The organism is Amycolatopsis deserti (genome assembly GCF_014653945.1).
Lineage (GTDB): Bacteria > Actinomycetota > Actinomycetes > Mycobacteriales > Pseudonocardiaceae > Amycolatopsis_E > Amycolatopsis_E deserti.
In genome coordinates, this window is sequence record NZ_BNAU01000006.1 from 507,519 (window position 1) to 562,134 (window position 54,616).

General features: G+C 71.2%; 55 protein-coding genes and 1 tRNA gene (1 of these 56 running past the window's edge). 25 read left to right on the forward strand and 31 right to left on the reverse strand.

The genetic code is table 11. The features are described 5' to 3' along the window. Positions 1–96: the 5' end (the start) of a DUF4097 family beta strand repeat-containing protein gene (locus tag IE290_RS26390; protein WP_191247355.1), read on the reverse strand. The gene continues 582 nt to the left of window position 1, outside the view; only the first 96 of its 678 coding nucleotides appear in the window; the start codon lies at positions 94–96; the stop codon falls past the left edge of the window. Positions 97–244: 148 nt separating this feature from the next. Between IE290_RS26390 and IE290_RS26395 the strand changes: the two genes are divergently transcribed. Then, positions 245–787 carry a YbhB/YbcL family Raf kinase inhibitor-like protein gene (locus IE290_RS26395; protein WP_191247356.1) on the forward strand — a complete coding sequence of 181 codons (543 nt, stop codon included), beginning with the start codon at positions 245–247 and terminating at the stop codon, positions 785–787. Between the two features lie 566 nt (positions 788–1,353). On the opposite strand, the gene IE290_RS26400 is transcribed toward IE290_RS26395, so the two are convergent. Then, positions 1,354–1,914, reverse strand: coding sequence for a TetR/AcrR family transcriptional regulator (locus IE290_RS26400; RefSeq protein WP_191247357.1), 561 nt, complete (start codon positions 1,912–1,914; stop codon positions 1,354–1,356). Further along, positions 1,911–2,234, reverse strand: a complete 324-nt coding sequence (locus IE290_RS26405; RefSeq protein WP_191247358.1) for a DMT family transporter — start codon at positions 2,232–2,234, stop codon at positions 1,911–1,913. The genes IE290_RS26400 and IE290_RS26405 overlap by 4 nt, the downstream gene beginning before the upstream one ends. Positions 2,235–2,381: 147 nt before the next feature. Here IE290_RS26405 and IE290_RS26410 point away from each other — a divergent pair, with 147 nt between their 5' ends. Further along, positions 2,382–4,667 carry a (Fe-S)-binding protein gene (locus IE290_RS26410; protein ID WP_191247359.1) on the forward strand — a complete coding sequence of 762 codons (2,286 nt, stop codon included), beginning with the start codon at positions 2,382–2,384 and terminating at the stop codon, positions 4,665–4,667. Between the two features lie 86 nt (positions 4,668–4,753). Here IE290_RS26410 and IE290_RS37985 read toward each other — a convergent pair whose 3' ends face one another. Continuing rightward, the gene (locus tag IE290_RS37985) at positions 4,754–4,930 is read right to left on the reverse strand and encodes a GyrI-like domain-containing protein (RefSeq protein WP_229874712.1); all 177 of its coding nucleotides are present in this window, start codon (positions 4,928–4,930) and stop codon (positions 4,754–4,756) included. Between the two features lie 361 nt (positions 4,931–5,291). Between IE290_RS37985 and IE290_RS26420 the strand changes: the two genes are divergently transcribed. The 5 genes from IE290_RS26420 (at position 5,292) to IE290_RS26440 (ending at position 10,267) form a co-directional block, all read left to right on the forward strand. Beyond that, complete coding sequence (locus tag IE290_RS26420) at positions 5,292–6,002, forward strand: DUF742 domain-containing protein (protein WP_191247360.1); 711 nt, start codon at positions 5,292–5,294, stop codon at positions 6,000–6,002. Between the two features lie 20 nt (positions 6,003–6,022). After that, positions 6,023–7,027 (forward strand): cation diffusion facilitator family transporter, encoded by a 1,005-nt coding sequence (locus tag IE290_RS26425; protein WP_191247361.1) that lies wholly within the window; start codon positions 6,023–6,025, stop codon positions 7,025–7,027. A gap of 135 nt (positions 7,028–7,162) precedes the next feature. After that, a complete protein-coding gene (locus IE290_RS26430; protein WP_229874713.1) occupies positions 7,163–8,035 on the forward strand; it encodes a serine hydrolase family protein in 873 nt (290 codons plus the stop codon). A 29-nt stretch (positions 8,036–8,064) separates the two neighbouring features. After that, positions 8,065–8,661 carry a TetR/AcrR family transcriptional regulator gene (locus IE290_RS26435; RefSeq protein ID WP_191247362.1) on the forward strand — a complete coding sequence of 199 codons (597 nt, stop codon included), beginning with the start codon at positions 8,065–8,067 and terminating at the stop codon, positions 8,659–8,661. Beyond that, positions 8,654–10,267, forward strand: coding sequence for an acyl-CoA dehydrogenase family protein (locus tag IE290_RS26440; protein ID WP_191247363.1), 1,614 nt, complete (start codon positions 8,654–8,656; stop codon positions 10,265–10,267). The genes IE290_RS26435 and IE290_RS26440 overlap by 8 nt, the downstream gene beginning before the upstream one ends. Here IE290_RS26440 and IE290_RS26445 read toward each other — a convergent pair. From IE290_RS26445 to IE290_RS26460, 4 genes are all read right to left on the reverse strand, one after another. Then, a complete protein-coding gene (locus tag IE290_RS26445; protein WP_229874714.1) occupies positions 10,260–11,681 on the reverse strand; it encodes a sugar porter family MFS transporter in 1,422 nt (473 codons plus the stop codon). The genes IE290_RS26440 and IE290_RS26445 overlap by 8 nt on opposite strands. A gap of 45 nt (positions 11,682–11,726) precedes the next feature. Next, entirely contained in the window at positions 11,727–11,873 is a 147-nt protein-coding gene (locus IE290_RS26450) for a hypothetical protein (RefSeq protein WP_191247364.1), read from the reverse strand. An 87-nt stretch (positions 11,874–11,960) separates the two neighbouring features. Continuing rightward, positions 11,961–12,542 (reverse strand): dCTP deaminase, encoded by a 582-nt coding sequence (gene dcd / locus IE290_RS26455; protein ID WP_094006457.1) that lies wholly within the window; start codon positions 12,540–12,542, stop codon positions 11,961–11,963. A 9-nt stretch (positions 12,543–12,551) separates the two neighbouring features. Continuing rightward, complete coding sequence (locus IE290_RS26460; protein ID WP_191247365.1) at positions 12,552–13,769, reverse strand: oxygenase MpaB family protein; 1,218 nt, start codon at positions 13,767–13,769, stop codon at positions 12,552–12,554. 101 nt (positions 13,770–13,870) lie between these two features. Here IE290_RS26460 and IE290_RS26465 point away from each other — a divergent pair. Then, positions 13,871–13,941, forward strand: a tRNA-Gly gene (locus IE290_RS26465). 94 nt (positions 13,942–14,035) lie between these two features. On the opposite strand, the gene IE290_RS26470 is transcribed toward IE290_RS26465, so the two are convergent. Next, complete coding sequence (locus tag IE290_RS26470; RefSeq protein ID WP_191247366.1) at positions 14,036–14,533, reverse strand: tyrosine-type recombinase/integrase; 498 nt, start codon at positions 14,531–14,533, stop codon at positions 14,036–14,038. Between the two features lie 2,623 nt (positions 14,534–17,156). On the opposite strand from IE290_RS26470, the gene IE290_RS26475 reads away from it, so the two are divergent. From IE290_RS26475 to IE290_RS26490, 4 genes are read left to right on the forward strand one after another with little or no spacing between them, the layout of a single operon-like run. Beyond that, on the forward strand, positions 17,157–18,101 hold the full coding sequence (locus tag IE290_RS26475) for an alpha/beta hydrolase (protein WP_191247367.1): 945 nt from the start codon (positions 17,157–17,159) through the stop codon (positions 18,099–18,101). A gap of 31 nt (positions 18,102–18,132) precedes the next feature. Then, positions 18,133–18,588 (forward strand): GbsR/MarR family transcriptional regulator, encoded by a 456-nt coding sequence (locus IE290_RS26480; RefSeq protein ID WP_191247368.1) that lies wholly within the window; start codon positions 18,133–18,135, stop codon positions 18,586–18,588. A gap of 9 nt (positions 18,589–18,597) precedes the next feature. Next, on the forward strand, positions 18,598–19,410 hold the full coding sequence (locus tag IE290_RS26485) for a class I SAM-dependent methyltransferase (protein ID WP_191247369.1): 813 nt from the start codon (positions 18,598–18,600) through the stop codon (positions 19,408–19,410). 58 nt (positions 19,411–19,468) lie between these two features. After that, the gene (locus IE290_RS26490) at positions 19,469–20,275 is read left to right on the forward strand and encodes a nucleotidyltransferase domain-containing protein (protein ID WP_191247370.1); all 807 of its coding nucleotides are present in this window, start codon (positions 19,469–19,471) and stop codon (positions 20,273–20,275) included. A 165-nt stretch (positions 20,276–20,440) separates the two neighbouring features. Here IE290_RS26490 and IE290_RS26495 read toward each other — a convergent pair whose 3' ends face one another. Both IE290_RS26495 and IE290_RS26500 read right to left on the reverse strand, forming a co-directional pair. Beyond that, positions 20,441–21,163, reverse strand: coding sequence for a nucleotidyltransferase domain-containing protein (locus tag IE290_RS26495; RefSeq protein WP_191247371.1), 723 nt, complete (start codon positions 21,161–21,163; stop codon positions 20,441–20,443). After that, positions 21,150–22,376, reverse strand: a complete 1,227-nt coding sequence (locus IE290_RS26500; protein WP_191247372.1) for a hypothetical protein — start codon at positions 22,374–22,376, stop codon at positions 21,150–21,152. Before IE290_RS26500 ends, IE290_RS26495 begins: the two co-directional genes overlap by 14 nt. Before the next feature lie 102 nt (positions 22,377–22,478). On the opposite strand from IE290_RS26500, the gene IE290_RS26505 reads away from it, so the two are divergent. After that, positions 22,479–23,231: a potassium channel family protein gene (locus IE290_RS26505; RefSeq protein WP_191247373.1), complete on the forward strand. Its 753-nt coding sequence runs from the start codon at positions 22,479–22,481 to the stop codon at positions 23,229–23,231. A gap of 117 nt (positions 23,232–23,348) precedes the next feature. On the opposite strand, the gene dusB is transcribed toward IE290_RS26505, so the two are convergent. The 5 genes from dusB to IE290_RS26530 all read right to left on the reverse strand — a co-directional run bounded on the left by dusB (position 23,349) and on the right by IE290_RS26530 (position 32,688). Next, positions 23,349–24,494, reverse strand: coding sequence for a tRNA dihydrouridine synthase DusB (gene dusB, locus IE290_RS26510; RefSeq protein WP_191247374.1), 1,146 nt, complete (start codon positions 24,492–24,494; stop codon positions 23,349–23,351). 28 nt (positions 24,495–24,522) lie between these two features. Then, positions 24,523–24,918 (reverse strand): hypothetical protein, encoded by a 396-nt coding sequence (locus IE290_RS26515; protein ID WP_191247375.1) that lies wholly within the window; start codon positions 24,916–24,918, stop codon positions 24,523–24,525. Positions 24,919–25,148: 230 nt separating this feature from the next. After that, on the reverse strand, positions 25,149–27,854 hold the full coding sequence (locus tag IE290_RS26520; RefSeq protein WP_191247376.1) for a glycoside hydrolase family 78 protein: 2,706 nt from the start codon (positions 27,852–27,854) through the stop codon (positions 25,149–25,151). Then, entirely contained in the window at positions 27,851–31,402 is a 3,552-nt protein-coding gene (locus tag IE290_RS26525) for a hypothetical protein (protein WP_191247377.1), read from the reverse strand. Before IE290_RS26525 ends, IE290_RS26520 begins: the two co-directional genes overlap by 4 nt. Next, on the reverse strand, positions 31,399–32,688 hold the full coding sequence (locus IE290_RS26530) for an MFS transporter (protein WP_191247378.1): 1,290 nt from the start codon (positions 32,686–32,688) through the stop codon (positions 31,399–31,401). Before IE290_RS26530 ends, IE290_RS26525 begins: the two co-directional genes overlap by 4 nt. Before the next feature lie 153 nt (positions 32,689–32,841). Here IE290_RS26530 and IE290_RS26535 point away from each other — a divergent pair, with 153 nt between their 5' ends. Beyond that, positions 32,842–33,843 (forward strand): LacI family DNA-binding transcriptional regulator, encoded by a 1,002-nt coding sequence (locus tag IE290_RS26535; protein WP_191247379.1) that lies wholly within the window; start codon positions 32,842–32,844, stop codon positions 33,841–33,843. Positions 33,844–34,192: 349 nt separating this feature from the next. On the opposite strand, the gene IE290_RS26540 is transcribed toward IE290_RS26535, so the two are convergent. Next, positions 34,193–34,444 carry a hypothetical protein gene (locus IE290_RS26540; RefSeq protein ID WP_020418324.1) on the reverse strand — a complete coding sequence of 84 codons (252 nt, stop codon included), beginning with the start codon at positions 34,442–34,444 and terminating at the stop codon, positions 34,193–34,195. Positions 34,445–34,507: 63 nt separating this feature from the next. Beyond that, complete coding sequence (locus IE290_RS26545) at positions 34,508–35,047, reverse strand: superoxide dismutase family protein (RefSeq protein WP_191247380.1); 540 nt, start codon at positions 35,045–35,047, stop codon at positions 34,508–34,510. A 58-nt stretch (positions 35,048–35,105) separates the two neighbouring features. Between IE290_RS26545 and IE290_RS26550 the strand changes: the two genes are divergently transcribed. Beyond that, positions 35,106–35,621, forward strand: a complete 516-nt coding sequence (locus IE290_RS26550) for a DUF6328 family protein (protein ID WP_191247381.1) — start codon at positions 35,106–35,108, stop codon at positions 35,619–35,621. Positions 35,622–35,624: 3 nt separating this feature from the next. Here IE290_RS26550 and IE290_RS26555 read toward each other — a convergent pair whose 3' ends face one another. Then, positions 35,625–35,909 (reverse strand): DUF3040 domain-containing protein, encoded by a 285-nt coding sequence (locus tag IE290_RS26555; RefSeq protein WP_229874715.1) that lies wholly within the window; start codon positions 35,907–35,909, stop codon positions 35,625–35,627. 362 nt (positions 35,910–36,271) lie between these two features. Here IE290_RS26555 and crcB (IE290_RS26560) point away from each other — a divergent pair, with 362 nt between their 5' ends. The 5 genes from crcB (IE290_RS26560) to IE290_RS26580 all read left to right on the forward strand — a co-directional run bounded on the left by crcB (IE290_RS26560) (position 36,272) and on the right by IE290_RS26580 (position 39,163). After that, the gene (gene crcB / locus IE290_RS26560) at positions 36,272–36,697 is read left to right on the forward strand and encodes a fluoride efflux transporter CrcB (protein WP_229874716.1); all 426 of its coding nucleotides are present in this window, start codon (positions 36,272–36,274) and stop codon (positions 36,695–36,697) included. After that, positions 36,694–37,062 carry a fluoride efflux transporter CrcB gene (gene crcB, locus IE290_RS26565; protein WP_191247383.1) on the forward strand — a complete coding sequence of 123 codons (369 nt, stop codon included), beginning with the start codon at positions 36,694–36,696 and terminating at the stop codon, positions 37,060–37,062. The genes crcB (IE290_RS26560) and crcB (IE290_RS26565) overlap by 4 nt, the downstream gene beginning before the upstream one ends. A 13-nt stretch (positions 37,063–37,075) precedes the next feature. Next, on the forward strand, positions 37,076–37,495 hold the full coding sequence (locus IE290_RS26570) for a GNAT family N-acetyltransferase (RefSeq protein WP_229874717.1): 420 nt from the start codon (positions 37,076–37,078) through the stop codon (positions 37,493–37,495). A gap of 71 nt (positions 37,496–37,566) precedes the next feature. Continuing rightward, the gene (locus tag IE290_RS26575; RefSeq protein ID WP_191247384.1) at positions 37,567–38,838 is read left to right on the forward strand and encodes a YeeE/YedE family protein; all 1,272 of its coding nucleotides are present in this window, start codon (positions 37,567–37,569) and stop codon (positions 38,836–38,838) included. 94 nt (positions 38,839–38,932) lie between these two features. After that, positions 38,933–39,163 carry a hypothetical protein gene (locus tag IE290_RS26580; RefSeq protein WP_191247385.1) on the forward strand — a complete coding sequence of 77 codons (231 nt, stop codon included), beginning with the start codon at positions 38,933–38,935 and terminating at the stop codon, positions 39,161–39,163. Positions 39,164–39,566: 403 nt separating this feature from the next. Here IE290_RS26580 and IE290_RS26585 read toward each other — a convergent pair whose 3' ends face one another. The 8 genes from IE290_RS26585 to IE290_RS26620 all read right to left on the reverse strand — a co-directional run bounded on the left by IE290_RS26585 (position 39,567) and on the right by IE290_RS26620 (position 47,205). Continuing rightward, entirely contained in the window at positions 39,567–39,773 is a 207-nt protein-coding gene (locus IE290_RS26585; RefSeq protein WP_229874718.1) for a hypothetical protein, read from the reverse strand. Positions 39,774–39,801: 28 nt separating this feature from the next. Beyond that, a complete protein-coding gene (locus IE290_RS26590) occupies positions 39,802–41,463 on the reverse strand; it encodes a hypothetical protein (RefSeq protein WP_191247386.1) in 1,662 nt (553 codons plus the stop codon). 154 nt (positions 41,464–41,617) lie between these two features. Next, positions 41,618–43,453 (reverse strand): hypothetical protein, encoded by a 1,836-nt coding sequence (locus IE290_RS26595; RefSeq protein ID WP_191247387.1) that lies wholly within the window; start codon positions 43,451–43,453, stop codon positions 41,618–41,620. Between the two features lie 245 nt (positions 43,454–43,698). After that, positions 43,699–43,977, reverse strand: coding sequence for a PASTA domain-containing protein (locus tag IE290_RS26600; RefSeq protein WP_229874719.1), 279 nt, complete (start codon positions 43,975–43,977; stop codon positions 43,699–43,701). A gap of 334 nt (positions 43,978–44,311) precedes the next feature. Then, positions 44,312–44,575, reverse strand: a complete 264-nt coding sequence (locus IE290_RS26605; protein ID WP_191247388.1) for a DUF3040 domain-containing protein — start codon at positions 44,573–44,575, stop codon at positions 44,312–44,314. Between the two features lie 76 nt (positions 44,576–44,651). After that, positions 44,652–45,872, reverse strand: a complete 1,221-nt coding sequence (locus tag IE290_RS26610) for an MFS transporter (RefSeq protein ID WP_191247461.1) — start codon at positions 45,870–45,872, stop codon at positions 44,652–44,654. A gap of 243 nt (positions 45,873–46,115) precedes the next feature. Next, positions 46,116–46,868, reverse strand: coding sequence for a ZIP family metal transporter (locus IE290_RS26615; protein ID WP_191247389.1), 753 nt, complete (start codon positions 46,866–46,868; stop codon positions 46,116–46,118). Between the two features lie 136 nt (positions 46,869–47,004). Continuing rightward, the gene (locus IE290_RS26620) at positions 47,005–47,205 is read right to left on the reverse strand and encodes a MerR family transcriptional regulator (RefSeq protein ID WP_229874720.1); all 201 of its coding nucleotides are present in this window, start codon (positions 47,203–47,205) and stop codon (positions 47,005–47,007) included. 542 nt (positions 47,206–47,747) lie between these two features. Between IE290_RS26620 and IE290_RS26625 the strand changes: the two genes are divergently transcribed. Together IE290_RS26625 and IE290_RS26630 are read left to right on the forward strand one after the other, a co-directional pair. Next, on the forward strand, positions 47,748–48,338 hold the full coding sequence (locus IE290_RS26625) for a TetR/AcrR family transcriptional regulator (RefSeq protein ID WP_191247390.1): 591 nt from the start codon (positions 47,748–47,750) through the stop codon (positions 48,336–48,338). 3 nt (positions 48,339–48,341) lie between these two features. Next, a complete protein-coding gene (locus tag IE290_RS26630; protein ID WP_191247391.1) occupies positions 48,342–48,983 on the forward strand; it encodes an enoyl-CoA hydratase/isomerase family protein in 642 nt (213 codons plus the stop codon). 4 nt (positions 48,984–48,987) lie between these two features. Here the strand turns inward: IE290_RS26630 and IE290_RS26635 are convergent, their stop codons facing one another. Further along, positions 48,988–49,947 carry an AfsR/SARP family transcriptional regulator gene (locus tag IE290_RS26635; RefSeq protein WP_191247392.1) on the reverse strand — a complete coding sequence of 320 codons (960 nt, stop codon included), beginning with the start codon at positions 49,945–49,947 and terminating at the stop codon, positions 48,988–48,990. 113 nt (positions 49,948–50,060) lie between these two features. Here IE290_RS26635 and IE290_RS26640 point away from each other — a divergent pair, with 113 nt between their 5' ends. The 3 genes from IE290_RS26640 to IE290_RS26650 all read left to right on the forward strand — a co-directional run bounded on the left by IE290_RS26640 (position 50,061) and on the right by IE290_RS26650 (position 53,089). Then, a complete protein-coding gene (locus IE290_RS26640) occupies positions 50,061–51,413 on the forward strand; it encodes a helix-turn-helix domain-containing protein (protein WP_191247393.1) in 1,353 nt (450 codons plus the stop codon). An 80-nt stretch (positions 51,414–51,493) separates the two neighbouring features. Then, on the forward strand, positions 51,494–52,432 hold the full coding sequence (locus tag IE290_RS26645) for a PE-PPE domain-containing protein (protein ID WP_191247394.1): 939 nt from the start codon (positions 51,494–51,496) through the stop codon (positions 52,430–52,432). Between the two features lie 78 nt (positions 52,433–52,510). Next, on the forward strand, positions 52,511–53,089 hold the full coding sequence (locus tag IE290_RS26650; RefSeq protein WP_191247395.1) for a hypothetical protein: 579 nt from the start codon (positions 52,511–52,513) through the stop codon (positions 53,087–53,089). Here the strand turns inward: IE290_RS26650 and IE290_RS26655 are convergent. From IE290_RS26655 to IE290_RS26665, 3 genes are all read right to left on the reverse strand, one after another. Continuing rightward, complete coding sequence (locus tag IE290_RS26655; RefSeq protein ID WP_191247396.1) at positions 53,057–53,347, reverse strand: hypothetical protein; 291 nt, start codon at positions 53,345–53,347, stop codon at positions 53,057–53,059. The two genes, IE290_RS26650 and IE290_RS26655, sit on opposite strands and share 33 nt — an antisense overlap. Before the next feature lie 285 nt (positions 53,348–53,632). Further along, entirely contained in the window at positions 53,633–53,806 is a 174-nt protein-coding gene (locus IE290_RS26660; protein ID WP_191247397.1) for a DUF6881 domain-containing protein, read from the reverse strand. Between the two features lie 72 nt (positions 53,807–53,878). Further along, entirely contained in the window at positions 53,879–54,196 is a 318-nt protein-coding gene (locus tag IE290_RS26665) for a hypothetical protein (protein ID WP_191247398.1), read from the reverse strand. Positions 54,197–54,616 lie beyond the last annotated feature (420 nt).

Here is a 54,616-nt window from a genome sequence, read left to right on the forward strand (position 1 = left end):
CGAGACGCGCCACCAGTCCCAGTTCCAGCCGAGCGCGAGCCCGATCCCGACCACGATGAGCGCGATCCCGCCTATCGCGAGTGCCGGCTTGCGCATTGCGTCCTCCCCAGTGAACTTTGCTGTGCCGGTCACGCTATGGCCTGCGCGTGGGGTCCCGGTATCGGGGAAGCCCCCGGTTCGACCCGGGGGTCACCCCGAGCGGCACTAGGGTGATCACCGGCCACTCTGTGACGAGGAGGAATCGATGCCACAACCACCGAATCCGTACGAGTTCCTGCCGTCGGTGCCGGCCTTCACCGTGCGCAGCGACGACGTGGCGGACGGGGAGACGCTCGCGACGCCGCACCTGAGCGGGATCTTCGGCGTCCCCGGCGGCGAGGACCGGTCGCCGCACCTGGCGTGGGAGGGGTTCCCGGCCGAGACGAAGAGCTTCGCGGTGACGTGTTACGACCCGGACGCCCCGACGGCCAGCGGTTTCTGGCACTGGGCGGTGTACAACATCCCGGCGTCGGTGACTTCGCTGCCGTCGGGCGCCGGGGACGCTTCGGGTTCCGGCCTGCCGGCCGGGGCGGTCACGGTGACGAACGACGCCGGCGTGCGGCAGTTCGTGGGTGCCGCGCCGCCTCCCGGGCACGGGCCGCACCGGTACTTCTTCGTCGTGCACGCGCTGAACGTCGAGTCGCTGGACCTCCCGGAAACGGCGACGCCCGCGTTCCTGGGGTTCAACATGTTCGGAGCGACCCTGGCCCGGGCGACGGTCGTACCGGTGTACGAGAACAAGGGCTGAGTTTTTCGACGGTCGGGCCGGGCCGCCCGGCCTGGTTCGACGGTCGGGTGGGCCGGTCGGTGGGGTGGGTTCCCAAGGGCTGGGAACCCGCCCCCCCTTTTTTTCCGGGCGGCTTGGCCCTTTTGATGAACGGTCCATTCATCCCTTCGCGACTGGCCCTCTCGTGCAGCCGGGCGCGCCACTGGACCCCTCGAATGGCTGCGGGTGGTCACTTCGCCGCTCCACGACAGGCCCACTCGCGCGATCGCGAGTGGCCCACTCGCGCGACGCCCACTGGCCCACTCGCAAGCTCGCGGCCGCCCCACTCACGCGACGACCACCGGCCCACTCGCAGGCTCGCGGTTGGCCCACTCGCAGGTGCCTGAGTGGCCTTCTCGCGCGACCGCGAGTGGTCCGCTCGCCGACCCACGGCTGGGCACTTCATCCATGCGCGACCTGACATCTCGCGCCACGGTGGTTGGTCGTCTCGTGCCACCGTGAGTGGGAACTTCGCGCCTCCGTGGCTGGTCATCTCGTAGCACTCCGACTGGCCACTTCGCACCCGCGCGCCCGACCACCCCGCCCACTCACCGCGGCTTCAGCAAATACTCCACCGTCGGCCGCAGTTCCTCCGCCGTCGGGGGCTCGTCATCGATCAGCCCCTGGATCAGCAAGCCGTCGATCCCGGCCAAGAACACCCGCAACGCCACCAGGTCGTCCGGCCGCACCATCGTCGTCAGTACGTCCAGCCATCGCCGCGCCGCTGGTCGCAGCTCGGGGCGTCGCGCGGCCAGCAGGTACAGCTCGTACTCCGCCATCGTCCGGCCGCGCCGCGGGCCCAGCGCCTCAGCCAGCAGCGTCGCCACCTCCGTGGCCCCCCGGCTGCCCCGCGACCGCGCCCGGTCGATCGTCCAGTACACCTCGGTCGCCATGTCGCGGGCGCACGAAATCAACGTCGCGATCAGCAGGTCGTCCAGCGTCTCGAAGTGGTACGTCGTCGACGTCGTCGGCACCCCGGCCTCGGCCGCGACCGTCCGGTGCGTCACCCCCGCCACGCCGTCCCGCTCGATCACCCGCAGCGTCGCGTCGATGATCTCCTGCCGCCGCTTCTCGCCGCGCGCCCGGCGGCCGTCGCGCTGGGGTTTCACGCCGAACCCACCTCGATCAGCACCACACCGCCGACCACCAGCGCCAACCCGGCCACGATCGTCAGGTTCACCGGCTCCCCGAGGAACAGCACCCCGATGATCGCGACCGCTGCGACGCCGACCGCCGCCCAGATCGCGTACGCCACCCCGACCGGCATCCCGCGCTTCAGCACGCTCGCGAGCGCCGCGAACGCGACGAGGTACCCGGCCACCACGACCACCGAAGGCCACAGCTTCGTGAAGCCCTCCGACAACTTCATCGAAACAGTAGCGGTGACCTCGGCCGCGATGGCCAGAGCGAGCAAGATGTAAGCGACCACCAACCCAAACTACCGGTACGATCGTCCCGATATCCAGGGAGTCCTACGCCACACTCGTGGGACTCAACTCGCGCCGATCGGTTACTCATGGGTAAATCCGGTTAGGCTCCCGCCAACCCACCACATCACGGACGAAAGGCCCCGATCATGGGTGCACTGCAGATCACGCTGGGCGTGGTCGGCGTCGCCGTAAGCATCGTCGCTTGGATCATGTTCGGCACCGGTGTGTACCGGATGGTCCGGATCATCCGGCTCGGACAACCGGACGCGACGCGCAACGGCCCGTTCGGGCCGCGCCTCAAGACGCTGATCAAGGAGTTCGCCGCCCACACGCGGATGAACAAGTTCCGCCACGTCGGGCCATGGCACTGGCTGGTCATGTGGGGCTTCCTGATCGGCTCGCTGTCCTGGTTCGAGGCCTACGGCGAGACGTTCGACCCGCACTTCCACTGGCCGATCATCGGCAACTGGAGCCTCTGGCTGCTGCTCACCGAGCTGCTCGGCCTCGGCACCGTCGTCGGCGGGCTCGCGCTGGTGATCATCCGCCAGCTGAACCACCCGCGCCGCGCGGACCGGCAGTCCCGCTTCGCCGGGTCGAACTTCAAGCAGGCCTACTTCGTCGAAACCGTGGTGATCGTCGAGGGTCTGGGCATCCTCGGCGTGAAGGCGTTCAAGATCTCCAGCGGCATCGAGGACCCGGCGCTGTGGACGAGCTTCGTCACGAAGCCGCTCGCCGAGATCCTGCCGGCCAGCACGGTCGCGGTCACGATCACCGCGCTGGTCAAGCTGCTGTCGGGCATGATCTGGCTCTACATCGTCGGCCAGACGCTCACCATGGGCGTGGCCTGGCACCGCTTCAGCGCCTTCTTCAACATCTACTTCAAGCGCGAGGACGACGGCGGCACCGCGCTGGGCAAGCTCAAGCCGATGATGAGCGGCGGGAAGCCGCTCGACTTCGAGGAGGCCGACCCGGAGAAGGACGTCTTCGGCGCCGGCCAGATCGAGGACTTCAGCTGGAAGGGCTGGCTCGACTTCACCACCTGCACCGAGTGCGGCCGCTGCCAGTCCCAGTGCCCGGCGTGGAACACCGGCAAGCCGCTCTCGCCGAAGCTGGTCATCACGCAGCTGCGCGACCACGCCTACGCGAAGGCGCCGTACCTGCTCGCCGGCGGCAAGAAGGACGTCACCGGCGAAGAAGTCGGCCTGACCGGCGAGAACCCCTACGCCGGCATCGACGTCCTGGCGCTGGCCGAGGCCGAGCGCCCGCTGGTCGGTGACGACGGCGGTGTCATCGACCCCGACGTGCTGTGGTCGTGCACCACCTGCGGCGCGTGCGTCGAGCAGTGCCCGGTGGACATCGAGCACGTCGACCACATCGTCGACATGCGCCGCTACCAGGTCATGATCGAGTCGAACTTCCCGACCGAGCTGAACGGGATGTTCAAGAACCTGGAGAACAAGGGCAACCCGTGGGGCCAGAACGCCAAGGACCGGATGGCCTGGGCCGAGGACCTGGACTTCGAGGTGCCGGTGTTCGACGGCGAGCTGGGCGACACCGAGTACCTGTTCTGGGTCGGCTGCGCCGGTGCGTTCGAGGACCGCGCGAAGAAGACCACCCGCGCGGTGGCCGAGCTGCTGCACATCGCGGGCGTCAAGTACACGGTGCTCGGCCCGGAGGAGTCCTGCACCGGTGACCCGGCCCGCCGCGCCGGCAACGAGTTCCTGTTCCAGATGCTCGCGCAGCAGAACGTCGAGGTGCTGAACACGGTGTTCGAGGGCCGCGAGGCCGGCAGCCGCAAGATCGTCGCGACCTGCGCGCACTGCTTCAACACCCTCGCCAACGAGTACCCGGACCTGGGCGGGAAGTTCGAGGTCGTGCACCACACCCAGCTGCTCAACCGCCTGGTGCGGGAGAAGCGGCTGGTGCCGGTCGCGCCGATCGCGGACGACGTCACCTACCACGACCCGTGCTACCTGGGCCGCCACAACAAGGTCTACGAGGCGCCGCGTGAGCTGGTCGGCGCGTCGGGGGCGCAGTTCCGCGAGATGCCGCGGCACGGCGACCGGTCGATGTGCTGTGGCGCCGGCGGTGCGCGCATGTGGATGGAAGAGAAGATCGGCAAGCGGATCAACATCGAGCGCGTCGACGAGGCGCTCGGCACCGCGCCGTCGAAGATCGCGACCGGCTGCCCGTTCTGCCGCGTCATGCTCACCGATGGCGTGACCGCCCGCCAGAACGACGGCAAGGCGAGCGAGAAGGTCGAGGTCGTGGACGTCTCGCAGCTGCTGCTGTCGGCGGTCAAGCGGCGTCCGCAGCCCGCGCCGGCGCCCGGTGCGGACTCGCTGCCGGCGGTCGAGTCCGACCCGCTGGAGGCCGACGTGTCGACGGACAAGGTGTCCACCGGCACGCCGCTGCCCACCGAGGACAAGTAGACCGGGACGCGCTGGAGGCCACCCCGCCGCGGCGGGGTGGCCTTCGCCGTCAAGGTGCTGGGTCGGCGACGCCGAAGGTCGAGGCGTCAGGCGAGGGGTTCGATGGGCTGTCGGAGGACCGTGCGGAGCTTGTCCGGGGCGCGCCGGTCGCCGAGGTAGATCTCGTGGTGCAGGCCGGAATGCCGCAGACCGTGCGCCCCGAGGTAGCCGGGCAGCCGCGCCAGGACCGGGCCTTCGTCGTCGCAGGAACCGATGTGCGACACCTGGGCGCCGCGTCCCTCGTGCAGCGTGCGGAAGCGGACCCGGCGATCGCGGGCAGCTTCTTCTTGGTCAGCGCCGCGTGCCGCGCCTCGCCGACCAGCTGCTCGTCCACCCACGGCGGCCGGCGCGGCGCACGGGACACTTGACCGTGTAGAGCGCTTTCAGCGCTCGTCCGGGGTCGTAGCTGGGCATGGTCGGCGGTCCCTCCCACCGCTGGTCGGCGGCCAACTGGTGCAGCGAGCATTGGAAGGCGGCCGCTTCCCCTTCCACCACCCGTTGGGGGCTCGACACCCGGGTTATCCTGTTCGTCACGCTGCCGACGCTGCCCGCGGAGGATGCTGACGCGCGCGAACGGGGCTGAGCATGGGAGTACCCGACGGGACCGGACCGGCCGGTGAGCCGGTGGTCGCGCGCGCCGGTGCCCGGTTCCCGTCCGCGACGCAGATGCGGAAGCTGACCGGCGAAAACGCCGAACCCCCTGGTCCGGAACCACAAGCTCCGGACCACGTCCCCGCCGAGACCACGAAGACCAAGCGGATCGCCGGTGCGCGGTTCCCCACCGAGAAGCAGCTCGCTCGGTACGGCGAACCGGAGCCGGTGCCCGCGCCTGAACCGGAGCCCGAACCGTTGCCGGACCCCGAACCGCGCGAGGAGCTCAAGCCCTCGCCGCGGCCCCGCCCCGAGCCCGCCGAGCCGGAGCCGGAACCCGCCGAGCTGCTCGATCCCGACGAGGAGAACCGGCTGCGCGTGCGGCCGTACGTGCTGACCAAGGGGCGCACGCACTCCGCGTACGAGCTCGCGATCGAGACGCTGGTGTCGGTCCGCGCCGACGCGAAGTGGACCGGACCCGCGTTGAGCGCGGAGTACCAGCCCGTCCGCGCGGTCGTCGACAGCCCGCGCTCGCTCGCCGAGGTCGCGGCGCTGCTGTCGATCCCGCTCGGCGTGGCCAGGGTGCTGTTGTCCGACATGGCCGAACTGGGGTTGCTGCACATCCACGGCATCGAGCGGACCGCCGAGGGGCGCCCACCGCTCGAGCTGATGAAGCGCGTTCTGGACGGCCTGCAGCGGCTCTGATCCACTCGTAGGATCGGCCGGTGAGCGAGGAATCGGAGCGCCCGGGCGCCGGGGGCGAAAGCACCCTCACCGTGTTGCTGGCCGGTGGTGTGAACCTGGCCATCGCGGTGATGAAGGCCGTGGCCGGCGTGATCACCGGCTCGGGGGCGATGCTGTCCGAGGCGGCGCACTCGGTGGCCGACACGTTCACCGAGATCCTGCTGCTCACCGCGCTGCGCCGGTCCGGCCGCCCGGCGGACGTCATGCACCCGTTCGGGTACGGCAAGGAGCGGTACTTCTGGTCGCTGCTGGCCGCGGTGTCGATCTTCGCCTCCGGGGCGACGTTCGCGCTGTACGAAGGTTTCTCGACGGTGTTCGGGGAGCCGGCGGAGCAGACCAGCCCGGTCGTCGGGTACGTCGTGCTGGCGCTGGCGTTCGCGATGGAGTCGGTGTCGTGGACGCAGGCGTTCCGCCAGGTGCGGCGGGGCGCGGCCGAGCAGAACCGGACGATCTGGAAGTTCCTGCGCTACATCGACGACCCCGCGCCGAAGACGGTGTTCCTGGAGGACTCGGCCGCGCTGATCGGGCTCGTGCTGGCGTTCGCCGGGGTGTTCCTGCACCACGTCACGGGTTCGGCGACCTACGACGGGATCGCGTCGATCCTGATCGGCCTGCTGCTGGCCGTCGTGGCGTACATCCTGGGGCGGACGAACCTGCGCCTGCTGATCGGCCGCCAGGCGGATCTGACGGTGGTGCGCGGGATCCGCGAGCACCTGTCGGGGGCGGCCGAGATCGAGTCGGTGGTCGATCTGCAGACGATGCTGCTGGGCACGGACCAGATCCTGGTCTGCGCCCGCGTGGACTTCGACGATGCGCTCGGGGCGTCGGACGTGGAGCGCGCGTGCGTCCGGCTGGCGGGCGAGCTGCACGAGGAGTTCTCCGACGTCACCGAGGTCTTCATCGAGCCGGTGCCGCGCAGCGACCCCGAGCTGCGCGCCGCGGTGCTCGCACGGTACGGCGACATCGCGAAGCGCTACGGCCGCTGACTTCCGGCGGATGGAAGCGCCGCGCGATCCCGCGCCGATCTGGTGAACGCACTGCGCCCCTTGGTCGAACCCTGATCCCGCCTGCCGATAGTGTGCGCCCCACCAACTTGATCATCAAACTGTGGGGATCCGACATTGCGCAAGATCCTGAGCCTCGCCGTGGCGTTCGCGGCTTCGACGGCCGTGCTGGCCGCGCCCGCGTCCGCAGCTGAGCTGCCCGAGGGCATGACCGCCGGTTACCTCGTCCTGGACCGGCGGACCGGCGAGACCTTCGCCGGCAACGAGCACCACCAGTACCGGTCCGCGTCGCTGGTCAAGCTGTTCATCGCGCTGGACTACCTGGAATCGCACGGGCCGGACCACGAGATCCCGGCCGACGACCTCGCCCTGCTCGAACCGATGCTGCGCTCCAGCAACGACGACGCGGCCAGCGTGCTGTGGGTGCGCGACGGCTGGGAGGAGATCGTCAACCGGATGGTGGCGAAGATCGGTCTCACCGACACCACGCCGCCGCCCGCGGAAAAGCGCGGCACCTGGGGCTACACCGCGGTCAGCGCCGCGGACATCGCGAAGACCTACGAGTACGTCCTGGAGGAGGCGCATCCGAAGTTCCGCGACTTCATCATGGACAACTTGGAGCAGGCCACGAAGTGCGGGGACGACGGGTTCGACCAGTCGTTCGGCATCCCGAGCGCCCTGCCGCGCGTCGGTGGCGTGAAGCAGGGCTGGTCCGGCTTCGGAGCGGCGCCGGCTCCCGGCGAGGAGTGTATCTCGGCGGACACCAAGCGGGTGCTCGCCTCGCCCGAGGCGCGGTCGGCGACCGCGCTCGCCTCCAGCGGGGACGTCGACCTGACCAGCCGTGTCATGCACACCTCCGGCACCGCCGACTCCGGCCACCGGCGGATCGTCGTCGTCCTGACCTCCCAGCCGACCACGCTGAGCTGGGCCGACTCGGCGGACCGGATCACCGACCTCACGCGCGAGGTGTACTACCGCGCCCTTGCGTGAAGCCGTGAATCAGTGGTTCACTTCTTCACGTGCCCTACCGTCGTACCCCGCAGGTCCAGGCTCGCCTCGACGCCCAGCGTAAGGCGATCCTGACCGCCGCGGCCGCGCTCCTGGCCGAGCGCGGCTACGCGGGGTGCTCGGTGAGCGCCGTCGCGGAGAAGGCGGGCATCGCGACCGGCACGGTCTACAAGCACTTCCCCGGCAAGGCGCAGCTGGTCGTCGAGCTGTTCCAGAGCATCGTCGGCCACGAGGTCGCCGCCGTGCGGAAGGCAGCCGAGACGCCCGGCGACCCGGTCGAGCGGATCGTGGCGATCATCGAGACGTTCGCCGAGCGGGCGCTGAAGGTGCCACGTCAGGCGTACGCCCTGCTCGCCGAGCCCGTCGACGCCCCGATCGAGGCCGAGCGCATCGTGTTCCGCCGCGTGTTCCGGGACGAGATCGCCCGCCACGTCTCGGCGGGCGTCCGCAGCGGCGAGCTGCCGCCGCAGGACGCCGACCTCACCGCCGCCGCCCTCGTCGGCGGCGCTGCCGAGGTGCTGATCGGACCACTGACCACCGACAGCGCCGACGCGATCGGCGCGCTCCGCACGTTCATCGTCCGCGCTCTGGGAGGCCGCCATGCCTGACACTCACGAAGTCCTCAACCAGGTCCCGCCGCTGGTCGGCTACGACGTGGCCGGCGACGCCGCGCTGCTGGAGGGGCTGCGCCGGGAAGGCGGCGGCTGGGCCGAGGACGAGGTGCACGAGCTGGGCCGCCTGGCCGGCAGCGCCCAGGGTCAGGAGTGGGGCCGGGTCGCCAACGAGAACCCGCCGGTCCTGCACACGCACGACCGCTACGGCCACCGCGTCGACGAGGTCGAGTACCACCCGTACTACCACGAGCTGATGAAGGTCGCGGTCGAGCACGGCCTGCACGCGGCGCCGTGGGTGTCCGACCGGGCCGGCGCGCACGTCGCGCGCGCGGCGAAGGTGCTGGTGTGGAACCAGGCCGAGGGCGGGCACGTATGCCCGATCTCGATGACCTACGCCGCGGTCCCGACGCTGCGGCACAACCCGGAGCTGGCCGCGGTGTACGAGCCGCTGCTCGCCGCGCCGGTGTACGACTACGGCCTGCGCGTGCCCACCACCAAGCGCGGCCTGATCGCCGGCATGTCGATGACGGAGAAGCAGGGCGGTTCGGACGTCCGCGCCAACACGACCACCGCGCAGCCCGCGGGCGACGGCACGTACGTCCTGACCGGGCACAAGTGGTTCACCTCGGCACCGATGTCGGACATGTTCCTGACGCTGGCGCAGGCGCCCGGCGGGCTGTCCTGCTTCATGCTGCCGCGTGTGCTGCCGGACGGGTCCCGCAACCGCATCTTCTTCCAGCGCCTCAAGGACAAGCTGGGCAACAAGTCGAACGCCTCGTCCGAGATCGAGTACGACGGCGCGGTCGGCTGGCTCGTCGGCGAAGAGGGCCGCGGCGTGCCGACCATCATCGAGATGGTCAACAACACCCGCCTCGACTGCGTCCTCGGCAGCGCCTCGCTGATGCGCCAGGCCGTCGTGCAGGCCGTGCACCACGCGCGGCACCGGTCGGCGTTCGGCGCGAAGCTCGTCGACCAGCCGGCGATGGCGAACGTGCTGGCGGACCTGGTCGTGGAGTCCGAGGCGGCGACGACCGTCGCGATGCGGCTGGCCGGCGCCACCGCCGACCCGGACCAGCAGGCATTCCGCCGCCTCGCGCTCGCGGTCACCAAGTACTGGGTGTGCAAGCGCGGTGCCGCGCACACCGCCGAGGCGCTGGAATGCCTGGGCGGCAACGGTTACGTCGAGGACTCCGGCATGCCGCGGCTCTACCGGGAGGCGCCGCTGCTGTCCATTTGGGAGGGTTCGGGCAACGTCGCGGCGCTGGATTCGTTGCGTGCCATGGGCAAGCAGCCGGAGTCGGTGGAGGCGTTCTTCGCCGAACTAGACCTCGCCGCGGGCGCCGACGCGCGCCTGGACGACGCGATCGCCCGGGTGCGCAAGGAGCTGTCCGACCTGGAGGACCTCCAGTACCGGGCGCGGCGGCTGGCCGAGATGATGGCCCTGGTGCTGCAGGGTTCCCTGCTGGTGCGCTTCGCCCCGAAGGCGGTGGCGGACGCGTTCTGCGCGTCGCGCCTCGGCGGGGACTGGGGCGTCGCGTTCGGCACGTTGCCGACCGCGGTGGACACCAGGGCCGTCATCGAGCGGGCGTTCGTCAGCTGACGTCCTCGATCGCGGTGCCCTTCGTCTCGCGGACGAACCGCAGCGCGAACGGGATGCTCAGCAGCGCGAACGCCGCGTAGATCCAGTAGGTGACCGACAGGTTCCAGTCGGCCATGCTCGGGAAGCTGACCGTGACCGCCCAGTTCGCGACCCAGTTCGCCGCGGTTCCGACCGCGAGGGCCGCGCCGCGGATGCGCAGCGGGAACATCTCGCCGAGCATGACCCACAGGATCACGCCCCACGACATCGCGAAGGAGATCACGAACAGGTTCGCGAACACCAGCGCGACCGGGCCCCACGCACCGGGCAGGCTCAGCTCGCCGTTGACCGTAACGGCGTTGCCGAACGCGATCGCGGCCACGCCGAGGCCGACCAGCATTCCGGCCGAGCCGATCAGCAGCAGCGGCTTGCGACCGACCTTGTCGATGAAGGCGATCGCGATGAACGTGCCGATGATGTTGATGACCGGGCTGACCATCGAGATCAGCAGCGAGTCGGTGTTCTGGCCGACCGAGTGCCACAGCGTGTCGCTGTAGTAGAAGATCACGTTGATGCCGACGAACTGCTGGAACACCGCCAGCGCGATGCCCACCCAGACGATCGGCAGCAGCCCGAACCGGCCACCGACGAGGTCGCGGACCGTGGACCGCTTCTCGGTGCGCAGGCTGCGGCGGATGTCTTCGAGCTTGGTGTCGACGTCCCCGCCCTCGACCTCGCGCAGCACCTTGCGGGCCTTGTCGATCTTGCCGTTGGCCAGCAGGAAGTGCGGCGACTCGGGGATGATCGAGGCGAGGACGAAGTAGATCACCGCGGGCACGGCCGCGGCGCCGAGCATCCACTGCCACGGCTCGATGCCGCCCAGGTTGCCGTTGAGGTCGTGGGCGCCGTCCGCGCCGACCGGGGCCACCGCCTTGATGACCCAGTTGACCAGCGCCGACACCCCGATGCCGAGGACGATCGCCAGCTGTTGCAGCGAGGCGAGCCGTCCGCGGTAGGCGGGCGGCGCGACCTCGGCGATGTAGGCCGGGCCGATGACCGAGGCGACACCGATCGCGATGCCGCCGACCACGCGCCAGATCGCCAGGTCCCACACGCTGAACGGGAACATCGCTCCGAGGGCGCTGACCAGGAACAGGACCGCCGCGAGCTGCATGGTCCGGATGCGGCCGATCCGGTCGGACAGCAGTCCGCCGAACCAGGCGCCCACGGCCGAACCGATCAGCGCGCTCGACACGGTCAGCCCGGTCACCCCGTCACCGACCTCGAAGTGCCGCTGGATGCCGAGAACGGCACCGTTGATGTTCGAGCTGTCGTACCCGAACAGGAACCCGCCGACCGCGGCCGCGCCGGCGATGAACACGACATGGGCGAGATGTTGCTGACCGGCTCGCTCCCCGGTCGTCGTCGAACTCACGACCCGTGCTCCTTTGCCTGAGGTGATGCCTCCATTCGGAGCAACCTACAAAATGGTCCAGTCCATGCCGTACCACCGGGTGACATGGACCACCGGGTTGTGGGAGTTTGCCCATCGATCGTCAGCCACGCGCCCCCGTCGAACACCGGGCAGCCCGGCCAGCCGCGTGACCACCTCGTCTTCGAGGCTCACGCGGCCACGCTGCGCCGCCGGTTCATCGAACCCGGCAGCCCCTGACTCACGGCAAAGGCGAAGGCTTGAACCGCACCGTCATGGCCTCTAGCGGTTGGTGTCGGCGGTGTGGAAGTTCAAGTACGCCCGGGACGGCGTCGGGCCGCGCTGGCCCTGGTAGCGGGACCCGACGGCGGCCGAGCCGTACGGGTTCTCGGCCGGGCTGGTGAGCCGGAACAGGCACAGCTGGCCGATCTTCATCCCCGGCCACAGGGTGATCGGCAGGTTCGCGACGTTCGACAGCTCGAGCGTGATGTGCCCGGTGAAGCCGGGGTCGATGAAGCCCGCGGTGGAGTGCGTGAGCAGCCCGAGCCGGCCCAGCGACGACTTGCCCTCGAGCCGCCCGGCGAGGTCGTCGGGCAGCGTGACCAGCTCGAACGTGGACGCGAGCACGAACTCACCCGGGTGGAGGACGAAGGCGTCGTCGCCGTCCTTCTCCACCAGCGAGGTCAGCTCGTCCTGCTGGAGCTTGGGGTCGATGTGGGTGTACTGGCTGTTGTTGAACACCCGGAAGAACCGGTCCAGCCGCACGTCGATGCTCGACGGCTGGAGCATCGCCGGATCGAAGGGGTCGATGCCGAGACGGCCGGCTTCGAGCTCTTTGCGGAGGTCGCGGTCACTGAGCAGCACGCTCTAACCCTAGGCAGCCCGCATGTGCCGCGCGTAGGTGGGATCCAGCTTGAACACCCGGCCGAGCCGCTCGACGTAGCGGCGGCGCTCGAGTGCGCCGATGTACTCCTGCAGCGCTGTGGCGCCGGGGATGAAGCGCCGCGCGGTCTCGGCCGCGAAGTTGCCCGCGGCGACGGCGAGGATGGCGCCTTGGGCGATCGGGTCGTTGGGGATCTCCAGGAAGTCGGCGTTCGACTTGCCCAGCACGAGGCGGCTGATGGAGGAGTGCACGGCGACCGAGACGTGGGACAGCACCTTGCCCACGGCGCCGCGCCCCGCGCCGATGGCGGCGTGCGAGTCGATCAGGGCCTTGGCGAGGCGCTTGCTGTCCTCGTCCGGGATGAACTCGGTGGACGCGAGCAGCCAGAACAGGCGCCACGCGTCCTCCTCGGTGGCCGGCAGGAGCTCCTCGTCGACGCCGACCAGCCAGCCGACGTAGCGCCAGAGGTGCAGGATGTCGGCCCGCTCGCGGTCGCTGAACCGGATGCCGAGGAGCTGCGTGCCGTAGACGAAGACGAGCGAGAAGAGCAGCAGCGTGCCGGCGGTCTGGACCTGGTTGACGGGCTTGTCCCACTCGTCGTAATCCCAGTCCGGGCGGCGGTTCATGGCGGCGCGGACGTGGGCGTGCACGAGCCGGACGCGCAGGGCGGAGGCGTAGCCGCTGTGGCCGACCGCCAGCGCGCCGGGGGTCGTGACGTCCATCCACCACGCCGCGGTCTCGACCAGGCGCTGGCTGGCCATCCGCTCGATCTCCCCGGTGGCGACGAGGGTCTTGGTGGCGCGCGAGGCGAGGTAGCCGCCCATCAGCGACATGTCGCCGAGCGGGAAGAGGCCGAGGACGCCGGTGCGGATGATGGCCTTGGCGCCCCGGTCGAGGCGCGACGGGTCGACCCAGTACGGGGTGGCCTCCACGTGCTCGAAGAAGTCGACCAGTTCGCGCGGCGGGTCGTCGAGGCTGTGGATGCCGTCGGTGAGGGCCTGTTCGAACAACCGGCGCCCGCGGTTCTTCGGCAGCCGGTGGAACAGGGCGACGACCGCGTCGGCCTTGGGGTCCTGCGCCTGGGCGAACTCCCGGAAGCGGCGCATCTGGCGTTCGGTCGCGCGGATGTCGTGCTTGACGAAGAGCTTGGCCGCGAGGCTGAACCCCCCGCGGCGGAACAACTCGGGATCCGGCAGTCGCTCGTCCATGCACCCACCACCCTCTCGACAACGAGTGTTGTCACTTGCTCCCCAGAGAGTCAAGGGGGTGGCTTCCCGAGGGGGCGACGTTGTGTATGCTGTGCGTCGCTGCGGATGTAGTTCAATGGTAGAACATCAGCTTCCCAAGCTGAGAACGCGGGTTCGATTCCCGTCATCCGCTCTTCACGCGAAGGCCCAGGTCAGCGGGTGTCTACTCCGGACCTGGGCCTTCGTCGTGTCTTGATCATCTTCGGTCGCGGGCCATTAACGTGCCATTAGCCCTCATCCGTGGCCCCCTTCCGGTGCTCCTCGACGAGCCGCGAGAGCCGGTCCGCGATCCGCTCGTCAGCCTCGCTGGTCGCCCGCTGGTAGATGAGGGCCGCCCGCATGTCGTCGTGCCCCATCCGGGCCATGAGGTCCTTGGTCGAGGTCCCGGCCTTGGAGGCCCAGATGTTGCCCGCGTGTCGCAGGTCATGGAAGTGCAGGCCCTTGAGCCCCATCTTCGCGACGACCTCAGTCCACCGGGTCCGCTGGTTGAAGTTCGGCCGACGTAGGGCGTTGCCGTCCCGCTCGCCGGTGAACAGCAGCGCGAGCTGATCCGGCTCACGTAGGTGTCCAGGTGCTTCACCACCTCCGGTCGGACGGCCGCCGGGATGATCACCGTCCGCACACCGGCCCGCGACTTCGGCGGCCCGACTGTCAGCCCCTTCCCGCTGACCTCGACGAGTCGGCGCCGACTGATCCTGCGCCAGGGTGGTATCCCAGGCGGTCATCGTCTTGCCGAACTTGCCTCTATGGGATCAAGGCGGCGCGCACGCGCGCCGCTAGCCCGCCCGGCCTGCCGCTCCGCTCCCGCCGGCGGCCTGGCCCGCTCGGCCCCCGCTTCCTCCTACTGCATCCGAGTCGGCCAGCGTAGGTCGATGTCGGGGCATCGCCGGTACCACCAAGCCAGATCGAGGGGCGCGAGCGGATATGGCAGGGTGCGTTTCGCGTATTCACGGTCCAGCGGGTCGACGAGGCGTCTCAAGCGGTCGGCTGCGAACGCAGGTAGGTCCCGCATGACCTCGTCCAGCTCCGATCGGCAGTACGGCATCTCACAGCAATCGGAGTGGTCGGTACCCGGCCAGCCGTGTCGAGCGGCTTCTCGCCACTCGTCGAGCATCCGAGCTGTCCAACCGGGCGAAGGCTCAACACGGGCGATGTAATCAAGGACCGCCGGAGAAATACCCCGGATCTGCGACGGCCGGTAACGGCGTGGGCGGCTAGGGAGCGCGGCACGTACCGCGCCTGCGGACCTACGCGGCATCGTCCTTTCGGAAGATCGTCATGCCCCCATCTTGGCACTCCTCGGACCTGCGCCGCCAGGGGACAGAGCGCCTCCGGCGGCTAGGGCTCCGCCTCGGACCCCGGCACCGCTTCGGAGATCAGGGAAGGTCACGACCGGTGACCTCCTCACGGCGCGCCCAAGGGCAGCCAGCCCGGCCGGCACCGGTCAAGGGCGCTTCGCGACCTCCGGCAGACCCTTGACCGGTACCACCCGGCCTGGCAGGGGTGAACCCGCGCCGCGCGGAGATCACCTCAGCCGGGGGAACTGTGCGGGTGGGAGCACCGCCGGTCGTGCCATTAGCGTGCCATTAGGGGCGGTCAACCACGGTCAACGGAGGCACACTAGGGAGAACCCGTCCCGCAGGTCGGGGCCACCGTCGAGCAAGATCAGACCGAATCCCAAGCTGAGAACGCGGGTTCGATTCCCGTCATCCGATCTTGTGACGAAGGCCCAGGTCAGCGGGTGTCTACTCCGGACCTGGACCTTCGTCGTGTCTTGATCAAGTTGGGTGGCGGGCCATTAGTCCTCATCGGCCGGTCCACGATCCGCTCGAGGCGGCACGTCCGCGCTTGCTGCCAGGTCAGCCGAGGTCAGCCAACCGGTTCAGCGCGGCCCGGAGGAATGAATCTCGTCTGGCCGTCAGCGTGTCGCCGTCGAGGTCGGTTCGCCCCTGGTCCTGAATCGTCGCCTCCCAGGTAGCCAACCGTGGAGGTGTGCTCAGGGCCGCCACCACGTCCCAGCAGGCCATTTCGCGATCAACTCATCCGTGATCGACCGCGATGTTCAACACGCCCCGGAGCAGCCGGTAGCACTTGGCGAGCACCGACGCCGACACCCCGGCCGGCAACCGATCGGCCCGCCACCGCCGAAACGTCGCCGCCGACAAACCGGTTGAGCGGGACGTCGCCGATGTAGGGCGTGATGTGCTTACGCAGCAATCACCGGTACAGCTCGACCGTGCGCGGCCGCAGCCCCGGCCGTTCGATGATCCACCGCTCCGCGTACTCGGCCAGCGTGATCTTCACGCGGTCCGGATCCGTCCAGAGCTGCGCGCAAGCGCCGCTCGGCTCCGGCCGGCGGCCCCGGGCCGCGCGTAGTCGATCATCCGCCGTTCGGCGGGATCTCGAACAGCCTTGCCACCTCGGCCAGGTCCCCATGTCTCACCGCGAGTTCAAGCCGACCACCGGGTATCCCGTAGACCAGGACGACATCAGTGCGGACAAGCCGGAAACGTTCCCAGAAAGTCCGCCGCCGCGTCGTCCGTGGTGTTGCAGCTCGGTACTCCAGCTCTGTCAGATGCGATCGACGGAGACGCGGTGACCAGCGCGCTCGGCCTCGTGACAACCGCAGCCTGCCGAACCGCCATCGCGGTAAGCCTCCATCAGGCCACCGCACCGCACACCGCAGCCTGATCTCGCCACCCGACTCGAAAGCCTTCCGACGCTTCCGCAACACACGTTCGCGCCGCCAATCGGGATCACGCTCGAGGGAGGGAGCCCCGATCAACGACCCCACCAGGTCGCCGACGATGTCCCACACCCCGCAGAAGCTACCCGCACCGCAGGACGAAACGAACTGCCTTCGGCGGGCAGGGCTCTGCCCTGGACCCGGCACCGCTTCGGAGATCAGGGGAAGGCGCCACCGGTGACCTCCTCACGGCGCGCCCGAGGGCAGCCAGTCCGGCCGGCGCCGGTCAAGGGCGCTTCACGGCCTCCGGCATACCGGCACCACCTGGCCTGGCAGGGGTGAACCCGCGTCGCGAGGAGATCGCCTCAGCGTCAGACAGCCTCAAGTCCTGCGCCGGCATCTCGATCACGGCTGTCCGGCGGCCGCGGTTCGCGTCATCGGGCTCCCCGTCCTCATCGCGTGCCGGGATGCAGCCATGAGGTCCCGGTCGACATGCCCACCTCCGACGCCCCATGTCGCCTCCCCCCTTGGGTGGCACGTGCTTTGTGCGGAACGGCATGGCTCTGGTTCGCGACCTGGCCATGGAAAACTCAGGGCTTGACACTGCTAGCCATTTCAGTCGAGACTGAAACCGCTAGCAAATAATACGGAAGGTGGCGGCGATGGCTCCGCGTCCTGAGCAGGTGACGTTCAACAGTCTCGGCACCTCGTGCGCCGGTGATCTGTACGTGCCGGAGGGGGCGGACGCCCCGGTTCCCGGCCTGGTGCTGGGGCACAGCGGGGTGATGGTCAAGGAGGCGCTGGCCGTGTTCGCGCCGTACTTCGTCCGCGCCGGGTTCGCCGTGCTGGCCATCGACTACCGCACGGTCGGCGCGAGCGAAGGCGAACCTCGGGGCCAGGACCATCCGCAGCGGCAGGTGGAGGACTTCCGCAGCGCGATCTCCTACCTGCGGAGCCGGCCGGAGGTGGACGCGGCGCGGATCGGGTTGTGGGGTGTCAGCGTCGGCGGCTCGGTCGCGGTGCAGGCCGCGGTGCTCGACCGGCGCGTGAAGTGCGTCGTGGTGCAGAGCCCCAGCGTGTGGAACGGGTGGCGGTACCTGGAGCGGCTGCTCGGCCGCGCCGGTCTGCAGGCGCTGCGGGACCGGCTGGACGAGGACTGGCAGCGCCGCTACGAGGGCGGCGCGAGCGCGCGGGTCCCGCACCTGAGCCTGGACGGGGAGACCGTGCGGGACACGCCGGACCTGGCTGCCGAGATGTTCCCCAGCTACCGCAACGAGAAGACGCTCGACTCCACCGAGCACCTGCTCACCTTCGCGCCGGAGGATCTCATCCACCGGCTGTCGCCCACCCCGCTGTTGATGATCGCCAACGGCGGGTGGGACCCGTACCACATGCTCGAGGAGGCGCAGGGCGCGTTCGCCAGGGCCGGCGAGCCGAAACGGCTGGAGGTGCTGCCCTACGACGTCCTCGGCCTCTACACCGGCCCGGGCCTCGACGAGGCGATGGCGCTGGCCGTGGACTGGTTCGACCGCTACCTGCGCAAGACCCGGCTCGCCACCGTCACCCCGACGCCCACCCGCGAGTCGATTGCCGCCATGACACAGTGACGGCCACGACGAGTCAGCCGAGGAGGAGCGCATGTCCAATCAGGACAACCAGGACGAGGTGCTGCGGTGGGTCGAGCGGGTGGCCACGTTCTGCGTGGAGGAATGGGCGCTCCCCCCGATCACCGGGCGCATCCTGGGCCTGCTGATGATCTGCGACCCGCCCGAGCGCTCGGCCGGCGAGATCGCCGAAGCGATCCAGGCCAGCCGCGCTTCGCTGACCTCGAACATGCGCTTCCTGGCCGCCATCGGGCTGGTCCGCAAGGTTCGCGTGCCCGGTGATCGCACCACCTACTACCGCATCGAGGACGACGCCTGGCACAAGGTGATCCAGCGCAAGCTCGACAGCCTCGGCGCCTTCGGCGACATCGCCGAGGAGGGCGTGAAACTCGCCGGCGGCACCGGGCCCGGCACCGAACGCATCCGCGCCGCCCAGCGGTCCCTGACCTGGCTACGCGATCTCGCCGCCCGCAATCCCCCGAACAAGTAAGGACTTCTCGTGCAACGCCTGCGACTCGACCTGGACCCGCTCCGCGAGACCCTGCTACTCACCCTCCACGCGAGGGCTCTGGACAGCAAGCTTTCCCACCCTATCCTCGGCGACACCCACTCCGCCGCGCTCGCCGACACGATCGACTACGACTTCGCCAAGCTCAAGCTCAAACCCAGCCTCATCTGCGGCACCGCCCTGCGCGCCAAGAAACTCGACGAGGCCGTCCGGGCGTTCGTCGCCCGCCACCCGGACGCCGTCGTGCTCGACCTCGGCTGCGGCCTCGACACCCGCGCCCTCCGCTGCGACCCGCCCGCCGGCGTCGACTGGTACGACATCGACTTCCCCGACGTCGTCGCCCTGCGGCCCCAGCTGCTCCCGGACCGCTCGAAACACCTCGGTGCCGACCTGACCGAACCGGGCTGGCTCGACCCGCTGCCCAGTGACCGGCCGGTCATGATCGTCGCCGAGGGCCTGTTGCCGTTCCTGCCCGGCGACACCTTCCAGCGGATGACCCGCGAACTCACCGCACACTTCGTCACCGGCGAACTCGCCATCAACGGCTACACCCGCTTCGCCGCCTGGTCGATGAAGTACCACCCGGCGATCAAAGCCATCGGCATCACCGCCGCCCAGGGCTTCGACGACCCGCGCGCCCCCGAGACCTGGAACGCCGGCCTGACCCTGGCCGAGGAGCAACTGCTCACCCGAGCCCCGGAAGTCGCCGACTTCCCACAGCCACTGCGCGCGGCCACCCGGCTCATGAGCCACAGCACCGCGCTGTCCCGGCAAGGCACCCGCCTCCTCCGCTACCGCTTCTGACTGAACCGTCACCTTGGCCCGGCTGCGATCCTCAACCGCGGCGGGGCACAGTGACCGGGTGGACGATCGTGGTTTGGACCGGGACGGGACGATCGCGCGCGAAGGCTCTCTGGACCGCGTACCCGCGGAGTTCGCCCCGGTCATCGACGCGCTTCGCGTGCGCGTCGTTGGGACTTTCGTGCGGCTCCACAGTGCCTACCTCTACGGCAGCATCCCGCGCGGCACCGCCGTTCCCGGCGTCTCCGACCTCGACGTCCTGCTCGCCCTCCACGACGAGCCCACCGACGCCGACCGACGCGAGGCCAGTCGCATCGAGGACGCCCTCGACCGCGAGTTCCCCCAGATCAACGGCGCCGGTATCCAGCTCGCCAGTGCCCGCACGCTGCTCAGCGACGCCGAACGCCACGACGGCGGATTCTTCGTCGCGTGCCTGTGCACGCCGCTGTTGGGCGACGACCTCGCCGAGCACCTGCCCCGCTACCGCCCCACTTCCCTGCTGGCCCGGGAGACCAACGGCGATCTCGCCACGCTGCTCCCGGGCTGGCGCCTACGCGCGGCCGCCGCGACGACGGACCACGAACGCCGCACCCTGAGCAGACCGGTGTCGCGCCGCCTCGTGCGGACCGGGTTCACCCTGATCATGCCCCGCTGGGGCGGGTGGACGAGCGACCTCACCAAATCCGCCGAACTCTTCGGCCACTACTACCCCGAGCGCCTCGGCCAGATGCGCACCGCCGCGGCGACCGCCCGCGAGCCGACCGCCGACCCGGCGATCCTGAAGATGCTGATCGACGACCTGGGCCCCTGGCTCGCCGCCGAGTACACCGCCACCCACGGCGAACGGACGCCGCGGCCGGGTGCCTGAGCTCGGAGCGCCCAGCCGGCTGGGCATCCGTTGGTCGCAGCTCCCCGGTGATCGACTCGTCCCAGGCGCGGTCTTCAGTCAGCACCCGGGCTGCGGAATGGTGCTCGAAGCGTGCGTACCGCTGGACCCTGATCACCGGTCCAATCTTCGCGCGGCGTGGTCAGGTCAGTGGACCAGGTCCCGGAGCGGCCCGGACAGCCGGGCGGCGAGCGACGAATCGACCCGCCCTGCCTCGGTGATCAGCAGCTCCACAACCACCCCGAACGCGCGCCGCAGCTCGGCTGGCTCCACCGACCGGACCAGGGCCTCCGCGAACGGCGCCAGGACCTCCGCGGGCAGCTCGTCCACCCCGCGTCCTTGCGCGGCCGGCAGCCCGTGACGCAGGCAGGCCAGCGCGAGCACCTGATCACGCGCCCCGCTGATCATGTACTCCGCCTGCCACACCCGGCCCCGGGCGATGCTCGACCGTGCGTGCAGCGCGTACAGCCACGCCATGCCCACCAGGTGCTCCGCGGCAGGCGGCTGAATCTGCGGCAGCTCGTTCGGCTCACCGAACAGCGTCCGAAATGTCGGACCGGTGGCGCCGAACTCGGATTCCGGCCAGAACGCGATGTCGACCTGGAGCGTGTCCGGCAGCAGGAACACCCGGAACACGTCGAGGTCCAGGTGGTGGACGGCGCGGTGGTCGCGGTACATGCGGTCGGTCCAGTCCGCCACGACCTGCGCACGGTCCCCGGCCACCGCGAGCGCCAGGTCGATGTCCGACCACTGGTCCTCTCGTCCAACGGAGGCGGACCCCGTCAGCGCCGCGCCGCTGATCCGCTCGTCCGCGCGCGCCGCCGCGATCAGCGAGTCGCGCAACCGCGAGCGGCTGTCAGGGGTGAACACGCTCGCCCTCCGTCCTGACCGTCCACAGTGCGGCCGCCCGTAGCGCCAGCAGCAGCGGCACCGAACCGCTGTCGGCGATCAGCGCGGGCAGCGACGGCAGGTCCGCGCCCTCGGCCAGCTCCCGGCCGTACGCCGCGAGGTCGATCTCCACGAACCGCATCGCGGCCGTGAACTCGCGCTCCGACCGGCTCGGCCGCCGCGCCACGAGGTCCTGCCGCGTCACCGACAACTCCGTCAGCCCGAAGAACTCCGGCTTCCCGCCGCGGTCCATCCAGCGGGCGAACCCGGTGATCGTCGTGCGGATGATCTCGTCGCGGCGCAGCCCGGTCTCCTCGCACAGCTCGCGTTCCATCCCGGCGCGGACGATGTCGTGCAGGTCGTCGCCGGCGACGTCTCGGGGCTCCAGCGATCCGCTGCCCGACGGGGCGAGCAGCGACTGGCTTGCCGAATTCCGGTTGGACTGGAGTACCACCAGCACGCAACCGTCGGTGGTGACGGCCACCGTCGACACCCCGACGATGTCCGCCAGCCGGCTCTCGGCGAGGGTGCGCAGGCGGCCCGCGGTGTCGACCATCAGGTGTTGCCGCAGGTCGAAGACCTGATCGGTGTCGCGGCGGGCGATCCGCAGCGTCGCCAACTCGTTGGAGCACTGCGCGTCGAAGAACCGGGTGCGCTGCAGCCGGATCGGCGCGCCGTGCCCGACCGACGGCAGCGGCTCACCCCGCATGCCGACCACCTTGCCGTTGAACAGCAACCGGCCGTGGGCGCGCAGCGGCAGCACGTACGGCGCGGTGGCCTTGAGTTCGGCGGGCAGGCGGTACGGGTCCGGCGCGACCTCGACCGGGAACCGCTGTGTCCACAGTGCCCGGTCGATGGCGTCGCTGACCAGGGCGGTTCCGCGTCCGGGCAGCTCGAGGTACCGAGCTTCGGGGTAGCTCGCCGGCGGCGGGACGTCCGCGTGCGGGAAGGGCGCGGCGATCGTGGCGAACTCGTAGGCGGCCCAGCGGCCGCGGAGCATGCGGACGTCGCGGGTGAGGGTCAGGACGCCGAGCGCCAGCGCGACCACCGAGAGCACGATGCCGACGGCGCTGGGCACGAGCGTGACCAGGCCGAGCAGCACGCCCAGGGCGGAGACGAACACCGGCCATTCACGCGAACTGATGAACCAGAGGTAGTCGGCCTTCGCCCTGGCGCGGTTGGTCAGCTTGCCCATCGATCATGGTGTCTACCAGAACGCGGGTAACGATCCGGGCGAAATGATCCGGATCACCGCGCCGGTCCGTGCGACGATCGCGCCGACCGACGGGAGAGGGACATGTGGGAAAAGCGCATGGAGTGGCCGCTGACCGGCGTCGCGGTGCTGTTCCTGGCCGCCTACGCCTGGCCGATCCTGCAGCCGTCGCTCGGGAGCACCGGCCGGCTGTGGTGCGAGGTCGTCACGTGGCTCGCGTGGGGGCTGTTCGCGCTCGACTACGTCGTACGACTGGTCCAGTCGCGCGACAAACCGCGTTTCCTGCGTCGGCACGTACTGGATCTGCTGGTCATCGTGCTCCCGCTGCTCCGCCCCTTGCGGCTGCTGCGCCTCGTCGCGATGCTCAACATCCTCAACCGCACCGCCGCGCTCGCCCTGCGCGGGCGGGTCGTCGTGTACTTCGTGGGCGCCACGGTGCTGATCGTCTTCTGCGCGGCGCTCGCCGTGCTCGAGGCGGAGCGGCCCATCGAGGAGGCCGGGATCAAGACCTTCCCGGACGCGCTGTGGTGGGCGGTCACGACGATCACCACCGTCGGTTACGGCGACCGCTACCCGGTGTCGGGCACCGGACGGCTGATCGCGGTCGGGCTGATGGTCGCGGGCATCGCGCTGCTCGGCGTGGTGACGGCGACCTTCGCGTCCTGGCTGGTCCGGCGGGTCGAAGAGGTCGAGGCGACGTCGCAGACCGTGACGCGGGAACACATCGACGCGCTGACCCGGGAGATCGCCGAACTGCGCGCCGCCCTCGCCGCGAACACGGTGGCAGGTGGTGAACAACCGAGGGAACCGGACGCGCGACCGTCGCGAGGCGGCTAGCGCCGGACGACTTGGCCGCCCGCACGAGGTCCTGGTCCGGGCTGCAGCCCCGGTCGCGTGGCAGCGTGCCCTTGCTGGGGCGAGTCTTGGGGAGCGGGCGAGGCGCCGTGCCGGACGCTAGCCGCCCGAGTGCATGTCCTCCGCTTCGGGCACCAGGTCGTCGTCCGGGTTGTCGAGCCAGCCGTGCGGCAGCGTGACCTTTCCGGGCGAGCCCTGGCGCCCGCGTGGGCCCAGAGCGTCCGCCGGGAACGGCGCCGCGTGGTCCAGCTGGGCGATCAGCTCGTCCAGCTCGTCCATCGACGACACCATCGCGAACCGCCGGCGCAGTTCGGACCCCACCGGGAAGCCCATGAAGTACCAGGCCATGTGCTTGCGCAGGTCGCGCATCGCCTTGTCGTGGCCATCGTGCTGGACCAGCAGCTCCGCGTGCCGCCGCAGCACCTGGGCGACCTCGCCCAGGCTCGGCCCCTCCGGGATCGGGCGGCCGGCGAACGCGGCCTCCAGCTCGCCGAACAGCCACGGCCGGCCCAGGCACCCGCGTCCGACGACCACCCCGTCGCACCCGGTTTCGGCCACCATCCGCAGCGCGTCGTCGGCCGTGAAGATGTCGCCGTTGCCCAGCACGGGGATGGTCTGCACGGCCTCCTTCAGCCGCGCGATCGCGCTCCAGTCGGCCTTGCCCGAGTAGCGCTGGGCGGCCGTGCGGGCGTGCAGCGAGACCGCCGCCGCGCCCTCGGCCTCGGCGATGCGGCCGGCGTCGAGGAAGGTGTGGTGGTCGTCGTCGATGCCGATCCGGAACTTGACCGTGAACGGCACACCCGCGGCCTCGGCGGCCTCCACCGAGGCCCGCACGATCTGCGCGAACAGCTTCCGCTTGTACGGCAGCGCCGCACCGCCACCCTTGCGGGTGACCTTGGCGACCGGGCAGCCGAAGTTGCTGTCGATGTGGTCGGCCAGCCCCTCGCCGACGATGATCTTGACCGCTTCCCGCATGGTCTTCGGGTCCACGCCGTAGAGCTGCATCGACCGCGGGTATTCGCCCTGGTCGAAGGCCATCATGTGCATGGTCCCGGGGTGCCGCTCGACGACGGCGCGCGCGGTGATCATCTCGCACACGTAGAGCCCCGCGCCGTACTCGCGGCACAACCGCCGGAACGCGACGTTCGTGATGCCGGCCATGGGCGCGAGCACCACCGGGGGATCGACCTCGTACGGGCCGATCTTCAGTGCGGGCTTGCTCAGGGTCGCGGTCACGTCCTCCATTGTCGCTGGTGACTCGCGCCACCCGTACTCAGGCCTGTTCCACTGCCGGGATATCGGCACTGATCCGGGATTTCGGACGAGGCGCGGTCACCGTCCACAGGATCTTCCCGTCCGGGGAGGTGCCGCCGACGCAGGTCAGGCTCCGGCACACCACCTGCGCGGCGTGGCCGGCGGTCCCGAGTTCGACCTTCAGGTGCGGGATGTCCACCGTGGGGCTGCGCAGGACCTGGTCCTCCGCGCGACCGACCACCAGGCCGGTGAACCACAGCTGGTCGAAGTGCATCGACAGCACGCCCTCGAACAGCAGCTCGACCGGCTCGTCGGGGTCGTCGTCGGTGCGCAGGACCAGCTCCGAGTGCTCGACGCCGTAGCGCCACACGCGGAAGGCCCGGGACGAGCTGAACAACGGCTCCGGCTGGTTCATGGCCCCAGTATGGGTGCCGATCACGCGTCCCGCGGCGCGGCCGTCACCGGAGCGGCTGACGCCGGCTCACTCCGCCAGCGGCCTGGCCGTGGCCGAACGGCTGGCGCGATTCGCTCCAGTTGTGGCTGTCGCCGGAGTGGCCGGCGCCGGTTCGCTCCGGCAGCGGCCGGAGTGGCTGACGCCCGAACCACTCCAGTCACGGGCCGCCACCGGAGCGGCTGGACGTCCGCTCACTCCAGCAGCGTCTCCAGCGCCCGCCGCGCGACGGAACCGTCGTCGAGGGTCTTCATCGCCAGGAAGTCGGCCAGTTCCGGCGCCGGGCGGTCCAGGTAGCGCCCGGCGCGGTGCGCGGCGTCCACCGCGTCCTCGGCGAGCCCGTGCTCGACCAGCAGCGACACCGCCTCCGGCCACTTCGGCGAGCCGATCAGCTCACGAATGGTCCGCACGCGCGGCTGCGACAGGCACGGGTCGTCGACCGTCCAGCTGTGCGTCCCGTGCCGGACCTCGGTCACCGGGCCACCGGGCACGTGCACGTCGGCCCGCACGCCGGGCGGAACGACGACGTCCAGCGTCAGCTTCCCGTCCGCCCGCCGCCAGGCCACCGAAGCCTCACCAAAGGGCGTCTCGTGGCGGGCCGAGGCGTGGGTGAGCGCGGCGTCGGGCACCGGGCGCACCACCATCGACCGGTACCCGGGCGCGGACGGCGCCAGCCCGGCGACCGTGCGGTGCATCCAGTCCGCCACCGCACCCAGCGCGTAGTGGTTGAACGAGGTCATCTCGCCCGGGTTGATCGACCCGTCCGGCAGCATGCTGTCCCAGCGCTCCCAGATCGTCGTCGCACCCATCGTCACCGGGTACAGCCACGACGGGCAGCCCCGCTCCAGCAGCAACCGGTACGCCAGCTCCGGGTACCCGGCCGTGGTCAGCGCGTCCGTGATCAACGGTGTGCCGACGAACCCGGTCGCGATGCGGAACCCGTTGGTGCGCACGAGATCAGCCAGTCGTCGACCCGCGACCGCCCGCTGCTCCTCCGTCGGCAGCAGCGCCCACTCGATCGCCTGCGCGTACACGGTCGGCGCGTCCGAAAGCACCCGCCCGGACCCGGTGACGTACTCCCGGGCGAACGCCGCACGGGTCTGCTCGGACAGTGTCCGGTATTTCGAACCGTCCTGGCCCAGCACCTCCGCCGCCGCGGCCACGATCTCCGCCGACCGCACGAGATACGCCGTCGCGACCACGTCGGAGTCGGCCTTCGCGGCGAACGGGTCGTCCGGCGGCGCGGAGGGGTCGAGCCAGTCACCGAACTGGAACCCGCCCGCCCACACGCCGTCGGTGGTCAGGGACGCGATCTTGTCGACCCAACCGCGCATGCTGTCGAACTGCCGCGCCAGCACCTCGGCGTCACCGAACCGCTGGTAGAGCACCCACGGCACGATCACCGCCGCGTCGCCCCAGGCCGTCGCGGTCGGGCTGTCGCCGGGCAGCACGTCCGGGATCACGAACGGCACTGAGCCGTCCGGACGCTGGTCGGCAGCGAGGTCGGCCAGCCACGAGCGCAGGAACCCGGCGCAGTCGTAGAGGAAGGACGCGGTCGGCGAGAAGACCTGGATGTCACCGGTCCAGCCCAGCCGCTCGTCGCGCTGCGGGCAGTCGGTCGGCACGTCGAGGAAGTTGCCGCGCATGCCCCACACGACGTTCTCGTGGAACTTCTCCAGGTCCGGGTCCGAGCAGCTGAACCAGCCGGTGCGCCGCAGATCGCTGTGCACCACCACGGCTTCCAGGTCCTCGGCGCGCAGATCGTCCACACCGGACACTTCGGCGTACCGGAACCCGTGGAAGGTCAGGCTCGGCTCCAGCACGGTCTCGGAGCCGCCGGGCAGGACGTAGGTGTCGGTCGCCTTCGCCGACCGCAGCGGCCGCACGCCCAGCTCGCCGTCCTCCAGTACCTCCGCGTGCCGCACGGTGACCTCGCGGGCGTCGCGCACCCGCAGCCGCACCCAGCCGACGACGTTCTGCCCGAAGTCGACCAGCGTCTTCCCGGACGGCGAGGACCACACCCGCACGGCGGGCACCACCTCGGTCACCCGCACCGGCGGACCCTCGGGCGCGACGAGCCGGTCCAGGTCGGCGTCCACCACCTCGACCTCGTCCACTTCGGACTCGGTCAGCGTCAGGTCCGTGTGCTGCCCGTCGTACAGGTCGTCGGAGGTGATCCGGCTCTCCGTCGCCGACCACTGCTCGTCGGTGGCGATGACCTCGGTGGTGCCGTCGGCGTAGGTCACTTCCAGCTGCGCCAGCAGCGCGAGCCGGTCGCCGTAGAGCGCGCGGCGGCCGGACCAGGTGAGCCGTCCGCGGAACCAGCCGTTGCCGAGCAGGAACTCCAGGTCGTTGGTCCCCTCGCGAAGCAGCGAGGTGACGTCGTGCGTCTGGTACCGCAACCGGTGTTCGTAGCTGGTCCAGCCGGGCGCGAGCACCTCGTCACCGACGCGCGAGCCGTTGATCGACGCGGTGTAGACGCCGTGCGCCGTCGCGTACAACCGGGCCGAGGCGATCCCCGGCCGCAGCTCCACGCTGCGGGTGAGGATCGGCGCGCGCTGCCCGATGCGGCCGATCGTGCGCGGGCTGATGAACCGCGCCGACCAGTCCTCCGGCCGCAGCAAACCGGTCTCGACGGTCGCCGGCTCCGACCACTCCTCCCCGACGCGGACCCGCACGGTCGCCCGGGTCCGCGACGGCAGCGGTTCGAACGGCCACGGCACCAGCACCTGGTCGGCCGATTCGACGCGCACCGTCGTCGACCCGTTCAGCTCGACCTCGTACGCGGTCTGCGCCCAATCGGGGTCATCCGTGCGCACCTGCCAGGACAGGCGGGGCGTGCCGGTGCCGATGCCCAGCGGGACGTCGTGGTGCTCGAAGCGGACGGCGGTGACGGTCAACGATCGCTCTCCTTCTCGTGCTGTACCAGCCGCACCGGCCCGAACAGGCCCGTGCGGACCTGCCCGGCGGCCACGGCCATCGTGGGCGACGCGTCGTCGAGGTACCCGGCGAGCGTCCCGCGGACGACGATTTCCAGTTCGTTGACGCCATCCCGGACCGCGTCCGAAATCTCGGATCGCCACGGTCCCCAGACCAGGCGGTCGACGAGCCGGCCGTTCACCACCACGTCGGCCGTGCCGCGCACCTCGCCGAGGTCGAGCACGACACGACCGGGCAGCGCCTCGAACGTGGTCCGGTACCGGACCAGGCCGCCCAGCGCACGCAGCCCGAGGTCCTCCCAGCTGCGCAGCTCGACCGGCGCTTCGGCGGTCTCGACTTCCAGCCCCGCGTCCAGCAGCGCACCACCCCGGCGACCGTCGACGGCGCGGAACCGCAGCTCAATCGGGGTGCCGGCGCTCAGCGGCGCGGGGAAGCGCACCCGCTGGTCGACCGGCTTGTACTCGGCCTCGCCGACCCGGACGACCACGTCGAGATCGGTCGGGACGCGCAGCGCCACCGCGCCGAGCGGGGCCGGGAAGCTCAGCGTCTCGGTGCGTTCCCCGCCCGGCGCGACGTCGGGGATCACCGGCACGACGACGTCGCCGGGCGCGGCGGCGGGTTCGAGCCAGTGCGCGCTGGGCAGCGGGTGCGGCCGTGCCCACTGGCACAGGAACCTCGGATCGCGCCGGTGCAGGCGGCGCACCTCGCCCCAGTCCGGGCCGCTGACCAGCCGCGGATCGCGCGCGTCCACGGCGACCGGGCCGGTGGTGATCAGCGTGAGCGTGTTCTCCCCGAGGCGGAGGTGTTCGCGCAGGTCGTAGGGGTGGATGCGGATCTCGCGGAACCCGGGGTAGGGGTTGAAATCGCCCTGCCTGCCCACCTCGGCGCCGTTGACGAGCACCCGGCAGGCCTCCTCGCTCGCCACCTGCACCGTCGCGTCACTGGGCATCTCGTCGAGGTGGAAGCTCCGGTGGATCTCCCCGCCCGCCAGCCACTCCGGCCTGCGGTACGCGCCGGGATCGGTGACCACGGCGAACGACGCCCGCAGCGGCCCGTCCTGGTCCGCGGTGAACTCGATCTCCACCCGTACTGTCCGGCCGGCCGGAAGCGGGCTGTACGACTGGTACCCCGGCCCGTCGACCGGCACCTCGGCGCCGTCCACGAACACCCGCCGCGCCGCGCTCGCCCCGACGGCGAGGAACAAGCCGTCGCGTTCGGGCAGGGGCAGATAGGTTCGTATCCCGACCGTCTGCCCGGCGCGCACGTGCCGCCAGTCGAGGAACTCCTCGGGCACGTAACCCTTGGGCCCCAGCGCTTCGGCGTGCCCGGGGTCGTTGCGGATGCCGCGGGACAACGACCAGACCGCGGGCCGCCACCCATGCGCGTCCCGGACTTGCGCGAATGCGCCGTACCCGGCTAGCTCGTCACCCAGCCGCCAGACCTCGATCGGCAGCACCCCGGTGCGGGCGGGCGCCGCCAGGTCGCCGTGCCGGTTGTCCAGAGTGGACTCCGCCTGGGCGCGCCAGCCGTCGAGGACCACCGAGCGCACCACAGGGCCCGGCGGCGTGTGCGTGGCCTCGGGCAGGTCCTCGCCGAACACGAGCAGCGTGATCGGCCCGTCGCTGAAGGCGACCTCGACCGAGCCGTTCACGACTGGGACATTCGTGCGCTCCGCGGTGCGCGGGTTCCACTGCTGCGCCCGTCCGGTCACGCCGCTGACCCGCGCCACCCGATCGGCAGGCGGCACGAATTCGTACCCGTTCTCGCGCAGCTGCCGCCAGTACTCGTCCCACGGAAAACCCGTGTCCGTCCAGCCTTCGCGGTCGAGGTCGACGATCGGCGCCCGGGTACCGCTGTGCTCGTCATGCGCGGTGAGCAGCAGGAAGTGCCGGTCGCCGTGCCGCCGCAGCAGGAACGGCACGTCGGACCGGATCCGGGATTTCGGAAGGGCCGCCGGAACGTCCTCGGGTTCGGCGACCGTGATCGCGCCCTCGACCGCGCCGCCGCCCACGCAGACGACCGTCCCGCCGGCCGCGGCGAACTCCGCGAGCCGGGCGGCCGCGGCCGGGAGCAGCAGTTCGACCTCCGGCAGCACCACCGCGCGGTAGGTCTCCGCGCCGATCCGCAGGCCGTCGGCGGTCACCTCCCCGGAGGCGATCGTGACCTCGTCGAACGTGTCGTGGTCGATCCCGGCGCGCTCCAGCACCCCGCGTTCCTCGGCGAACCAGGTGCCCACGCCGTTGAGGGCGTGGAACGTGGCCGCCGCGCGCTCCGCGGGCGGCAGCGGCCCGTCGAGCGTCAGGTACGCCTGGGCGGTGCTGGTCGGCGACAGCAGCACGACGTCGCAGCAATGCGTGCCCGCCGTCAGCACCGAGCACAACCGGCTCACCGCGCCGGCGAACTGCGAGTACGCCGGCCAGTACGGCTGCCGCCAGCAGGTCGACGGCGGCGCCCACTCCCACCAGCCGCCCGCCGTCGAGTAGTACACCGCGTGCGGGTCGTAGAGCGTGGCGCCGCGGCGCAGGAACGGCGCGAGCCAGTCGTAGGTCTCCTCGAGCGTGCCGCCCCAGCCCGACGAGTGGAACGCCTCGATCCAGGTGCGCGGATGCCCGTGCGCGTGGGCGAGCGAGCTGTGCACCTTCGCGTCGCCCCAGTGGTCGCTGCCCGGCGCGCCGAAGCCGGAGTGCGTGCCCAGGTAGTCGCCGTAGATCCGGACACCGCCCACCGGATCGCCCTCGCGGGCCGGGCTCGCCTGGTCGAAGCCGCAGATCAGGCCGCGGTGGCTGAGCCACTGAGCCAGTGGGTCGAAGAACGCGCGGCGGGCCAGCCGGGCACGGTGTTCCTGGTAGTCCCGGCGGATCCCGGCCGATTCGGCGTCGGCGCCCTCGTACAACGCGGACAGCCGCGGCACCAGGTCGTAGCCGTACTCGGCGGCGAACGTCTCCGCGAAGTCGTGCCCCCAGGTCGGCAAAGGTGGCAGCTCGTCCTGGAAGAAGCCCGGGATCACCGTGCCGAACCAGCGTCCGACGTGCCGCTCCAGCTCGCCGTGCACCTGGTCGAGCAGCGCCGCGCAGGCGTCCGGGTTGAAGTAGTCGAAGCCGCTGACGCGGTGGCTGATCGTGCCGTCGGCGTCCCGGTGCAGGGCGAGTCCGGCGAACTCCGGGCGGGCCGCGGTGAGGCGGCCCTGGAAGTTCGCCCCGGAGAACCCGATCTGGTCGTACATCCACAGCTGGAACCCCAGCTCGGCGGCGTCCGCGCAGGCGCCGTCCAGCAGCTCGATCCACTTCGGACTGAGGAACGGCGGATCGTCGGCCAGCGACCCGAACATCGGGCCGGTGGGCGCCAGGCACATCACCACCGCCTGCCGGACGCCCTGCGACACCAGCTGTTCCATCTGCCACCGGATCCGGTCCCCGGTGACCCGGCCGCCGCTCCACCACCAGATCGGCAGTGGGGAGAACTCGGGGCCGGGATCGGTGAACCGGGTCAGCAGCTCGTCGGAACTCATGCGGTGGTGCGCTCCGCCTCGATCTGCTCCAGCGACTTGCCCGAGGTGTTCGGCATGAAGAAGAACCCGACGCCGCCGCTGATCACCAGGAACAGCGTGAGCAGACCGCCGGCGAGCGTGAACCCGCCGCTGGCCAGCGTCGGCAGGAAGAAGCTCCACACACCCAGCGCCGTCCGGGCGACGCCGAAGGTGAAGCCCTGCGCGGTGCCGCGCAGCATCGTCGGGAACAGCTCCTGGCTCCACACCTTGTAGAACGCCTCGCCGGCGAGCGAGCAGCCGACGCCGAACAGCACGATGTTCGCGATGATCACCGGGATGTTGAACGGCAGCACCACGTAGATGCCGTAGGCCACGATTTGCATGACCGCGCCGATGCCCCACATCCACTTGCGCGTGCTGTGGCTGCGGTCGGCGAAGCGCATGAACACCAGCGTGGTGACCAGGATGCCGATCACGAACCCGGCGCAGGACAGCGCGACGCTGGCCGCCTGGCTGCCCGCGTTGAGGGTCTTGATGACGTACGGCGTGAAGATGCCGCCGGTGCCCGCCGCGATGTTCCAGAACACGTAGACGAGCCCGGTGAACAGCAGCGCCTTGAGGTGGGCGCCCTGGAAAAGCGCTTTCAGCTGGTACTTGACCTCCTTCGTGGAGGAGGCCGAGGTCCAGCGCGCGGACTCGGACAGACCGCGGCGCATCGCCCAGGTGATCAACGCGATGACGAACAGGTGCAGGAACACGATCCGCGTCCCCAGCAGGTCCAGCGGGGTGAGCGCGAGCGACAGCAGCAGCACGATCACCGGGCCGAGGTTCCACGCGACCTGGGTGAACCCGAGCAGCTTGCCGCGCGCCTTCGACGGGGAGAACTCGCCGACCAGCGCCAGCGACGTCGGCACGTCGGCACCCACCGCGACACCGACGACGAACGTGCCGATGAACAGCATCGGCGTGTTGACCGCGAGCGCGATGCACAGGATGCCTGCCGCGTAGACCAGCAGGTCGTACTTGTAGATCCGCTTCCGGCCCAGCTTGTCGCCCAGCCGGCCGCCGATGAACGCGCCGATCGCGCAGCCGATGGCGTTCGGGCCGATCGCGGCGAGCGCGCCCACCGCGCCCTCGGACAATCCGAGGTAGCTCTGGAACAGGGCCAGACCGGCGCCGAGCGCGACGATCGAGCCGGCATCCAGGTAGGAGGCCATGCCCGCGAGCACGGACCACCGCCACTGCTGGCGGCTGATCGTGCCGCCGTCTTCCACGGCGCTCGCGCCGACCGCTTCGCGTGAGGTCATGTGGTTCTCCTCGTCTTCCTTGACGCGGGTCACATTTTGAAACGTATTAAGGGGGCAGGTTAGCGTTTGAGTGGGGGAATAACAAGCTTCCGTTCGGCCCATTGAACGTTTCATGCGTGCTAGGCTCGTGGCCTTGGCAGATCGAGGGGACGCATGGTTGGCATCAAGGATGTGGCCCGGCGCGCCGGGGTCTCCATCGGCACGGTGTCCAATGTGGTCAACCGTCCGCACATCGTTTCCCCGGCCACCCGCTCACGCGTGCTGTCCGTCATCGAGGAGCTGGGCTACGTCCGCGACGAGTCCGCGCGGCAGCTGCGGGCCGGCCGCAGCCGCATCATGGCGCTGCTCGTCCTCGACCTGGCGAACCCGTTCTTCGTCGACGTCGCCCGCGGAGCCGAGCAGGCCGCGCACGACGAGGGGCTGAGCGTGATCACCTGCAACAGCGGGCAGCGCGTCGACCGCGAGGAGTCGTACCTGTCGCTGCTGGCCGAGCAGCGGGTGCGGGGGCTGTTGCTGAGCCCGGTCGACACGTCCGGGGCGGCGCTGGAGACGTTCCGCCGCAGCGGGATCCCGTACGTGTTCGTGGACCGGAAGGTGCCCGCGGACGAGGCGAGTTCGGTGTCCGTGGACGACCTCGCGGGCGGTGAGCTGGCCGGGCGGCACCTGCTGGAGACCGGGCACCGGCACATCGCGTTCGTCAACGGGCCGCGGATACTCACGCAGTGCCGCGACCGGGAACAGGGGCTGCGGACGGCGCTGGAGGGGTCCGGGGCGCAGCTGTCGGTGATCGAGACCGCGGAGCTGGACGTGGTGTCCGGGCGGGACGCCGGCGCGCGGCTGCTGGGCATGAGCCCGCGGCCGACGGCGGTGTTCTGCGCCAACGACCTGCTCGCGCTGGGCGTGCTGCAGGCGATGGTCGGCGCGGGCGTGCGGGTGCCGGACGAGATGGCGATCGTGGGCTACGACGACATCGAGTTCGCCGGGGCGGCCGCGGTGCCGCTGACGTCGGTGCGCCAGCCCGCGCGGCGGCTGGGCCAGACGGCGGCGGAGCTGTTGATCGCGGAGACGGCGGACCCGGAGAACCGGCCGGCGCACCGGTCGGTGGTGTTCAAGCCGGAGCTGGTGGTGCGCGCCTCGACGCAGTCACGGCGCTGAGGTTCCGGCCGTTGCCGGGGGTCTCGGCGGACCCGCCGCCAGTCGGTGGGTGCTGAGGGGCTTGGCTGCGTGGGCGCGGTGCCGGCTGTGCCCGGTGTAGGCCACGGGCAGTGCCGAGGTGATTCCCCCGCAGGGCCGGGCGCGCGCGGGGCCCGCTTGGCGGGCGGGATTCTGGCGCCGTGGGCTGGCTGGTGACCGGGTGGGGTGGTGTTCGTGCGTGGTGGCGGCTCGGGCGCGTCGGGGTGCTGGCGGGTGCGCCAGGCAGGCCCGCTTCGCGCGCGATGTCCTGGCGCGGTGGGGGTTGCATTCCGCGCCGGAGGCGGCGCGGCGGTAGCTCGGCGGCGTGGCGTCAGTGTTTGGCCACGTAACGGCGCCAGAGGCGGCGCGGCTCCGGCTCGCGCGGGGCGGGGACCAGCAGGTGCGTCAGGCACTCCTCGCAGGTCCTGCCCGGCGGGGCGGTCATCGCGGCGGGGAGGAACCGGGCGCCGCACACCGCTTCCAGCTCCAGGCCGGGTGCCATGGCCGTGTCCGGAACCGCGTGCTCGGCCGTGCCGTCCGCGCTGGTCACCCAGACCGGATGGTCGTCCGGGGTCGCTTCCATCGCTTCTCCCCTCCGCCACTGCTCCGTCCGGGCCTACCCGCCGGCCGCCGGCTCAAGCCGGATTCACCTGCCCGGGGGTCCGAACTCCAGGTTCAGGCAGGCCAGCCGCCCACCCGCCGTCCCGGCGTGACCCGGGTCCGTGTGCGTGTGCGTCTCGTGGATGACCACCGACCCCGGCAGCCGGTCGCCGTAGGTCCAGTCCACGTGCGAGACGGCGAAGCCGCTGCCGTTCGCGGTCGTGGTGAAGTCGAGCCAGATCTCGTTGCTCGGGTTGGCGTACGCCGGGTCGGCCGAGGGCTGCACCGGGTCGGGAACGTGCTGGTAGTGCGGCCCCGAATCGCTCGGCGACGCCCCGCACGGCTTGGTGTGCACGTGGGCCCCGTACTCGCGGCCGGGCAGCAGACCGCGCACGGAAAGCGCGGTCAGCGTCCCCGTCGCCGACGCCGTGAACGCCCGCGCGGTCGCCCCCTCTGGCACGAGGGCGGTGTTGTAGCGCACGACGGAGGTGCCGACGCCCACGTGGACGGCGGGTGCGGCGGCGGCTTCGGCGGGCCACAGGGCCGGCAGCGCGGCCGCGGCGAGGGCCAGGGGGACGATTCGCATGATGTTCCATTTATCGGTCATTCTGTGACCGGGCAAATCCTCCCATAGGCTGATCTCCGTGAGCGGCCCTGACGAAGAGACCCCGAACCAGCGCCTCGCGCGGAACGTGAACGAGCTTCTCGGCGAGCTGCGGGTGGCCCAGGCCGGGGTGCAGATCCTGTTCGGCTTCCTGCTCACGGTGGTGTTCACGGCCCAGTTCCGCGAGGCCAGCGGGTTCGAGAAGGCCGTGCACCTGGCGGCGGTGCTGCTCGCGGTGGTCTCCACGGCGCTGCTGTCCTCGCCAGCGGCGTGGCACCGGATCCTGTTCCGCGCGGGCCGCCGCGACGACATCCTGCGGGCGGGCAACCGCGCCGTCCTGGCCGGCCTGGTCTGCCTGGCGGCCGCGATCACCGCGACGGTGTCGCTGATCGCGAAGGTGGTGTACGGCCCGATCGCGATGGCGGTGGTCGGCGGGCTGGTCGGGATCACGTTCGCGGGGCTGTGGTTCGTGGTCCCGAACTTCCTGTCGAACCACGCGAAGCGGGACACCCGCCCGTCACCGGTGCCGCCGAGGGACTCCGCCGCTGCCGAGTAACGGTCAGGGCAGCCGGTGCAGCCAGGCGCGCCAGATCAGCGCCGTCGGCACCACGGAAGTGAACACGGTTCCGATCACGAACAGGATCAGCACCTGCGACTGGGCCGCGGCCACCAGCAGGAACAGGCCGATCACCGGTGAGCAGAGGATCCCGAGGACCGACAGCAGGATGCCGGAGACGCGCATCGGCCGGAGTTCGGCCAGTCGCTGCGCCAGACGCGGGTTCTCGGCGGCCAGTTGCCGCTCGATCTCCGAGAGCCGTCGCTGTTCTTCACCGTGGAGTGCCATCGCCCGCACCGCCTCTACTGACCAGTATCGCTCGCCGAGGGCTCGTTGTCACGATGTGATCTGCGCTGTGCTTTGGCTGTCGTCAGATGCGCGCTCACGGTGAGTAGGTAATATTACCTCCCGTTAACCCGATCGCAGGAACCAAAGGGCGAGGGGAGAGCGTCCGATCCTGCGAGAACGAACCGTGTGGGAGTGCACGCGCGGGCGAGGGAGAAGGTGCTGTGATGAGCAAGACCGACGAGCGCGTCATCGGTGACACGCCGATCTTCGAGGCGCTGCGCGAGGAGTTCGACTTCGACCGCCTGCTCGAGGACCTGGTCGAGGAGCCGAAGCAGGCCGACTGAGACGTTACGGTGGTGGCCGTGAGCGGTGATCCCGGCGCGGCCACCACTGTCCGCCGATCGCAGGCGCCCGTCATCGCGGCGGTCGCGGCCGGCGGCGGTTTCGGTGCGCTGGCCAGGTACGAGCTGACCGCCGCCTGGCCCGCGGCGCCGGGCCACTTCCCGTGGGCGACGTTCGTCATCAACGTCGCCGGCTGTTTCCTGATCGGTGTCCTGATGGTGCTGGTCACCGAGGTCCGCGTGACCCACCGCCTGGTCCGGCCCTTCCTCGGGGTCGGCGTGCTGGGCGGGTTCACCACGTTCTCGACCTACGCGGTCGAAGTCCACGGGCTGCTGAAGCCCGGCTCGGTGGGTGTTGCGTTCGCCTACCTCGGCGGGACGCTCCTGGCGGCCATGCTCGCCGTCGTCAGCGGCGTCGCCCTGACCCGACGACTGGCGCGCCGGTGACGGCCGTGCTCGTCGTCGCCGGCGCGATGGTCGGGGCGCCCCTGCGCTACCTCGCCGACCGCGCGGTGCGGTCGCGGTACTACGGAGCGTTCCCATGGGGAACCTTGCTGGTCAACGTGGCCGGGTGCCTGGTCCTCGGCGGCCTCACCGGCGCCGGAACCGCGCTGCCCGCCCCGCTAGTCACGCTGCTGGGCACCGGTTTCTGCGGCGCGCTGACCACCTACAGCACGTTCAGCTTCGAGACGCTGCGGCTGGTCGAGGAGAAGGCGTATGCCTACGCGGTGGTGAACGTCGTCGTCAGCGTGGCCGCCGGGCTCGGTGGCGCGTACGGCGGATATGCGGTGGCGCAAGCGTTGACGGCGTGAAGAGAGGCGACACGTGGACCCCTCCTATCCAGCAGGCGGCGCCGGCGGACCAGCTGTCGAGGACGGGCTGCCCACCGTGACGGAGTACCGCGCGCTGCGGGCCGCGGTGGGCTGGCCATCCCCGGACGACGACGTGTGCCGCGCCGCGCTGGACGGCTCCGTCCACGGCGTGCTGGCGCGCGGCGAGTCCGGGCCGGTGGGCATGGCGCGGCTGGTCGGTGACGGCGCGATGTACCTGCTGATCGTCGACGTGGTGGTCCATCCCGATCACCGGGGCGCCGGGCTGGGCCGGCGGATGGTCGAACGACTGGTGCAGGTCGCGGGTGCACGACGTGTGCAACTCGTCGCGGCGGCCGAGGTCGTGCCGTTCTACCAGCGGCTGGGATTCACCTGTGAGCCCAGCCGCCTGATGGCGTACCGCACTCTGGGATGACCTGGGCGAACGGTTCACGGAGTCTTAACGTGGTCCGTGGTTCATCCCCATGGCCCGTTTTGGAGTGCTCTGTGTCCGCTGTCACCGACCGGCCGCCGGCCGGCAACTTCCTGCTGCGCTCGCCCACCTCGTGCGCCGCGCCGATACCGGAGCCCGAGGAGCCGGTCCGCAAGGTCCCGCTCGCCATCTCGGCCGCCGGGTCGGTCGCGCTGAGCTGGTACGTCTGGGCCACCTACGGCGGCAAGTTCGGCGCCCTGCTGGTCATCGGGCTGTTCCTCGGCCTCGCGCTGTACCACTCGCGCTTCGGGTTCACCTCGGCCTGGCGGCAGCTCATCGCGGTCGGCAACGGCGAGGGCCTGCGCGCCCACGCCCTGCTGCTCGGCACCGCCGCGACGCTGATCGCGCTGCTCATCGGCACCGGCACCGGCCTGTTCGGCACCACGCCGAAGGCCACGGCCGGCCCGATCGGGCTCGCGTTGTTCGTCGGGGCCGCGCTGTTCGCGATCGGCATGCAACTCGGCGGCGCGTGCGCGTCCGGCACGTTGTTCGCCGTCGGGTCGGGACAGTCGTCGATCGTGCTGACGCTCGGCGGGTTCATCGCCGGGTCCGTGTTCTACACCTGGGCGTTCCCGATCTTCAACGGCTGGCCGCAGGTGTCCGGCGTGCTGCTCGCCGACCACGTCGGCTGGTTCGGCTCGTGGGCCATCACCATCGCGGTGCTCGGGCTGGTCGTCGTCGCGACCCGGATCGTGCAGGCGCGCCGCAACCCGCCGCCGGTGGGTGTGCCGCCGACCGCGAAGGGCTTCGCGCGCGTCTTCCGCGGCTCGTGGCCGCTGCTGGTCGGCGCGGTCGTGCTGGCCGTGCTCGCCGCCGCGGTCGTGCTCGTCTCCGGCGGCACCTGGGGCGTGACGTTCGCGTTCGCCCTGTGGGGCGCGAAGTTCCTGCAGCTGATCGGCCTGCACCCGGAAACCTGGGAGTTCTGGCAGACCACCAGCAACGCCAAGTCGCTGGCCAGTCCGATCTGGACGGACAAGACCAGCCTCACCGACATCGGCATCATCCTCGGCGCGGCGGTCGCGGCCGCGGCGGCGGGAACCTGGAAGATCCACTCGGAAATCCCGTGGCGCACGGCGATCGCGTCCGTCCTCGGTGGAATCCTGATGGGCATCGGCGCCCGGCTGGCCGGTGGCTGCAACATCGGCGCCTACCTGGCCGGCATCTCCACCGGCAGCCTGCACGGCTGGCTGTGGGGCGTCTTCGCGCTGGGCGGCACGTGGATCGGCCTGAAGCTGCGGCCGCTGTTCGGGCTCGCGAACCCGAAGCCGGCGGACTCGATCTGCTGAGTTCCCAAGCCCTGGAATGGCAGGACAACCACCCGGTTGTCCTGCCATTCTCTTTGCGGGGAAGGAAAATCCCCGACGACAGAAAGGTGGGAACATGAAGAAGACCGTGATCCGGGGCCTCGTCGCGAGCGCCCTCGCCGGGGCGGCCGTGCTCGGCGCCGCGGCACCCGCGCTGGCCGCGCCGGGCGAGGTGGCCGTCGTGGACGAGCCGGACACGACCAACCTCAACAACGCCTACACCTTCGCGCCGCTGGGCGTGCCGGTGATCGGGCTGGTCCGGTCCCTCAACGCGGCGCCGGGCAAGCTCCTGCCGAGCTTCGGCTGAGGTTGAGCACGAAAGAGCCCCGCGCCACCCACCTGGCGCGGGGCTCTTTTCTGGGGTTGGTGGAAGGCCGGGGCGGCTGTGCCGGTCCGGGGCGCCGCCGGGCGTTCGCCGGAACGGCAAGGAGGCTAGTGCCGCCCACGGGCGCGGGGGATCTTGTTGGGGAACCGGCGGAACGCTGAGCCGGAGCACCAAAGTAATCCCGAGGTGGGCGCCGCCCACTGGCGCCGGGACTTTGGGGAACGCCTGAACGCTGAGCCAGAAACAGAACCCCGCACCACCAACCTCGCGCGCGCGGATCTATTTCTGGCTCTAGAAAACAACAAAGGGAGCGCCACCCGGCGTGCTCCTGCACACGCCGAGAGGGCCCCGCACCACCCACCTGGTGCGGGGCCCTCTCGGGTGTTCAGCCCGCCAGTTCGGTCAGCAGGCCGTAGACCGGCGCCAGCACCGTCGTCGGCAGGCCGATCGTCGGGTCGAGCAGGGGGCCCGCGTCCGCGCCCGGCACGACCCAGATCGGCACCTCGTCGGCGCTCGCGACGCCGCCGCCCAGCCCCAGCGCCGCGGCCGCGATCACGCCGCCGGCCAGCACCCTCGCCACACTCCTGCGCACTTGCACTCTCCTTTCTGCTCCGCCCGTCTCAACCGAGCGGAAAACTGATCGGCACGACCGTCCCCTGTGGAATGAAGAACCCGGGACCCTCGCCGGGGGAGTCCATGCCCGGCGCGTGCTGCTGTCCCGGCGCCATCGGCATCGCGTTGACCTGAGCCGACGCGAACAGCTGCACCCGCCGCGCCTCCGGCTGCTCGGGGCCGAGCCACTGCCGGAACCCGGTCACGGTCGCCGCCTCGCCGGGGAACGCGTTGTCCAGCGCGACGGCGTAGCTCACCGCGGCCTGCTCCCGCGGGTCGAACCGCAGCGGCACCGTCGAGCTGGCGACCGTGTTCACCAGCGGCCCCGTCAGCAGCCACGGCGCGACGTACAGCCCGTACGGGTACGCCGGCCGCTCCCGCTGCGCCGCGGCCGCACCGTCCAGCGCCGCGGCCGCCTGCGCCCAGCCCGCCACCACCAGCAGCGCGGCACCATCCGGACGCACGGCGACCCCATCAGCCGCGGCCGCGTCCCGCACGACCCGAGCCGCTTCCGTGGCACGCGGCGACGCGTCGTCCACGACCGTGATCGACTGGGTCTTCCGCGCGGCCAGGAAACCCACGAGCTTGCGGAGCGCGTCAGCGTCCGCTTCGGACAGTGCGTCCGCGGGGCAGCTGGTCAGCACGTCCTTCCGCCCGGCGACCAGACCGCCCAGCGCGGTGGTCGCACACTCGGGCCCGTCCGACCCGGATGCCGTCTGCAGGGCGGTCAAGGATCCCGTGTCCACCTCGACCGTCCGGTCGCCCACCACCAGCTCACTGCGTCCCGCGGGCAGCTCGACCTCGGCCCAGAAGCCCGCCGCGCCGGGGCGCGCGACCGCCTGGACGGCCGGCCCGTCGCCGACCCGGACCGAACCCGCGGTGGGCAGGTGCACCAGGTTCACCCCCGGCCGCTGCGGGCTGACCAGCACCGGCGTGCCACCCGCGTCGGCGAGCAGCGGCACGCCCGGCACCGGCAGCTCGGCCGGCGCCGGCAGGGCCACGAACGCGCTCCACGCCACGAACGCGGCAGCGACACCGACGACCGCGACCCGCCGCCACAACACGGCCGCCACGACCGGCAGCACGAACGCGGCCAGCAGCGCGATCCCGAACAACGTGTCGTAGAGCCGCCGGTCGAACGCCACCCCGGACAGGACCAGCTGCACCGCGCCGGCCAGCGCCAGCACGCCGCCGAGCGTCCACGACAACGGCCCGAGCCGCGGCGTCTCCGCGCGCGCCAGTGCCAGTGACGCCAGTCCGAACCAGACCGCCGTCGCCGCGACGTACACCGTGTCGATCGCGAACTCCACCCCGGACCGGCCGAGCGCGGTTTCCAGGACCAGCAGCACCAGCAGCGCGGTGGCCACCCAGCGGCCGACCGGCGGCCGCCGCGCGGTGAGCACCGGCACGGCCAGTACCAGCAACGCGTGCACGACGGCCCCGACGACGTTGACGTCGAAGGCCACCGCCGACACCACCGCCAGCACCGCGGAGAGCCCGCCCAACGCGGCGGTGATCTGCCACAGCCGGCGCGGCAGCGTGTCCACCTGCGGCCGCAGCAGCCCGACCCCCGCGACGAACGCCGTGGCGGGCAACAACACCAGCCGCACGATCAGCGCGGCCAGATCCAGCCCGGCCGAGCCGGTGACCGGGTGGGACCCGTGGTCCATGAGGTACCTCTTCCAGCAAGAACTAGTTTTCGGGCGGCCTGCGTGGCGGTGTGCGCGGCGGAACCCCGGCCTCCCGCCGACGGGCCTGGCCACCACCCCTGACGGACGCGTGCCGTGCGTGGCCGGGTCCGCCCGGCCACGCACGGCCACCTGCTTACTTCACGTCCGCGTCAGCGACGACGAACAGTTCCGAGTGGGGCTTGGCGTTGCCGAAATCGCCGTGCGGCCACGACTTCCGGTTGAAGTTGATGCCCACCTGGCCGGTGAACTCGTCACGGAATTCCTGGTCCACCGACGCCTTGCCGCCCGGCGTCAGGTTCACGATGTTGACCTTGTGGTCACCGTCCAAACCAGACCGGGCCACGAAGTAGTTCGACACCGCGAGGCGGTCCGGTGAGGTGATCTCGTGGTAGAAACCGTCCTCGCCCAGCTCGAAGTTGTCGTAGGCGCCCCAGTGCGGGCCGGCACCCGGCGTGCCCGGGTTGATCGGCGCCGCGCCGGCGAGCGTGGGCAGCACCCCGTTGTCCGCGCCGCTGCGCGCCTGCTCCTTCGTCTGGATGCCCGGGCCCGCCCAGTCGGGACCCTGCGCGAGCAGGTTCTCGATGTTCAGGATGTAGACGCCACCGGTGGTGCCGGGGTCGTCCGGTCCGAGCGTGCCCTTCTGCCGGCCCTGGATGGCGCGGTAGAGGAACCGGTCGTCCGGGCTGGTCTGGATCCAGCCACCGTTGGAGCTGGCGCCGATGCTGTCGTTGTTGCCCAGCGCCCGGTTCGCCGCGCCGTCGTCCCACACCTGGTACCAGTGGGGCTCGGCCTTGGTGATGTCCGGCGTGTAGAACACCGCGCCGCCCTGCATGGTCTGGGCGAACGCGCCCTTGTGACCCGGCAGGTTCGTCACCGTGGTCTCCATGACCGCCCGGCTCTCGGCGTAGAGCGGGTCGTAGTCGCCGGCGCGCGGGCCGTCCGGCAGGTACGACACGGCCTTGAGCTTCGGGTTGTTGCGGTCGGAGATGTCCCAGGTCCGGACGGTCGGCCGGCGCAGGTACGGCGACGGCTGCTTGATCGGGTCGAGGATGATGTTCCGCGGCTCCGCGTAGTCGCTGGTGACCAGCGTGTTCAGGTCCTCGCGGGCCTGGATGCCGTGCGGGTTGGCGCAGGTCGGCTGGCCCAGCGTCGGCAGGTTCTCGCACAGCTTCGCGTTGTCGCCCTGCGGGGTGGCCGCCGAGGTCTGCGACAGCACCTGCGCGTTCTCGTCGAAGCGCACGACCTCACCGGGGCTGCCGGCGAAGCCGTTGCTGATCACGGTCTGGCCGTTGGCGTAGGTGTACGGGCCGGGCGCGACCGGGCCACCCATGTAGGTGCCGTAGGCCGTGCCGTCCTTGAGGACCCAGTACGCGTCCGGCACCGACCCGCCGAGCGTCTGCGTCGGCAGGCTGACGCCCTTGAGCTTGAGCTGCGGCAACGCGCTCACGTCGAACGCGTACGTCGCCGCGGCGAACAGCGCGCCGGCGTAGATCGTGTCGCCCTTGTGCCACACGTACTGCATGTGGTGCGGCTCGTTCTCGACCAGCGGGCCGACGGTGGCGGTGTTGACGACCTTGCCGTACGTCGGCGAGCCCTTGGTGGCGTCGATGACCGCGAGGAAGTCCGGGCCGGGCAGGGCGTTCTTCGCCTTGTTGAGCCCGCCGCTGATGGTGCCGGGCAGGTTCTTGACGTCCTTGACGGCCGTGTCGGCGATGTTTTCGTCACCGGCCCAGACGAGCAGCCATTCCTTGCGCTGCCCGCCTTCGCTGCGGATCTTCGCGAGATCGCCGCCGACCAGGTGGTTCTCCACCCAGTACTGCTTGCCGTCGGCCGCGGTCTTCGCGTCGGTGACGACCTGCACGTCCGCGTAGGCACTGCTCGTGCCGGTGTAGGTCACGGCGCCGGCGGCCAGTGCGACGGCCGCCGTGCCGGTCAACAGTTTTCGCCATCCTGGCGATTTCAGGCGCATGCCTTCTCCATGTTCGTTCCCGTGAAAACGCGTGCCCGGAATTGGGCACAGTTCTCCCCCGGAATGTGGAACGGGGAAGTTTTCGGGTCAGTGCGTGGGACTGATCAACATGGAGCGGAATGTTTCCGTTTGCCCCAGACAGCGTCAAACCAGTGTCAAAGGTTGGGAATCACCCACAGAAAAAGTTCCCCGTGTCACCCTGTCGAGTGATGTCGGGGTGTGTCCACTACGGACAGTGGGCTCGATCAGGCGGGCTGGAGGGTGTCCGCCTCTTCGGTCGGCGGCGGCGTGATCGGGTCGTCCGACGGGCGGCGGCCGTGCTGGGTGATCAGGACGACCGTGGCGCCAGCCTCGGCGCCGGCCGTGCCGATGGGCGCCTGCGCGACGACCACGCCGTCCTCCGGCGCTGGCATGCCCTCGGGCCCGGCGGGGATCAGCCCGGCGCGGCGCACGATCGCGCACGCGTCGTCCGCGCCAAGGCCCACGACGTCGGGCACTTCGACTACCGGCCGGTGTCGCCGCATGCGACCAGTCTAGGCGCAGATCGACGACGTTCGCCGGAGCCGGGAACCGGGTACACCGGACACGTCGACCACGACCGAGGAGGACGTCATGGTGCATCCCGTGCCTCCCGGTCCCGAGCCCATCCCGCCCGGGCCGGGTCCCGAACCGGTGCCGCCGCCACCGCCCGAACCGCCGGTGCCGCCGACTCCACCGGAGCCGCCGATGCCGCCGCCGGACCCACCGCTGTCGATGTCCGTGACCGCGCGCCGGTGACCGGCTGACGACGAGTGGTGCGTGCTCGCGCACGTTGGCCTCCGTCGCGGCGTCACCGAGATGCGAGCGCTGCGCCCGCCGTCACGGCCGGAGCGCGCCGATCCGCAGGCACACGCCCGTCGTCAGGCTCAGGATGCCGACGAACAGCAGGAACACGTGGGCGGCGACCGCGCCCAGCCCGATCAGGATCCCGCCGAACACCATCAGGGTGACGCACAGGAGCCGGCGGGACAGGCCCGGATGCCGGAACCGGCCTTCGCGCAGTGCTCTGGTCAGCTCGGGGTCGCTGAGCTCGAACCACTGCTCGATCGCCCTGAGCTGCTGCTGCTCGTTCCGGCTCAACATGCTGCCGCCCCTGGGTCGCCGTTGACTGGTCTGCTCCAGTGGATACCCGGATCAGCGCAGGTCAATCGGGGTTCCCTCAGGCCGGTGAGGTGGCGAGCACGGGTTCGACGACCTGCCTGCGCGCCCGCTGCAGGGCGAGCGTCGCCACGCCGGTGGCCGCCAGGGTGACCACACCGGCGACCAGCAGCGCCTCGCTCGCGCCGAACCGCTCGCACATCCAGCCGAGCAGCGGGGCACCGGTGGCGCCCGCGGCCGCGGCTACCGCGCCGTCGATCGAGAGCACGCGGCCACGCATGTCCTCGGCCGAGTCGAGCTGCAGCCGGGTGCTCTTGGCGGTGTCGATGAGGACCGCGCCGGCCGCGATCGGCAGGATCACGGCGCCGAACCCGAGCATCCCGGGCAGGAAACCGCTGACACTCTGCAGGAAGCTCGTCACCGCGGCGGCGCCGAGCAGGAGCGGGAGCGTGAGTTCCCGCACGCGGGCCGCGATGACACCGCCGATCACCGTGCCCACGGCGAACACCGACGACAGCAGACCGTAGCCGGCGGCGCCCGAGTTCAGCGGTCCCTGCGCCATGGCGGCCATGGTGACCTGGTAGTTGCGGCCGAGGCCGGACAGCACGAAACCGAGGGTGAACAGGACGATCAGCACGTGGCTGCGGCGCACGTAGGCCAGGCCCGCGCGCACCCCGGCGCGTTCGGCCCTTGCGACGGCGAGCGGGTGCAGCTCCGCCGTGCGGATGACGAGGACCGTGACGATGACGGCGACAAAACTGGCCGCGTTGAGCGCGAACAGGAGCGCGTCGCCGACCGCGGCGGCGAGCACGCCGGCCAGACTCATGCCTAGGACGCGTCCGGCGGAGTTGACGATCGAGCCGAGCGCGAGGGCGTTGCCCAAGTCGTGGCGGGGAACGACCTGCCCGGCGAACCGGCCCAGCGCGGGGGATTCGAACGCGCCGACCAGGCCGGCGACAGCGGTGAGCCCGTAGATGCCGGCCAGCGGCATGTCCTGCCACACCATGACGGCCAGCAGCAACGCGATCACCAGGTGGGTGGTCTGGCCGGCGAGGATGATGCGCCGGGGCGGGAACCGGTCGGCGATCGCGCCCGCCCAGGGCCCGACGAGGAGCGCCGGGAGGGTCGAGAGCAGGACCGACAGGCCGACCGAGGTGGCCGAGCCGGTGCGGGCCATCACGACCCAGTTGAGGCCGAGTACCTGCATCCACGTACCGGTCACCGAGACGAAGTCGGCGGTCGCCCACAGGCGGTAGTTGTGGTTTCCGAGCGCGCGGATCATCGGCGGCAGTTCTCGCCGCAAGGTCTTTCCTTCCGAAGTGCCGGGGTGGTCCCGAACGGGTCCCGGCGGTGGGACGTGCGTCAGCCCCGGGCAGGTCGGTGCCCGGGCCGGATTTCCTGGGCAGTCCCAGGGGCGCGCCCCACGTTACCGGCGGGTTCGCCGGCTGTCCTTGTGTCCATGGCTACAGCGGGCGCTGCTAACACTTCTCCGCTGTGGCGAGGGCCGCAGTCAGCCCAGCCGCACTCAGCCCAGCCGTTCCAGGGCGAACGCCGTCAGGAACCCGGCCGCTGTGATCAGGCCGGTCACCAGCTGGGCCTCCTCGAACGCCTCCGGCACCATGGTGTCCGCGATCATCGCGAGGATCGCGCCCGCCGCCACCGCCGTGATCACCGCGATCGTCTCCGGTGCGGCGCCGCCGAGAGCGAGGTTGCCCAGCAGCGCGGCGACCCCGCTGGCCAGCGCGATCCCGCCCCACACCCCGAACACGTACCGCGCGCCCCGGCCGGCCTGCTTCATCCCGGCGGCGCTGGACAACCCCTCCGGCACGTTCGAGATGAACACCGCTGCCAGCACCGACATCCCGATCCCGCCACCGCCGAGCAGCGACAACCCGAGCACGACCGACTCCGGCACCCCGTCCAGCAGCGCCCCGATAGCGATCGCGCTGCCGCTGCCCCGCACATCGGACTCCGAGGGCTGCCGGTCGTGCGACCGCTTCCGGTGCCGCGCGCCGCGTCGTGACAACGCGACGTTCGCCAGCACGTACGCCACCGCGCCGCCGAGGAACCCGATCGCCGTCGGCAGCAGCCCGCCGGTGCGTTCGGCCTCGTCCACCAGGTCGAACGCCAGTGCCGAGATCAGCACCCCCGCCCCGAACGCCATGATCCAGGCGACCACCCGCGACGGCACGCGCACGAACCACGCCACCGCCGCGCCGATCACCAGCGCCGCACCGCCGACCAGGCCCCACACCCCGGCCTCGAGCCACTCCGGCATCCGCATCCCCTCGCACACACTCGTCCGGCAGGGGTCATCGTCCCGCGCCCGGTCGCGTCGTGCTCGGTTCCGCCGCTCGACCGGGCCGCGGAAAGCGCTTACCGAACCATGCGCCAGACCGTCCTAACCGGACCGATCAGGCTCGGTCCGGCCGCCGTTCACGCAGCGCGTCGAGCTGTTTGCGCACGTCCTCGACGTCCCAGCGGTACTGGCCGCCGGGGGTGATGAGCGCCGGCCGGATCCAGCCGCGTTCGGCGTAACGGCTGATCGACCGCCGAGACAGGCCCAGCTCGGCCGCGAGTTCACCCGAGCCCACCGTGCGTCGGCGTGCAGTCATGATCGTCACCGTATTGGGTGACGTGTCGGGCGCGCGCGGCCCGTGGCCCGTTTGGCCCGCATAGCCCTGTTGTCCTTGTTGACCCAGTTGGGTTATTGAGGTCCTCGCGCGGAAGCGAAACCATCGGTTCGAGCCTGCCCGCCGACTCCCATGTCCCGGGCAGGTCCCGGGCGGGCTCGCACATCCGCTCCGACGAGCGCTTTCCCGGTCTCGTAACAGCCTTTTCGGCTCGTCCGACTTCCGGATCGGGAAGGGACGACATGTCGAGATGGCGTCAGGTCCACCGGACGGCGGCGCCGGTCGGCCACGGGCACGACGTGGTGAGCCGCCGCGTCTTCCGGCGCCTGCGGTGTCCGGGGTGCGGCCGGGCGCGCCGCGAAATGCGCGTGTTCGGCACATCGCGGCACGACGAGTCCGGGAACGTCAAGCCGCGCCGGCAGATCCGCCACGAACTCGAGGCGCAAGCGGACGCTTGGCGCCCCGAGCCGCGCTGTGACCGGTGCCGCTAGTTTTAGAGCAGCTGCTCTGTTACGGTTCCGGTCATGCCCCGGCCCCGCGTGCACGACCTCGACCGGCTGCTCGACACCGCCGAGCGCCTGGTCGCCGAGGACGGCGCGCTCTCCGTGCGCAGCCTCGCGGCGGCCGCCGGTGTGTCGAACGGCGCGATCTACCACGCGTTCGGCTCGATCAACGCGCTGCTCGGCCGGGTGTGGCTGCGTGCCGCGACCGACTTCCTGGACCTGCAGGCCGATCTGGCCGATGCCGCGGGATCCGCTGTCGACGCGGTGGTCGCGGCCGCCGACGCCCCGGCCGTGTTCGCCGAGCGCCGCCCGCACGCGGCCCGGATGCTGCTGACCGTCGAGAAGGACCAGCTCCTCGGCCCCGACCTGCCGGCCGAACTCGCCGACGCACTGTTCGCCCTGGACAAGCGCGTGGTGGCGCTGCTGGTCCGGCTGTCGCGGGCGATGTGGGACCGGCGGGACGCGGTGGCCGTCGAGGTCATGACGACGTGCGTGGTCGACCTGCCGACCGCGTTCTTCCGGCGCGGGCTGGACACCAGCGCCGACCACCGGGACCGGCTCGCCGCCGCCGTGCGGGCCGTCCTGGCCCTTCCCCCTCGAGCCAAGGAGTAGATCGTGCTGCACTTCCACGACCCGGTGTACGTCCTCGACCTGGGCGCCGACGAGAACCGCTTCTCGCCGGACTGGCTCAAGAGCGTGCACACCGCGCTCGACACCGTCGTCGAGAGTTCGTCCGCCCTGGTCACGACCGGCACCGGCAAGTTCTACTCCAACGGGCTCGACCTCGACTGGCTGTCGGCCAACGGGGACCAGGCGCAGACCTACGTCGCCGACGTCCAGGACCTCCTCGCGCGCGTGCTGACCCTGCCGGTCCCGACGATCGCCGCGGTGAACGGGCACGCGTTCGGCGCCGGCGCGATGCTCGCCATGGCGCACGACTTCCGGATCATGCGCGCCGACCGGGGTTTCTTCTGCTTCCCCGAGGCCGACATCAACATCCCGTTCACCCCCGGCATGGCCGCGCTGATCCAGGCCAAACTGACCCCGGCCGCCGCGGTCGCGTCGATGACCACCGGCACGCGGTTCGGCGGTCCCGACGCGCGCGACCTCGGGCTGGTCGACGACGTCGCGCCGGAGTCCGAGCTGCGCGAGCGCGCGGTGGAGCGGGTGCGTCCGCTGGCCGGCAAGGACCGCGGCACGCTGGGCGCGATCAAGTCGACGATGTTCGCCGCGGCGGTGTCCGCGCTGCGCGGCTGAGGTTTCAGACAGCCACCGGTACCGCGCCGCGGCGGATCACCTCGTGCACGCGACGCGCCTCGATACCCGGCGCCACGCCCAGATCTTCGGCCAGGCGGCGGCGCAGCCGGGCGAACGCGGCGAGCGCTTCGGCCGGGCGCCCGGTCTCGTGCAGCGCCCGCATCAGCAACGCGGTCACCGGCTCGTGGTGCGGGTCGGCCGCGGCGCAGGCGCGTAGTTCGGCGATCGCGTCGGCGTGCCGGCCCAGCCGGAGCTGCCAGGACGCCTTCCGCTGGATCAGCGCCAGCCGCCGTTCGCGGAGCCGGAACCGCTCGCCGTCGGCGAACGGCCCGGGCAGCCCGGCCAGCGGTTCGCCGCGGAACAACCCGAGCGCGCGCGACACCGTGTCGACCGCCGCCGCGAGGTCACCAGCGCGTGCGGCCGCCTCCGCCTCGGCGGCGATCTCCTCGACGCGGGTGATGTCGAGGAGAACCCCGGCGCCGAGGAACCGGTAGCCGAACCGGTCGCGGGCGATCACCGGCTCGGCCAGGCACTTGCGCAGCCGGTACACGTAGACCTGCACGACGTTGCCGGACGGCGCCTCCGGCCCCCACACGTCGTCGAGCAGATCCTGCTTCGTGCGGGTCGTGTCCGGGCGCAGCGCCAGCGCGGCCAGCAGCGCCTGCTGCCGGACCGGTCCGAGGTCCAGCGGCTCGCCCGCGCGCCACGCCCGCGGCGGGCCGAGCACGGAGATCTCCAGCGGTGGGCCCGGCGCCGGTGTCGCGGTCGCGATGCCGTGGTCGAAGGCGTAGACGATGGCCGCCGACCGGTCCCGGAGGCCGAGCCGGCGGCGGATGTCCCGCAGCTGGCCGGCCACGGCGGTCTCGGGGACGCCGAGGCGGGCGGCGATCTCGGCGTCGGTCAGGCCGCGGCCGACCGCGCGGAGGACGGCTCGCTCCCGCTCGGTGAGGGTGGTGATCGGCATGATCCGAAGGTCCCCGCTGGGCCGAACGGCGGACAGGCCAGGAACCGGCCACTTGTGGCCGGTAGCCCGATAAGATCGTCGCGCAACCGGCCACGACCGACGGAAAGGCGACCGTGACCAGCGAGTTCGGCGCGTTGCTGCGGCAGTGGCGGCGCCGGGCGGGCCTGACGCAGGAACAGCTCGCCGAGCGGGCCGGGGTGGGGGTCCGCAGCATCCGCGGCTTCGAAACCGGCGAGCGCGGCGACCCCAGGCTGGCGACGGTCCGGCTCCTCGCCGACGCCCTCCGGCTGGCGCCGGCCGAACACGACTCGTTGCTCGCCGCGGCGGGCGGCCCGGCGCCGCGACCCGCCCCGAAGCCCCCGGACTCCGCCGTCGACCGCGTCCTGGCCGACACCGCGGACGAACTCGCGCAGGCGGTCGCCACCCGCTGGCGCCGCGAGGAGGAACAGCGTCAGGTCCAGGACCCGTTCCCGCTCCCGGTGCGGTGGCAACCGGCGCCGGACGCGCTGATCGACCACTGGGCCAACATCCACCGCGCCCCGCCCGGCGGCGATCCGGGCCCGCTGCCGCTGGCCGGGCGGCTGGACGAGGTGGTGGACGTCTACCGGCGGATCCCGTCCGGGCGGCTGGTGGTGCTGGGCCGGGCCGGGTCCGGCAAGACCATCCTGACCCTGCGGTTCGTCCTCGACCTGCTCGCCGGGCGTGGGCGCGGCGACCCGGTGCCGGTGATCTTCGGGCTGGGCTCGTGGGACCCGGCCGCCACCGACCTCCGCGACTGGCTGACCGACCAGCTGCTGCGCGACTTCCCCGGCCTGGCCGCGGCCGGTCCGGGCGGACCGTCGCTCGCCGCCACGCTCGTCGGCGCCGGCCGGATCCTGCCCGTGCTCGACGGGTTCGACGAGATCGCCCACGGGTTGCGCCGCGCCGCGCTGCGCGCGCTGAACGCCACCACGCTGCCGCTGCTGCTGACCAGCAGGCCGGACGAGTACGCCGAAGCGGTCGCCGCCACCGACGTCCTCACCGCCGCGGCGGCGGTCGAGCTGTGCGATCTCACCGCGGCCGACCCCGGTGAGCTGCTGAAGATCAACCGCACCACGGTGCTGCTGCAGGCGCTGGTGTTCGCGCCCACGTTCGGGGTGACGCTGGCGCTGGGCGGGGTGTTCGTCGTCGGGCTGCTCGAGGGCAGCCTCGGGCCGCTGGTGTTCGGGCGCACCGGCGCGCTGCTGTGGGGGTTCGTCGGCGGGATCGGCGGCGCGCTGGCGTACGTGCTCGGGCTGACCGCGTGGGGACGCTGGGTGGTGTTCGCGCGGATCTGGCTGCCGCTGACCGGGCGGCTGCCGTGGGCGGTGTCGGACTTCCTCGACGACGCCTACCGCCGCGGTGTGCTGCGCCGGTCCGGGGCGGTGTACCAGTTCCGGCACGCGCGCCTGCACGACCACCTCAGTCGCGAGTTCGCGGCGCGCTGAAGTCCGCTTTCATCGGGATTTCACGGCCTCGCCCTACGTTTCGCTCGACCGGGTGGGAACTGGGGAAAGGAAGAGCGAACATGCTGTCCACGCCGAAACGAGTGGTCACCGGGCTGGCCGCGCTGGCGCTGGCCGGGGGGCTGGCGGTGACGGGGGCGCAGAGCGCCGCGGCAGACGCGTCCTGCGCGCACACGAAGATCTTCGAACTCGGGGGGACGGGCCACGGCGACGGGGCGGACTTCTTCGTGTTCAACGCCACGGTGCCGGAGGGGGTCACCACCGAGGTGGTGGTCTACCCGGCCGAGATCGCGCCGCTGCCGGGCCACACGCGGACCATGGACCAGTCGGTCGCCGAGGGGATGGCGAACCTGGACCGCGCGGTGCGCGACTTCCACGCCGCGTGCGACGACTCGACGATCATCATCACCGGCTACTCACTGGGCGCGCTGGTCGCGGGCAACGAGCTGGAAGCGCTTTCCCACGGCGGGGACATTCCGGCTCACCTGCTGAAGGGCGTGCTCTACGGCGACCCGCGACGGCCGGGCGACCCGGCCGCGGGACCGGACGGCAGCGCCGGCGGCGGGTCGGGCGGCGTCGCGACGAACCTGCCGACGTTCGTCGGGGGCATCACGTTGCAGGGCCCGCGCCCGAGCTACGGCGACGTGGTGGTGAAGGAGATCTGCAACCAGAACGACGGCATCTGCAACTCGGTGAACCCGTTCACCAACCTGGCGGCGTTCGCGAACGGTGTGGCCGGGTACCTCACCGGCGATCACGGGTACGTGCTGAACCCGCTCGCCGACGTCGACCAGCCGTCGAAGTTCCACCTGCAGGCGCCGAAGATCCCGTACGGCCCGCCGCTGCCGGTGCCCGTGCCGAACCCGTGGGTGATGTTCAACGGGAACTTCCAGCCGTCGCAGGACGCGGTGCGCGGCATCCGGGACGCGGTCCGCACGGTGCTGCCGCCGGAGCTGTGGCAGCAGGTCGTGGCGCAGGCGCCGTGGATCGAGCACATCTGACCGTCCACTGAGGACGGCTAGAGCGGCCCGGCGCGCCGAGGGGGTGCGCCGGGCCGTTCGCGTTTCCGGGGAGGGGTCGTGGGCGGACTGGCCGGGTTGGCGTTGTTCTTCGGCGTGTTGCTGAGCGGGGTGTTCTTCAAGCGCGGGAACGTGCCGCTGGGGGTGTGCTTCGCACTGGTGGCGGCGGCGCCGGTGGTGTTCCTGCTGGTGGAAGCGGTGCGCAACCGGTGGCGTGCGGTCCGCCGGCCGGGGCGGGACCTGGCGGCCCGCCGCGCTGTCCGGCTGGCCGGCGGCGCGGCGCTGGCGGCCGGTGCCGGAGCCGCCACGGTCACGTTCTGGTGGGCGAGCCGGATCGCGGCGTGGGGCGTGGCGGCGCTGGGGGTGGTGGTGGCGGCTGTGGTGTCATTGGTGCTGGTCGTGTCGGCCGTGCGGGTGCTGCTGATGAGCTGGCGGGCCGCGGCGGTGGTCGCCAGGGTGATGTACGCGCTGGGGTTCGTGGCCGGCCTGTGCGCGGCCCGGGCGCTGACGGATTTCGCCAGGCTGTGGCCGATGGCAGCGCTGGGAGCGACGGCGGCTGCGGTGGCTTCAGGGGTGCTGGTGCTGCAGAAGCGCGCGCTGCGTGAGCTAGGGGGCCCGCCCCGCAGCCGGCGGCGCTGAGTATTTGTCGTTGGCGAGCTCCAGCCAGGCCGCGGACCGCCCAGTGGAGACGGCGACTTCGTGGATGGCGCCGGTGGGCACGCAGAGGTGCCGGAGCCGAGCGCAGGCGGCCGGATCCCCACGCCGGACGGGTTCGCTGAGCGCCTCCAACTCGGCGATCAGCTCGTCGACGGTCGCGTAGCCGGTCCAGGAGACGTCATGGTCGCCCCGCCGGAGGATGCCGAGGAGTTCCTGGAGCAGTCCCGGAAGCCGACCCACGACCCGATTCTGGCGCGGCTGCCGCTGGGGAGCAACGTTCAGGCTCACCATGGAGACGGACTGCGGCGGCGGGTCTTGAGAGGCAGTGCCAGCAGCCGCAGGGCGACCCTCATCGGGGGCGATATCGCCGTACCGCGTGGTGAACGGTCCAGCCGTCGGAGAGCAAGGCCAGCAGCGTGTTGACCCGTGCGACCGATACCGCGTCCATCTCGCCGACGACTCGTACTGAGACCGGGTTGGAACTCGAAGACCCACCCGCGGACTTCGTCGCTGCTCATCTGGGTCCTAGCCCAGAAACGTCGTTCCACTGGAGGTCGACTCGTCCGCGTAGTCCTGGCGTCCGCCCCGGTGCAGGTCCATCTTGCGGGTCTCGTAGCCGTCGTCGCCGGTCTCGCTGTAGAGGAGGACCGGTTCGCCAGGGAGGTCGTGGTGCCAGATCACCTTCTTGTAGCGGGGCATCCGTCCTCCTGCGAGTGCCTCCCTGCATCATCCGGGCTGAGGTGCAGCGCGGAGACCTGGCCGCCGGAGGCTCTATCCGTTCCGGACGTCCTCGACGTGGAAGTACCCGACCGGCTTTGATCCCTCGGTGATCACAACGACCGTTCCGGTTTGGATCCGGTAGGGGCTGGCGTTCTCCACCGCCAGCCATCGCCCTTCCGCTGGTGAGACCAGCGCCCCTGGAATGAGGCCGCGCAGCACGAACGACGCGAGGCCAGTACCGGCAGTCTCAGGCGGGACGAATGCGTTGGCGGCGTAGTCGTGCTCGTCGTCGGCGCGTGGCGGCCCTGAGTTGCGTCCGCCCTGCTCAGGCGTCAGCCAAACGACCCGGCCGCGGAACGGGAACCGCACGTCGCTAGGAAACCTCGCCACGAGCGCCAGTATGGCGTCGACAAGCGGCCCTGGACGCAGCAAGCCAAGGGCCGGGACCGGCCGAAGCGGAGCGGCAGGCCGTGCGGTTCCCGGCGGCGGCGCGCTCGCCCCTCGCTCTTGACGATGCGGACGTTGCCGACGCGGTTGATCGCCGATCACCTCGGGCACGCTCGGGTCTCGATGACCCAGGACGTCTACCTCGGCCGGAAGTCGGTCAACCCCGCACGGCGGCTGCCCTGGAAGGGCTCCTGGATAACCCGTCCACGGGCAAAAGTGGGGATAAAGCGGGGAAATGATCTTGCCCCGGGCGCCCCGCGACCGCGCTGACCAGGCGAAAGAGTGGGGCGCCTGGGGCTCGAACCCAGAACCTACGGAGCAACCGTTCAGCTGCCGCGCCAT

What these genes read in the sequence shown, in the direction of transcription:
- IE290_RS26395 (WP_191247356.1), top strand. Translation starts at nt 245, where the DNA reads ATGCCACAACCACCGAATCCGTACGAGTTCCTGCCGTCGGTGCCGGCC.
- IE290_RS26410 (WP_191247359.1), top strand. Translation starts at nt 2,382, where the DNA reads ATGGGTGCACTGCAGATCACGCTGGGCGTGGTCGGCGTCGCCGTAAGC.
- IE290_RS26420 (WP_191247360.1), top strand. Translation starts at nt 5,292, where the DNA reads ATGGGAGTACCCGACGGGACCGGACCGGCCGGTGAGCCGGTGGTCGCG.
- IE290_RS26440 (WP_191247363.1), top strand. Translation starts at nt 8,654, where the DNA reads ATGCCTGACACTCACGAAGTCCTCAACCAGGTCCCGCCGCTGGTCGGC.
- IE290_RS26460 (WP_191247365.1), bottom strand. Translation starts at nt 13,769, where the DNA reads ATGGACGAGCGACTGCCGGATCCCGAGTTGTTCCGCCGCGGGGGGTTC.
- IE290_RS26470 (WP_191247366.1), bottom strand. Translation starts at nt 14,533, where the DNA reads ATGACCGCCTGGGATACCACCCTGGCGCAGGATCAGTCGGCGCCGACT.
- IE290_RS26475 (WP_191247367.1), top strand. Translation starts at nt 17,157, where the DNA reads ATGGCTCCGCGTCCTGAGCAGGTGACGTTCAACAGTCTCGGCACCTCG.
- IE290_RS26480 (WP_191247368.1), top strand. Translation starts at nt 18,133, where the DNA reads ATGTCCAATCAGGACAACCAGGACGAGGTGCTGCGGTGGGTCGAGCGG.
- IE290_RS26500 (WP_191247372.1), bottom strand. Translation starts at nt 22,376, where the DNA reads ATGGGCAAGCTGACCAACCGCGCCAGGGCGAAGGCCGACTACCTCTGG.
- IE290_RS26505 (WP_191247373.1), top strand. Translation starts at nt 22,479, where the DNA reads ATGTGGGAAAAGCGCATGGAGTGGCCGCTGACCGGCGTCGCGGTGCTG.
- dusB (WP_191247374.1), bottom strand. Translation starts at nt 24,494, where the DNA reads ATGGAGGACGTGACCGCGACCCTGAGCAAGCCCGCACTGAAGATCGGC.
- IE290_RS26515 (WP_191247375.1), bottom strand. Translation starts at nt 24,918, where the DNA reads ATGAACCAGCCGGAGCCGTTGTTCAGCTCGTCCCGGGCCTTCCGCGTG.
- IE290_RS26525 (WP_191247377.1), bottom strand. Translation starts at nt 31,402, where the DNA reads ATGAGTTCCGACGAGCTGCTGACCCGGTTCACCGATCCCGGCCCCGAG.
- IE290_RS26530 (WP_191247378.1), bottom strand. Translation starts at nt 32,688, where the DNA reads ATGACCTCACGCGAAGCGGTCGGCGCGAGCGCCGTGGAAGACGGCGGC.
- IE290_RS26535 (WP_191247379.1), top strand. Translation starts at nt 32,842, where the DNA reads ATGGTTGGCATCAAGGATGTGGCCCGGCGCGCCGGGGTCTCCATCGGC.
- IE290_RS26540 (WP_020418324.1), bottom strand. Translation starts at nt 34,444, where the DNA reads ATGGAAGCGACCCCGGACGACCATCCGGTCTGGGTGACCAGCGCGGAC.
- IE290_RS26545 (WP_191247380.1), bottom strand. Translation starts at nt 35,047, where the DNA reads ATGCGAATCGTCCCCCTGGCCCTCGCCGCGGCCGCGCTGCCGGCCCTG.
- IE290_RS26555 (WP_229874715.1), bottom strand. Translation starts at nt 35,909, where the DNA reads ATGGCACTCCACGGTGAAGAACAGCGACGGCTCTCGGAGATCGAGCGG.
- IE290_RS26580 (WP_191247385.1), top strand. Translation starts at nt 38,933, where the DNA reads ATGAAGAAGACCGTGATCCGGGGCCTCGTCGCGAGCGCCCTCGCCGGG.
- IE290_RS26590 (WP_191247386.1), bottom strand. Translation starts at nt 41,463, where the DNA reads ATGGACCACGGGTCCCACCCGGTCACCGGCTCGGCCGGGCTGGATCTG.
- IE290_RS26595 (WP_191247387.1), bottom strand. Translation starts at nt 43,453, where the DNA reads ATGCGCCTGAAATCGCCAGGATGGCGAAAACTGTTGACCGGCACGGCG.
- IE290_RS26600 (WP_229874719.1), bottom strand. Translation starts at nt 43,977, where the DNA reads ATGCGGCGACACCGGCCGGTAGTCGAAGTGCCCGACGTCGTGGGCCTT.
- IE290_RS26605 (WP_191247388.1), bottom strand. Translation starts at nt 44,575, where the DNA reads ATGTTGAGCCGGAACGAGCAGCAGCAGCTCAGGGCGATCGAGCAGTGG.
- IE290_RS26610 (WP_191247461.1), bottom strand. Translation starts at nt 45,872, where the DNA reads ATGATCCGCGCGCTCGGAAACCACAACTACCGCCTGTGGGCGACCGCC.
- IE290_RS26615 (WP_191247389.1), bottom strand. Translation starts at nt 46,868, where the DNA reads ATGCCGGAGTGGCTCGAGGCCGGGGTGTGGGGCCTGGTCGGCGGTGCG.
- IE290_RS26620 (WP_229874720.1), bottom strand. Translation starts at nt 47,205, where the DNA reads ATGACTGCACGCCGACGCACGGTGGGCTCGGGTGAACTCGCGGCCGAG.
- IE290_RS26625 (WP_191247390.1), top strand. Translation starts at nt 47,748, where the DNA reads ATGCCCCGGCCCCGCGTGCACGACCTCGACCGGCTGCTCGACACCGCC.
- IE290_RS26635 (WP_191247392.1), bottom strand. Translation starts at nt 49,947, where the DNA reads ATGCCGATCACCACCCTCACCGAGCGGGAGCGAGCCGTCCTCCGCGCG.
- IE290_RS26645 (WP_191247394.1), top strand. Translation starts at nt 51,494, where the DNA reads ATGCTGTCCACGCCGAAACGAGTGGTCACCGGGCTGGCCGCGCTGGCG.
- IE290_RS26660 (WP_191247397.1), bottom strand. Translation starts at nt 53,806, where the DNA reads ATGCCCCGCTACAAGAAGGTGATCTGGCACCACGACCTCCCTGGCGAA.